The following is a 45703-nucleotide window of genomic DNA, read 5'->3' as shown; positions in this document are numbered from 1 at the left end:
GATTGCATTTCAGTTGTCGGCCACCTCTTTTAATAGTTTAATAAGTTAAACATAAATCTAATATATCACAGTAAATGTCTATTTATGTTTAACTTTGTCCAATTATTTTAATACTGTTGATAGCCCTGTAGGAACGTTGCATGAAACGTCCCTACATTGTCATCTACTTAGGAGAAAAAGAGGCAGATTGACTTCTGACTTCTGACTTCAGCTAGTAAGGCCATTTCCAATTAACAATATCAGGTCGGTCAGCACCATACTCGTACGCATAGTTTTGACAAGAAATTTGCTCATTGCGGAAATGTTCTTTCGCATGAGCACCTGCAACTTTGAGTTTCTCTACTCGGTCAATGACATCCATCGCAATACTGAAGCGGTCAATATTGTTCCGAATAGCTAATTCTAAAGGTGTATTAATATTACCCTTTTCCTTATAACCTCGGACATGGAGATTATTGTGATTAGTACGACGGTAAGTATAACGGTGAATCAACCAAGGATAACCGTGGAAGTTAAAGATAATTGGTTTATCCAGAGTAAACAAAGTATCAAAGTCGCGATCGTTCAATCCATGAGGATGCTCTGTATTTGGTTGTAACTTAAACAGATCGACTACATTGATAAAGCGAATCTTCAAGTCAGGGAAAGCTTCCCGTAAAAGAACACTAGCAGCCAAAGCTTCCTTAGTCGGAATATCTCCAGCAGTTGCCAACACAACATCAGGCTCCATTCCCTGGTCGTTACTTGCCCAATCCCAAATGCCTATACCCTTGGTACAATGCTTAATAGCAGCATCCATATCCATGTACTGCAAGTGCATCTGTTTGTCAGACACAATCACATTTACATAGTTTTTGCTCCGCAAACAGTGGTCAGCAACTGATAACAAACAGTTAACATCAGGTGGTAGATAAATCCGAGTTACCTCTGGAGTCTTGTTAGAAACTACATCTAGGAAACCTGGATCTTGGTGAGTAAAACCGTTGTGGTCTTGTCGCCAAACTGTAGAAGTAATCAACAAATTTAGAGAAGGAATTTTTTCACGCCAACTAAGTTCATTGCACTTTTCAATCCACTTTGTGTGTTGACCCACCATTGAATCAATTACATGAGCAAATGCCTCATAAGTCGAGAAAAAGCCGTGTCTTCCCGTCAATATGTATGCTTCCATCCAACCTTCGAGAGTGTGTTCGCTCAACATTTCCATCACACGACCATCTCGTGCAAGCTCCCCACCATCCAAGTCTTCCGGTAGAAACTCTGCCATCCAAGTTTTCTTACTAACTTCATAAATGGCATTCAGCTTATTAGAAGTATTTTCATCAGGTCCGAATACCCGGAAATTATTCATGTTCTTAGCCATGACATCCCGGAGAAATACACCCAAAGGACGAGTATTTTCTGCTTCTATTGTTCCAGGTTTATCTATTTCTATACCGTATTCCTGGAAATTAGGCATATTCAATTGTTTGCAGAGAAGACCACCATTGGCATGAGGGTTAGCGCTCATCCGACGGCCACCATAAGGAGCTATTTCTCTTAATTCCGGTTTGAACTTGCCATTTTCATCAAAAAGTTCTTCTGGTTTGTAGCTGCGCAGCCACTCTTCTAAAATTTTTAGATGTTCTGGATTTTTAGCAACATCAGTCATCGGCACTTGGTGCGCCCGCCAGAAGCCTTCAACTTTGTGTCCATCAATTTCTGGGGGAGCTGACCATCCTTTAGGTGTCCGGAATATAATCATCGGCCACCGTGGCAGCTCGGCATTGCCAGAACTCCTAGCTTTTTGCTGAATAGCTTTGATTTCTTGAACACAATGGTCTAAGGTAGCTGCCATTGCTTGGTGCATACTATCTGGGTCAGACCCTTCAACAAAATAGGGCTGATAGCCATACCCCAAAAATAGACTTTTTAAATCCTCATGGCTGATTCTAGCTAAAATTGTAGGATTGTTAATCTTATAACCATTTAGATGCAGAATTGGTAAGATAGCACCATCTGTAATGGGATTAATAAATTTATTGGAATGCCAAGATGTAGCTAGAGGTCCTGTTTCTGACTCACCATCTCCCACAACTGGCACAGAAATTAAATTTGGATTATCCAGAATTGCACCTGTGGCATGAGAAAGTACATAACCAAGTTCACCTCCCTCATGGATAGAACCTGGAGTTTCTGGCGTACAATGACTACCAATACCACCGGGGAAAGAGAATTCTTTGAAGAATTTTTCTAGACCTTGTATATTTTGACCCTTGTCAGGATAGACTTCTGAGTAAGTGTCCTCTAAATAAGTTGGAGCTAATACTCCTGGTGCGCCATGTCCTGGACCGGACATATAAATCATATCAAGGTCAAATTTTTTGATAATCCGGTTGAGATGTATCCATATAAATGCTTGACCAGAACTTGACCCCCAGTGTCCCAAAATTCGACTTTTAATGTGTTCAGGGCTTAGAGGTTCCTGTAGGAGAGGATTCTTTTTAAGATAAATCATCCCTACCATTAAATAGCAAGAAGCGCGCCAAAAAGCTTGCATTTTGTAGAGTTCATCAGAACTCAGGGGCGTTCCTTCAACGGTTGAACGCGCCTGGCCAAAAGCACTGATCGAAGCTATTTTTTCTGGTGTTGATACCATTATTTTCAGATCCCTTATACAAAATTCTACATCTTTTGTCTTTTAGTAAGCAGAATAAATGTCCATTGCTAGGATTAAGTTGAGTTGAACAATTTCAAACATTCATTCTTGTTTCTGCTAATAGTGGAGATGACATGACTATATTACTATGCCAATCTAGCTACGAATAACTATAATTAACTTCTACAATAAAACTGTCATAAAAGATAGTTAAGATTTAGTTAAGTTTAGTATTTATAATTATTATCTTTATTCGAGGGAAAGAATAATAGATATATACCAATATACATATATACCAATTATGTTATAGGTTATAGAATGCCCTATTCAATCAAGGTTGTTCATTATATTTTTTTTATTATGTTTAATGAATTCAGCTTATTTGATAAATTTTAACTACTATTATTTTGATTTTCTCATACTTAGTTTAAGCCTATAATTTATCTTGATTTTTAGCTACTTTGATAGCTTGAAATAATCTAATGTTTTTTGTGCAATTGTGTCATAGAAAGTTCTATATTATCAGTAAGTATCTTAGCAGCTTGCTTTGTAGAATAACTAAGATAATCTTTGACTTCTAAAGGAGAACCTATATTAATCTTAACGCCACACCGCCAGGGTGGAGGAGCTGGATGATCGTATAAAATACTAACAGGAATAATTTTTAGATTAAGTTCCTTTTTGCTAGATATTGCCTGTAGTGCTATACGAGAAACACCCGATTGAATAGGATAAATTTTGTTATTTTCGGGATATATTCTTCCTTCAGGAAATAGTACCAACATTTCCTGATTTTTTAGGAGTTGAACACTATGGCGAATACTAGAAATTCCAGGATGATCGCGATCAACAGGAAACCCACCCAAGCGACGAATAAACCAACCTTGAAAACCTCGTGTTTGTTCTTCGGAGACCATATATCGAAGTTTACGGTTAGTCACAAACAAACCTGCTGCATAAGCAATAATTAGAGGATCCCAGCGAGAACGGTGAGTAGGTGCAAGAATAATTGCATCTGTTTTTGGTATATTTTTTTGACCCCTGATTTCTATTTTGAAATAAAATGGCACTAATATACAGCATGACAAAAAGTAAGTTAGTGGAGTTAACCAAGCTGAGAACTCAGAGGTAACTTCCGCAGATGCTTGATCATTCTTAGGTTTATTGTTTTTAGTCATTGGTAGTGTAAAGGTAAGAAGAAGTTTACCGAAAAATTGAGTTTAAAGCTTCGCCCATAAGCGGGCGACTTTTTATTTGCAAGTGAATTGAATATATGCTACACTATTATTAGTTGCCGGGGGGCACTCGGAAACTCTAAACGGACGTGGAGGCAAGCATAAGACTACTGTCAAAGTAGCAGCAGTCTAAGCAGCGTCAACCCGCCGAAGAGCTACGGCTCGGTAGGAATCTCCGTGCCTTTAGGCCGGAGAGGATGTCAAAGGAGGAATATTTATATAGTCGTACAATATTTTAACAGACTCGATCAATTTTTTAGAGCTGATTTATAAAGTCAATATTAAGAGAATGAATACTTTACAGTGCAAGGGTTTAGCCACATCTAAGCCCTATGAGCATAATTTCCAGCAAGTCTAGTCTAGAAAGAGGTTTCAGCTTAGTTTACAAATCAGCTCTAAGACTATTGTTATATCATGTCCGGATAATTAGTGATAGAACTCCGTCCCGCGCTCCGCGTTAACGTTTGCGGTAGCATGACCTTAGGAAAGTTGTGCGCCTGCAAACAAAAAACTTTCTCCTTTTCCTCCTATTTATTCTTTCTTTCTTCCCTCCTGATATCAAATCCGGTTAAGCAGTTATAGAATGGTTAAGTCAGGAGGAGTCAACCTACCCCTCGCCCCTCCCCCTCCCAGGAGGGGAACTCAGGAGGAGAGAGAATTACAAAGATGAGCATAGTTATGACGATTGGAGAATTTTTTTATGCCCAATAAAATGGATTTGATATGACTCCTGACTCCTTTATCGTTATTTATAAGTATTCAACCGGACATGATATTACTTGTGTTGCTTTTCATTCAAATTGTCAAACGCCAAAAGACGTAGTGCTATAATTAAAAATCCGAATCCTACTCAGAAATCTCAGATCTGAAAATTTAAAATTAAAATTATAGACTTGCTTAACTATCAGATTCATAAGAAATATGTTCTGATTGATAAGCAGGGGGTTCAACATGAATCATGATTCTGGCAGGATAAAACCTTTCTTGTAGACGTGCTTCTACCTTTTCAGTAATTTGATGAGCAGTTTCTATATCATCAGAATTAACAATGAGGTGCATTTCAATAAATACCTGACGACCGATAACTCCACGAGAAGCAATATCATGACAGTTGACTACTCCCGGAACTTCCATAGCGATCGCATGAATAGCTTCTGGTGCAACTGCCATATAGTCTACCAACCAAGGCAAATTTTCTTTCAAAACTTCCCAAGCACTCCGAAATACTAAAAGAGCGACGGGAAAAGCTAACACCACATCTAACCAACGGAAAATAGGTAAATTCCAAATATTTCCTTGCCAAATACCAATTAATCCAGCTATAACAATTACTGTCACCCAGATATCACTCATCGTATGGTGGGAGTCGGCAATTAAAATACTACTACCGATTTTTTTTCCTACCCGACGTTCATAAAATGCGACAAAAATATTAATTCCAAGCACAATTAATAATATCCATAGTGCAGGTGGGGAAATATTTACTTCTTGAGTACCCCCCACTATTTGTTGTATTGCTCCACTGAGAATTTCAAAACAAGCAATACCAAGGAAAGCAGCAATACCTAGGGCGCCAATAGCATCAAATTTTTGATGTCCGTATGGATATTGTCGGTCTGGTTTAGGGGAAGCAAGATGATTTGTGACTAACCCTAAAATGTTATTAGCACTGTCAGTAACACTGTGCAAAGCATCAGCAAATAGACTCAGAGAACCTGTCCAAAATGCTATTCCAGCTTTGATTAACATCACTAATAAATTTAGTAGTAAAGTTATGATTAAAACTTTGCGGACTTGTTTACGATTATCGGTCATTTCAGTTATCAGTTATCAGTTATCAGTTATCAGTACCTCTAATAGACATCTCCAACAATAAAAAATCAAATCAATTTTCGCACATAAATTATCAATTATTTACCCCTACTTTGTACGGACGCCCTTATGCAACGTCCCTACGACTACTCCCTCTTTTCTAGATATGTCTATTAATAACTATTTTACTCAAACGTTTAAGAATACGAAGAACATCAAAAAGTTCATTACCCGGATTACGAATAGCAAACATTTTTGACGTAGCATATTGAGGAACTTCTGTCTTGATTAACTTAACAAAAATGAAACTGCCACCCGTCACAATTAAACCATAATTAGGATGTTCAGGATAGGGACTAGCCATTAGATAAGTTAACAATTGAGCCAGACCAGCTTCTATAGAAAACTCCGCTCTTTTAGACTCAATAACCATCACCCATAACTGCTCCTTCATAACAAGAGCATCAATTCGACCTCTAATAATCACCTCTTTATCTGCCAGTTCTAAATTAATAGGCTTTTCAGAACGAATGTGATAAGGGTAGAGAAAAAATTTCCCAATAAATAAAATCGGATCGACTATTGCCATTCTGACAATATCTTCCAAAAAAGGTGGATTTTGTAATAAGTTAAAATATCCTTCTTTAACTTGATTAAGTAGTTCTTTTTCCCAGTCACTAATCTCTGGCAAATCATCTTGCCATTCTCGAAAAAATTGCTCGTCTCTGACTAACTGCAAACTGAAATTATCAATCAAATAACGAAGACTAATTTCTTGAGATTGAATAGTTTTAACCATAAATTTAATCAGTAACTTAACTTAAAGACAGTTATTAACAAATTTACAAATCTATCCTCACTATAATGGTTTTCCAACAACTCACGCTGCATATTAATTATAGTCATCCTCATGCTAATTAAGGTTTTGGACTATGCCACGCTCGAAACTAGGGACTTAAAAATCCTACCATAAAACGATTACAAAATTGGTGGGCACGCTTACAGTTGTTTCTCTAGTTTTAGCCGTATATATAAGATAATCGTTAAGTGGATTTTAGAAATATGCTCATATATGGACTATTAATGTTAGCAATTATAATATTTCTCATCCGTTCTTCCGGTTTAAATCTGATTCAAGAACCGAAAGCTTGGACTTCATCAGAGCGAACAAAGTCAATTTTCCTCTTTCTGTGGAAGTTTCTTAGCTATATGGGTCTGTCTGCAATTTTTATCTCTCTAGGACTTATGATGGGCGTTATCGGCTATCATTGGGCAGCGGGTTTGAGTTGGATAGATTCTCTAGTAGAAGCTTCGATGATTCTTAGTGGTATGGGACCAATTAGTCCCCTCTCAACTACTAGCGCGAAAGTATTTGCTTCTCTCTATGCACTCTTTAGTGGTTTGGTTTTTGTCATAGCGATGGGAATTCTTTTATCTCCTTTGGTCTATAGTTTGTTAAGTCAATTTCGTGTTCATCTCAACAATGAAAATTACCAACAAGATGAGCATTTAGCAAAATGATCGAGTTCTAGAATTGAAAAATAAATGTTTGCAAGTCGTTACAGTTAAAGATGAACTTATAAGAGCGATTTTGATCTCAGGAGTCATGGAGAAAGAAAGGATTTGAATAGCATTAATTTTTAATTTCCTATTCATACATTTCTTGGAAATTGCTATATAGAGTAAACTATTTTTTCAGTGAGAGAAACTAAATGAAATATTTCTATGGGTTGTTGTGTTTATTTGGCTTTGTATTGCCATATTCTCAATTTATTCCTTGGATATTAGAACACGGTATTAATATTAATCTTCTACTTTCATAAGCAATATCATCTCGTATTAGTGCTTTTGCTTGGTTAGATGTTTTAATTTCTGCTATTGTATTGTTGGGCTTTATTGTTTACCGAAAAATTGGGTCTAAAGCCTTGCCCATAAGCAGGCGACTTTTTAGTTGATTTTATTTCTATAAATATGTTATCATACTATTAGTTTAAATAGGAATTATGAAAGCTAGATTTAAGTATCGTATATATCCCACTCCGGGACAAAAATACCGATTAGCCAAGCTATTTGGTTGTGTTCGTGTGGTGTGGAATGATAGTCTAGCTTGTTGTCAAGAAAAGTACAAGATAGGAGAGAATAAACCCACTAACTCCGAGCTACAAAAACAGTTTATCACTCAATCGAAAAAGACTGAAGACAGAGAATGGCTATCAGAAGTTTCTGCTATACCATTGCAGCAATCTTTAAATGATTTAAACCAGGCTTATCAAAACTTTTTCAAATCGACTAAAGGTGAGAGAAAAGGTAAACCTGTTAAACCTCCTAAATTCAAAAGCAGGAAATCAAAACAAACTGCTAGATTTACACTCATGTGGGTTTAAAATTGGTCAACATAAAGTCTATTTAGCTAAAATTGGAAAGCTGAAAATTATATGGTCAAGAGAATTACCTACTGTTGCATCATCAGTAACAGTAATCAAAGATTCAGCTCATAGATATTTCTTAAGTTTTGTAGTAGAAATACAACCAGAAATCTTACCTCAAACTGATAATTCAGTAGGTATAGATTTAGGTATTAAAACTTTTGCTACATTTAGCGATGGTACAAAGGTTGATGCTCCTAAACCACTGAAGAAACGAATTAAGAAATTAAGAAAGTTAAGTAAGTCATTATCTCATAAAACTAAAGGCTCTAAAAGGTATGAAAAGGCTAGGATTAGAGTAGCTAAATTCCATGCCAAACTGAAATATACAAGGACAGATTTTCTGCATAAATTATCTACTGAAATAATTCGTGAAAACCAAACAGTTGTTTTAGAAGATTTGAATGTATCTGGAATGGTAAAAAACCGCAAATTATCCAGAGCTATATCTGATTTAGGTTGGAGAACACTCAGGACTTTTTTAGAAGGAAAAGCTGAGAAATATGGTCGTGATTTCAGAGTAATTAGTCGTTGGGAGCCAACATCCCAAGTTTGCTCAAATTGTGGCTTTAAAGGTGGGAAGCTAGACCTGAAGGTGCGAGAATGGGAGTGTCTCAACTGTGGCACAAAACACGATAGAGATGAGAATGCAGCAATAAATATATTAGTCGCGGGCGGGCAGTCCGAGACATTAAACGGACGTGGAGGCAAGCGTAAGACTACTGCAAAAGTAGCAGCAGCCTGTGAGACGTCAACCCACCGAAGAGCTAAGGCTCGGTAGGAATCCCCGTGCCTTCAGGCCGGGGAGGATGTCAATAATACTGTTTGATGGTCTATTCTAAATAAACTTAATATATTTTCTCCAAATGCTGCTCCGGCAAAAGCTTCTGCAACAACGGCAGAATTACAAATAAAGGTAGAATATGGTATAAGTTTTGCTAAGTTATTGCTAAAACGTTGTTCAGAAGTACGAATTACTAAACGAATATTTGGATTAACAGAATAACCCATTAATGCTACTTCTAGATTTAACATTTCATCATTTGTGACAGCAATAATTCCTGTGGCAGTGGCTAAATTTACTTTCTCTAGAGATTTAATTATATTACCTGTAACTAGAGGAATTTGAGGGGTTATATCTGATTCAGTTGCTGTAGAACTAATTGCTACTAATTTCTGTTTAAATTCTTGTAATAAACTAGCTACTCGTTGACCAACCCTTCCTAAACCAATTATCACAACATGGTCTGAAGTCGGAACAGGATTTCTTTTGGCGAATTTAAATCTTGTACTTAATAATCTTTCTGTAATTAAACCATTCAGTAAAGCTACAAAAACAATTCCTACTAATGTTGTGATTAAACTAAAAAATTGCAGCCACCAAGGAAATTTTTGTTCTAGTTTAATCCCACCAAAAATATCTCCAAATCCTCCTAGTAATAAAACTGCTGTGCCATAAAAAGCTTCTCTTAAAGTTACATCTGGATAGTAAAGTAAAAATAGTAATGTACCAGTACATAAAAGAATTACTAAAATTAAGGCACTAGAAAAAACTAAGTTACGAATTGGGTTTTCGTGAATCCAATTCCAGTAGTTAATGACTAAGTTTTTAACATCCGTTGGTTTAATTTTTAGAATTGAACGAAATATTTCCCATAATTTAAACTGGTTTTTCTGAGACTTTTTTTGATTGTTTGTTGTTGTCAAAAATTCTGGTTTTTCAATATAAATTATTCGGTCGTTTGCTTGAATTAATTCATCACTATCCCAATGATAAAAATCTGATAATAATTGAGTAGAGTTAGGAGCGTAACTAATGACTTTCCGATGACGATTATTGAGCTGATAAACAGGACGATTATACCAATTTCCTTCTGGCTTGATTTCACGTTTGACTATTTTTATTTGGTGTTTTTCTAGGTAAAAAAAACCGATAATTTCTGATTCTAAAGCAGCAACGGCAAAAGCTGGTGCAGGTAATTCCGTAGGTTCAAATGCTACATAATTTCCTAACTGTTTACCTAATAGTTGATTGAGGTTTTCTTTTGCAGAACGAACTACAAGACGAATTTGAGGATTAATTAATCTTGCTGCTAGAGCGATCGCTAAATTTATTCGTTCATTACTTGTAACAATAAGTATTGCTCGACACTGTTGAACTTGACCTTGTGTCAAAATACTAGGTTCTCTTGCATCTCCAATAATTAATTGGTTCAACTTTGAAAATAAGTCTGAAATTTCCCAGTGTTGAGGTTGTATAATATCGATGGCATTAACAACTACACCAAACTGTTTTAGAGCAGCTACACAATGTTGTCCTAAACTACCTAACCCACATACTAAAAACTTATCTATTGATGGTGGGAGTGGGGTATTAGTTGTTGAATTTGTATTGTGGGATTGATTATTAGGAGTCGGTGAGGACATTGGATATCTAATATCAAGGAGTGAGGTAGTAGGGGAGTGGGGGAGTAGGGGAGTGAGGGAGTAGTCATTTCAGTTATCAGTTATCAGTACCTCTGCAATAAGGAGGTTTGACATAAGGAATATTCTCTTTTTTTTGATCTCCTTAAAAAGGGGGGGGGACTTAGACCACAATTGCTTGGTAAAGATAAGAATAATATGCAGTTAATGGCTAATAATCGGTCTTAACTTTATTGAATCCTGCTAATTATTTAATCATTGAAGTACTGTATCAGTATAGGATTATTTGTGGTCAATGGTATAGTACTAAGGGTGGAAAAAGAATGTGATTAATAATAACAGGAATTAATTTTTTTTTGTCAGATATCTCTTGAGATAAAAAAGGGATTTTAAAGGTAATAAATGATTTTTAAGCTATTTATTCTGACTCCTTCTAGAAAATTTCTAGCTATTATAGCAAACATTTATTAAACTGGTACAAATTATTCATATAGCAGACAAAAAGCAACAGTGGGAAAAATATTTCTCCTTCTAAAATTCGTCATTACCAAAAAATTGGGTTTAAACCCTCCCCTTGATCGGGGATAATAAATAAAAAATTTGATGATTAGTCAATCCTCTTCTTTTCAAGGAGAGGTAATTCTAAATTCGCACATTCTAAATTCTAAATTCTTGAATCTATACCTTAACCGCTCTGGCAGTCGCTATATCATGTTTAATGATATTATCTACAGCACAGAAATTGATTAATAATTTGTAGATGTTAATTATTTTGGCGTTGGTGAAAAGAGGTATAATATCATGTGCGGATAAGAGCGCGATAGAACACCGTTCCGCGCTCCGCGTTAATGCAGTTTTGCGCCAGCAAACAAAAAACTTTCTCCTTCTACCCCTCTTTAACTTCTTCTTTCTTCCCTACTGACTCCTGAGGACTGAGGACTGAGGACTAAGTAATTAAGACTAATATCATACACGCTATTGAGCAACGCCATTATTTTTTCTTGGTTGACCAACGCCATCTTAAAAAAGCAATAACTTCTTCTGGTAATAATATTAGATGAGGTTCATCTGAGATTAATAGTAACCAGTCTTCTTTCTGCTGACGTAGTTTCCATACAGGTGTTCTGGGATGAGATACTATCTGCCAAAAACCGAGTAAATCATAATTACAAAAAAATCCAAATTTTTGAGCATGATTTATGATTACATCTGTCATTATGTATAGCTCCACTCAATTTTTCTTAGTTAGTGTATATTAAACTTGCTTAAATACTTAATAAATAATTTGTAGACATTAACAGTATAGAAATATTTTATACTATTTTTATTCTGTCTATAAGTAAAAAGCAAATTTAATCCTGAAACATTATAGCTTTAATTCAAACTTAGTCAAGTATTTAACTTTTTTTTATAATTAACTCCTTCTTTCGCTAGATTTAAGGACAGCAACTAATACTGTTTCACTAAAGTCAGAAGTCAGAAGTGATATTAATGGAACTTAAAACCTATACTCTACAGTAGTTTCAGCTTATTATTTGACTTCATCAGTTACCAACTATCTATTTGTGAATTTTTTTAAGTGAATTGGTATAAGTTAGTAACTACACCGATGGAATTTGTATATACAATTGCTATTGTAATATTGTAGCGAAAAGTTAGCGATCGCTTGTCAGAAAGTTCTACCTTTAGATATAATTGCTATTTATCTTTGTCTAGTAGAGAACAGGAATAATCCCAATAATTAAGATGGTAGGGGAGTAGGGGAGTGGGGGAGTAGGGGAGTAGGGAAAGTAGAAAGATTTACATCTGAAGCATTCATCATAAGTTTTTTCATCACTAATTATCTAGACATGATATAAAACCTCGTTTTTTAAGGCGAAATATTTTTGGATTGGAACTCAAATCTCCCTGACAAAAATAACTTATGACTTGTGAGTTATGACTTGTGACTTCGCTAAGTTCGCTATTTATTAGAAACCGCTTTTTATCCCCTTAAAAATAGTAGGGGAGTAGGGAAAGTAGAAAGATTTACATCTGAAGCATTCATCATAAGTTTTTTCATCACTAATTATCTAGACATGATATAAAACCTCGTTTTTTAAGGCGAAATATTTTTGGATTGGAACTCAAATCTCCCTGACAAAAATAACTTATGACTTGTGAGTTATGACTTGTGACTTCGCTAAGTTCGCTATTTATTAGAAACCGCTTTTTATCCCCTTAAAAATAGTAGGGGAGTAAGGGAGTAGGGGAAGTAGAAAGATTTACATCTGAAGCACTCATCATAAGTTTTTTCATCACTAATTATCTAGACATGATATAAAACCTCGTTTTTTAAGGCGAAATATTTTTGGATTGGGACTCAAATCTCCCTGACAAAAATAACTTATGACTTGTGAGTTATGACTTGTGACTTCGCTAAGTTCGCTATTTATTAGAAACCGCTTTTTATCCCCTTAAAAATAGCAGGGGAGTAGGGAAGTAGGGGAGTGGGGGAAGTAGAAAGATTTACATCTGAAGCACTCATCATAAGTTTTTTCATCACTAATTATCTAGACATGATATAAAACCTTGCTTTTTAAGGCGAAATATTTTTGGATTGGAACTCAAATCTCCCTGACAAAAATAACTGATGACTTCTGAGTTATGACTTGTGACTTCGCTAAGTTCGCTATTTATTAGAAACCGCTTTTTATCCCCTTAAAAATAGCAGGGGAGTAGGGGAGTAGGGGAGTAGGGGAAGTAGAAAGATTTACATCTGAAGCACTGATCATAAGTTTTTTCATCATTAATTATCTAGACATGATATAAAACCTCGCTTTTTAAGGCGAAATATTTTTGGATTGGGATTCAAATCCCCCTGACAAAAATAACTTCTGACTTCTGACTTCGTTAAGTTTGCTATTTATTAGAAACCGCTTTTTATCCCCTTAAAAATAGTAGGGGAGTAGGGGAGTAGGGGAGTAGGGGAAGTAGAAAGATTTACATCTGAAGCACTGATCATAAGTTTTTTCATCATTAATTATCTAGACATGATATAAAACCTCGTTTTTTAAGGCGAAATATTTTTGGATTGGAACTCAAATCTCCCTGACAAAAATAACTTATGACTTCTGAGTTATGACTTGTGACTTCGCTAAGTTCGCTATTTATTAGAAACCGCTTTTTATCCCCTTAAAAATAGCAGGGGAGTAGGGAAGTAGGGGAGTAGGGGAAGTAGAAAGATTTACATCTGAAGCACTGATCATAAGTTTTTTCATCATTAATTATCTAGACATGATATAAAACCTCGCTTTTTAAGGCGAAATATTTTTGGATTGGGATTCAAATCCCCCTGACAAAAATAACTTCTGACTTGTGACTTCGTTAAGTTTGCTATTTATTAGAAACCGCTTTTTATCCCCTTAAAAATAGTAGGGGAGTAGGGGAGTAGGGGAAGTAGAAAGATTTACATCTGAAGCACTGATCATAAGTTTTTTCATCACTAATTATCTAGACATGATATAAAACCTCGCTTTTTAAGGCGAAATATTTTTGGATTGGGATTCAAATCCCCCTGACAAAAATAACTTATGACTTCTGAGTTATGACTTGTGACTTCGCTAAGTTCGCTATTTATTAGAAACCGCTTTTTATTCCCTGTTATCTGTTCCCTCAAAACAACTAACTTTTACCGAAAAATTAAGGTAAAAAACCTCTCCATTCATTGATAAAAAAGAAAAAAAATCCTTTTAACCCAATTCTCTTCTTCTCAATGAGAGGTAATTCTAAATTCTTAATTCTAAATTCTTAATTCTAAATTATTGAACTCATCAGCATGGTAATTGCTATATTAGACATCTCCATTAACAAAATCAGAAGTCAGAAGTCAGAGCTTATTTTTGTAAGGGGGATTAGAGCAACGCTCCAAAAATATTGCGCCTTAAAAGGCGGGGTTTTAGACCCATGTTATTTTGATAAATTCCCAATTATTTCCCTCTACTCCCTACTCCCTACTCACTCTTTTCTAGAGACCTCTATTGGGGTAAATCTCGTACTTGCAAAAATACTTTTTTTGTAAGAATTCAGCTATCAGCTATCAGCTATCAGCTATCAACTTTATTACCTTTAAAGGAGAAAAAAGCAATTTTATCAAAGCTTCAGAATACGAATCTCTAGTTGAGAATGTAGTAGAAATTAAACGAATGCTTGCTTCATTCATTAAAAAGCTGTTTGCGCAGCATGACCTAAGAATATCTAACCTCTAATAGCTGTTTGCTCCGCATTCCGCAGGAAATGCTTACCTTTTTTTTCCTATATATTCCCTATTCCCTGTTGCCTATTGCCTGTTGGCTAAAAGCGATAAATTTTTGGCTTTATTCTTGCATTGAGATGCACCCATCTATTCAGACGATATTCTCCAATCCTTTGTTATCCAAAAACTTGAGAAAAGCTTAAGCATTCTATATTTTCATACGCAAATATTATGGAGTAAATTACAATATATTGAAGCAATAAACGGCCAAATAAAATTTAAAACAGTAATCAATTAATTGCTGATGAATCAATTCAATAATCTCAAGTCATTACAATCAGTTTCGCGACGAACAATACTCAAATTATTTACCATTGGTACTGCCACTGGTTTACTGGGTTATACTAGATTTTCCAAACCACAACCAACAATTTTTGTACAAGATAATCTGGAATTACCACGATATTTAAACAAATCTAAAAGTGTGGTAGTAGTTGGTGGTGGATTAGCAGGATTAGCTTGTGCTTATGAACTTAGTCAGCGAGGTTTTAGGGTTATTTTGTTAGAAAAGTCACCACAACTAGGAGGAAAAATTGCTAGTTGGTCTGTTAATTTTAGGGAAGAAAAATTTATGATGGAGCATGGTTTTCATGGTTTTTTCCCTCAATATTACAATCTCAAAAGTTTAGTTTCAGAGCTGAATATTACGGATAATTTTAAGTCTTTAGAGTTTTATTCAGTGGTTTTTAGAGAAGGGAAATATGACCCAGAAATATTTCGTCCTAGCAGTTCTGCCTTTCCTTGGAATATTGTTGATTTAGCAATTTCTTCTCCTAATAGATTTAGATGGGGAATTAATTTAGTAAAGCCTAAACATTGGGAAGTTTTTGGGGCGATAGGTGGTTTTCAAGTAGATAAAACTTATCAGCAACTTGACAATTTGTCTGTAGCTAAATGGGTAGATAAAGATTTTCCTCAAGGATTATATGATTTATATTTTTTACCTTTTGCAAAATCAAGTCTTAATGCTCCAGATAAATTGAGTGTTGCAGAGTTAATGCAGTTTTTTCACTTCTATTTTTTTGGTAATCCAGAAGGTTTAGCTTTTAATGGTACAAAGCAAGATATGGGTACAAGTTTAGTACAACCTATTGCTCAAGAAATTCAAAGTAATAGAGGCAAAATTTTTACGGATATTGGTATTAGTAAAATTAATTGGAAACAAGGTAAAGTTGATTCTATTAGCTATCAGTTAGGAGAGGCTAAAAGTGTAATTCCTTTTTGGGTAGAACGTAATTTAGAAATAAATAAACAGGATGTTGATTATTTTGGTTCGAGCGATCGCCTTTTTGCTATTAAACCTGGTTCAGATGAGGCTATTTCTCTGACTTGTACTCATCAAGGTTGTACTGTTAATTTAGCTGAAGATGACAAATTTTACTGTCCTTGTCACGGAGCAGTTTATGATAGTAAAGGAAAAGTCTTAACAGGTCCTGCAAAACGAAATTTATCGCGCTACAAAATTACTCAAAGTCGAGAAAATCAGGTGCAGTTAGTTGGTATAACAGAAAATAAATCAGAGATTATTTCTACAGAAATTCAGGCAGATTATTATGTATTTGCTACGGATGTTCCAGGAGTTAAACACTTATTTAATGTGATGGAGGGAGATGTCAATCAAAAAGTAAAAGACCGAGTACAAAAACTTAATATAGCCGATCCATTTGCTGTCTGTCGTTTTTGGTTTGACCAAGACTTTGAGTGGAAAAATAGTAATTTTACTTCTCTATCCGGCTATCAATTAACTGATAGTATTACTCTCTATCATTGCATTCAAGAACAATTCATTAAATGGCATGAAAAAACAGGGGGTAGTGTAGTAGAGTTACACGCTTATTGTTACAAAGAAAAAGAGTTTCCTACTCAGGAAAATTTACTGACAACTTTTGAACAGGAATTGTATGAAATTGTGCCTGAATTAAAAGATGCTAATATGCTGCATCGGGAATTGGTAAACCAGAAAAATTTTTCCGGTTATCCTCCAGGTAGTTATCAAGAACGTCCAGAAACTAACAGTGGTGTTGATAATTTGATATTTGCTGGAGATTGGGTAAAAATGCCATTTCCCTGTGGTTTAATGGAAAGAGCTATTAGTAGTGGGTTATTAGCAGCAAATGAAATTCTTGAGCGAGAGGGTTTACAAAAGCGAAAATTACTATCAGTAAACCCAGAGGGTATTCTCAAAATTTGAGATTTATAAGGAAGAATTCATTAATGGATAATGGATAATTGATAATTACCTCTAGTTAAAACCATCGGATTGAAGCAAATGTGGAAATCTTATTTATTTTTTATCCTTCACTGGAGTTGCTTTTAACCTCTAGGGATTAATTATCAATTATCAATTGGTAAATGACACTCAATTGAATGATTCAATTTTACCTTAATCAAGTTATCCTCTAATCAACCCAAAATACCAATGGCCACAAAGCAACTTCTAGACAACCGATACCAAATTATTAACAAGTTGCAAGAGACTCATGTGAGCATAACATTCCAGGGAAAAGACACCAGAAGATTTAATCGTCTATGTCTCATCAAGCAACTTAAGACCTCCTACAACAATTTGCCATTGCTTACTGTAACAGGGGTACTGCTTACAAGAAACAGAGAAAATATGAAAAGGCGCTCGCTGACTATAGTCAAGCAATTAAAATCAATCCAAAATTTGCTGATGCCTACCATAACCGGGGTGCTTTTTACGAGGAACAGGGAGAACATGAAAAGGCGCTCGCTGACTATAGTCAAGCAATTAAAATCAATCCAAAATTTGCTGATGCCTACCATAACCGGGGTCTGGTTTACAAGCGTAACAAGAATATTGGAAAAGCCACATCAGACTTTGAAAAAGCTGCCGACTTATTCAAACAACAAGGAGATCAAGAGTGGTATCAAAACTCTCTAGAGCAACTCAAAGAGCTACGAGGATATTAATGAGTATTTGTAGGTGGGCCCTTGGTGCTCACACGGATTATGCCACGGATATACGGATTAAGAGGTATAACGGAGCTTATCCGCAGGATAAACCCAACATATCAGGGAGTTGGGTTTATCTTTCAGATAAGCTCCGCTAACACTTCGTTCTACCCAACCTACTTTGAACAACTACTGCCTTCTTAAAAGAAAATTGTCAAATGTTTTTCTATCTGTCATAGCAGGTTGAGCGCCTGATTTCGTAACACATAAAGCACCAGCAACAGCACCCCATTTCACAGCATCTTTTAATGACAAACCTGTATCCAATGCGGCTGCTAAACCACCATTAAAAGCATCACCCGCCGCCACAGTATCGATCGCTTCTACTACAAAAGCAGGTTGAAAAAATGTTTCCTCTTCAGTTGCACAAACAACTCCCCGATCGCCTATTTTTACCACAGCATTTTTCACACCACGCTTAAATAATTCAATAGCTGCCTGAGTAGCAGTTTCTCGATCGTTTACTGAAAACCCAACCAGTTGACTTGCTTCAATTTCATTAGGAGTAATAATATCAATCAAACCATAAAAATCATGAGGAAATTTTCCTGGCATTGGTGCTGGATCGAGAATAACCTTCACTCCCATTTTTTGAGCTACTTTTGCTGCACTCATAGCAAATTCTAGGGGTATTTCTAATTGCAAAAGTAAAGCTGTGGCATCCGATAGCAAATTTCTCAGGCGTTCCACATCTATATTATTAATACTATGGTTAGCACCTGGAACTACAATAATACTATTTTCCCCACGAGCATCCACAGCAATAGTTGCCACCCCCGTATGAATATTCTCATCAACTACTATTCCTGTTGTGTCAACATTAGCACCTTGCAAACTTGCCAAAAGTTGTTGCCCAAAACTATCATTTCCCACTCGCCCCACTATTTTTGTGGGAATGTCAAGACGAGCAGCAGCAACAGCTTGATTTGCTCCTTTACCACCACCCGCCGTCAAAAAGTTGTTGCCATTAATAGTTTCTCCTGAAGTTGGTAAGCGAGGAGTAGTTGTAATTAAATCAATGTTAATGCTACCAAAAATAATTATGCTCATAGAGTAAATAGCGAAACTATCCTAATCTTATCTTCTGATTTGTGACTAAATCAATAGGGAGAGGCGATCACTAAATCCTGAGTTTATCTAAAATATGGCGTTGCTGAATTGAAGTATGAATGCGCAATTGTTTGGTTCTGGTCAAGCCTCCTAAATCCCTAATTTTAGGGGATTTTAGAGTTTTATTCCCCCCAATTTTGGGGGGTTAGGGGGGCAAAATCATACCCAGAATCAGCAACGCCTAAAATATAATAACTAAAACGCTACAATTGATTTAAAGAACAAAAAAATCAAGGAGATAAAGGATATCAAGGAGGGGCACGAGAAAGATTCAAATTAAATTATTTTAATTATGAAGAGGTAACATTAACAATATGTAGTTTAGTTATACTAATAATAGGATAATTAATCCTAGCATAATTCATAATTTATGTATAAAATAAAAGCAATAAAAAAAGTATAAGAATGGTCGATAATTAACAGTAGCTATCTCTAATACTGTAAATTAGGTAAAGAATGACTATCTTGAGGAGATGGCAATCGCTCCCCAAAAGATAGTTGTAGTGAGTGCTTGAGAATTTTTGGAGATGTCTAATGCTTGCTTCATTCATTAAAAAGCTGAGAACTGACTTCTAACCCCTAACTCCTGACTCCTGACTCCTGACTTCTAACTATAATTACCACTAACTGGTGTAATAGGAATTTCAATTATGAACTCTGTACCTTTTCCAACTTCAGAAACACAACTCAAATTACCCTGATGTTTTTCTACGACAATTGAATAGCTAATTGATAATCCTAAACCTGTACCAGTACCCACTGGTTTAGTAGTAAAAAATGGGTCAAAAATCTTGGATAATGTCTCAGAATTAATGCCACTCCCATTATCACAAATTTTGATTTTTACTGTGTTTGACTCTGTCACTTCAGTAGAAACTGTAATGGTGGGTTTATGGTCAAATTCCTGTTGTTTATCTCGCAAAAATGCTAAAGCATCTATGGCATTACTGAATAAATTCATAAACACCTGATTCATTTGAGAAACATAACAAATAACTTGTGGTAACTGACTATAGTTTCTGACTATTTCAACTTCACGTTTATCTGACTTTTCCTTAATACGAGTATGTAAAATTAGAAATGTACTATCGATACCTTCATGGATATTTACAGGTTTCATTTCCGCTTCATCTAGGCGCGAAAAGTTACGGAGAGAAATGACAATATCTCGAATACGTTCGGCACCTACTTTCATGGAATTCAAAAGTTTCTGTAAATCTTCTACGATAAATTCCAATTCGATATCCTCAATTTCATCTTGAATTTCTTCTACTGGTTCAGGATAGTGTTCTTGGTATAAATCAATCAAATTTAGTAAATCAGAAACATATTCAGTAGCGGGAGAAAGGTTTCCATAAATAAAGCCAATAGGATTATTAATTTCGTGGGCAACTCCTGCCACTAATTGTCCTAAGCTGGACATTTTTTCACTTTGAATGAGTTGAGATTGAGTACGTTGCAACTGTTGTAATGTTTGCTCTAGTCGTAGATTTTTTTCATTTAATTCCCGAGTTCTTTCTTGTACTTTTTGCTCTACAAAAGTATATAAGATTGCATTTTCTAAAGATACTGCTACTTGAGATGATAAAAGCCTTAATATTTCCAAACGTTCTGGAGTAAATGCACCTGTAATTAAGTTATTTTCCAAGTACAAAACTCCGATGAGCTTGCCAGTATTAATAATTGGAGTACATAAAACTGATTTAAGTTTAGTTTGACTAACATAAGAGTCTGTTGTGAACCGATCTTCAGCAAAAGCATTGCTTAAAACAACATCTTGATGTGTTCTTTCTACATAGTTAATTATTGTTAGTGGTAAATTTTCATATTCATTAATTTTAGTTTCCTGAACTACCACTTCTTCAGAATCTAATGTTGCTTCAGCTTTAGTCATTAGTTTATCTTCTGTGAGCAACAACAAAACGCCTTTTTCAGCTCCAGCATTTTCGATGAGAATTTTCATTAATTTAGATAGTAATCTATCTAATACAATCTCACTAGAAATTGCTTGGGATGCTTTAATAACTGTGGCTAAATCTAGGGATTGGCCATGGTTGGTCGTGTCATGAGAAATTGCTGTAGTTTGAGTATCAATTATGCGGTCTTTAACTGTTAATATATTTTGCAATTCTGGATATTGATTCTCTAAATCTTGTAGCTTTCTAGTTGCGCCCCAATTTTGATAACCATAGTAAGCTTCTTGTAAATGAATTTTGGCATACTTAAATTTATTTTTATTTAGCCAATATTTTGCTGCTAATTCATTTCCTAATGCTTCATATTGGATAAATTCATTTTTCTTTGCTGATTCTATAGCCTGATTATATAGGTCTATAGCTTCTGCATTTTTTCCATCAATACTTGCCTTTTCTGCTTCTATTAATAAATATTTATGTTCAAAGTTTTCTTGGCAGTTATCTGCCCAAATTTTCATCTGCTGTTGATTTTTTTCTAGTTGTTTCCAATATTCTGTTTGCTTAGTTTCTGAAACATGAGGATAGAGGACAACTAAAATTAGTGAATAATAAAAATTAAATTCTGTAGTAGGTACTGTACCTGTAATAAATGTCAAATATTTTTTAGCTTCTAAGATGCTATGCAGTGCAGCATCTAAATCTCTATATAAATAGAGAATATAAGACTTATTAATTAGATACATACATAGAGAGTAAAAATTTTGATGCTGTTGACAACTTTCCAAGTATTCTGTTTCGTTTATTTTGTCAATATCAAAGTCAATCTTTTCGTCTTGTAAAGAGTTTATATCCATGTTTTTTGTTTGCGACTGCAAGTTTTCTATAATATTTTTAATTCCGATTAAAGTATCTGTCGAAAGTTGATTTTTTGTTTTTTGAGTAAATTGTAAATAGCGAGAAACTTCTTTCCATATTTCTGAGATTTGTCTGCCTTGAAATAATGAATTAATGGCTGTGTTATGTAGAAGATAACCAGCATATTCTAAATCCCCTGATTCTAAAGCAGCTCCATACCCTTCATTATTAATTAAATTAGATTCTTTGATGTGCTTAAACCAAAAACTTAATCCATTCGCAAATCCAGCACAAGCTTTACATTTTAATCCTGAAATTTCCCACTTATCAGTTAATTTTAGTGCCAAGAGACCAAACTGATATGCGGAGTGATAATCTCCTAAAGAACTATTAAGAATTACTCCATAATTACAATAACAAAGACATGACTCAGCAACTGAACCATATTTTAAGGAAATATTGACACCTTTCAGCACAATTACTGTCCATAATTCTGGTGAAGTTAAATAGGTAGATGCCATCAAATTTGTAATTAAGGCTAAAGCTACTTTATATTTTGATTTCTCGCTTTTTGTTTCATAAATCAGACTAGCAATTTCTTGAGTGCCTAAATTCTCTTTTACTTTAGTAAATTCCTGATTAATTACTGTCTGTAAATCTGTTTCTGGCAGTTCTATTTCTAGTAATCCTAGAGCCTTTTTAGCTGCTGCAATTGCTTGTGTGTACTGAGCACGTAAAGTATATTGAACAACCAATAAATTATAAACTTCTGTTTTCTCAATAACTGAATTTGAATGCTCTAATGTTAATTGGATTAAAGCTTCACTTTCTGAAAAATTACTGTTTAAATATTCTACTATTGCCCCTTCTTTATATAAAGCAAAAGTTAAATCATAGTATTGAGTCCAACAATCCCGGTCTAATAGAGATATACCTGCTGTAATATATTCTTTAGCAGCTACATAAGCTGTGGCATCTTTAGCTTTTTTACCTGCTTCTAAATTTAGTTTTGCTAGTTCAATTTTTTCGGATTCATCTGTAATTAAAGTTCTGCCTATATTCAAATGATCTACTAAATCAAAAACTCTTTCGCTACGATATTCTGGAGGAGTATTTTCCAAGAATAAACGACCAATTCTTAGATGTAAAGCTTGTTTTTGAGATTCATCTATGAAAGTGTAAGCTGCTTGTTGCACTCTATCATGTAAAAACTTATAATTCAGAATTAAAAATGGATATAAATTCAATTCTACATTTTTAGCTTCTGTTTCTGAAGCAGGCAGAATTAATCCTTCCTGAATAGCAGGTAATAAATCTTGAAAAGTTGCATAAGATTCTTTTTCATAAATTAACGAAAGGGTATTCAAATCAAACTGGTTACCTACACAAGCAACCAAACTTAAAACTTTCTGAGTTAAGGTCGGTAATTTTTCCAGTTTTCCAATCATTAACTCCACTACATTATCAGTAATATCAAGTGCTGTAATTTGTTCCATATTCCACTCCCATCGAATCTGTTCAGAATCAAATTTCAGCAAATTTTCTTGATAGAGAGTCTTCATAAATTCATTAACAAAAAATGGGTTTCCTCCGGTCTTACTTTCTACAAGTTTTGCTAATGGTTGTACTGAAACTCGATCATTGTATAATGTCTCTGCAATTAATTGATTAATATTTTCAAATTTTAAAGGAGTTAAATTTATCTGATTTATTTGTGCATAATTCATACTCTCAGATTGAGTGCGAATAGCATTTAAAGTCATTACTAAAGGATGAGTCGGACTAATTTCATTATCTCGATAAGCTCCAATTAAAAACAGATACTTTGTGTCTACATCTGTCATCATTAATTTAATTAACTTCAGCGTAGCAGAATCTGCCCACTGTAAATCATCAAGAAATATAACTAAAGGATGTTCTGGTTGACAAAATAAACCGATAAAATTTTGAAAGACAATATTAAAACGATTTTGAGCCTCATTTGGTCCTAATTCTTGAATTTTTGGTTGGGTTCCAACAATCAATTCTAATTCCGGAATTACATCAATCAAAATTTGCCCATTTGTACCAAAAGCCGCTAAAAGTTTATTTCGCCATTCATGTAATTTAGCCTCACTTTGACTTAAAATAATTCTGACTAACTCAGAAAAAGCACTCACAATTGCTGAGTATGGAATACTTCGTTGAAATTGGTCAAATTTCCCACAAATAAAATACCCACCTTGACGGATAATAGGTTGAGAAATAGCCTGTACTAAAGCTGATTTACCTATGCCAGAATAACCAGCTACTAACATCATTTCTTTGCTACCTTTACAAACACGTTCAAATGCTGCTATTAATGTTTCAATTTCTAATTGTCTGCCATATAGTTTTGATGGAATTTTAAATTTATCAGAAATATCTTGACTACCAAGAGGAAATTCTACAATTGTTTCTATCATTTGTAGCTGATTTAAACATTCATCTAAATCAGCAATTAAACCCCACGCACTTTGATATCTTTCATCAGCAGTTTTTGCCAGTAATTTGAGGACAATATTTGATATTATATGTGGTACTTCTGGATTTATTTCATGTGGTGGTTTTGGCTGTTTAGCAATGTGGGCATGAACTAATTCCATCACATCAGTATTAGTGAAAGGAAGCTGCTGAGTTAATAATTCATAAAAAGTAACACCAAGAGAATAAAAATCTGTACGATAATCTAAAGAGCAATTCATCCTACCTGTTTGCTCTGGAGATATATAAGGAAGAGTACCTTCTAAAATACTTGGATTTTTGAGTTTATAACTGTCACGAGTTAATACAGAAGATATATTAAAATCTATAATTGTTAATTCCCCTGTCGTGAAATTAACAATTATATTAGATGGATTAATATCTTTGTGAATAATCTTAGCACTATGAATTTCACCTAAACTTTCAGCAATTTTAATCGCTAAATTCAAAAAGCCCAATATAGTAATTTTTTGTGATGTAATTAATGTTTTGAGAGATTCACCGCCAAAATCCTCTAAAATCATCACTAGAGTATTATTATACTTTTCTAATCCATAAACTTTAATCACTCCATAAAAATTCAAATAACTAAGAATTTCATACTCTTTTCGATAACGATTATTCTCAGCTTCACAAGGAAAATCTCCTTTGCTAAATTTAAGTACAACAGGTTGATTATTCTCCTCATACCTACCTCGATAAACTACTGAATTATTACCTTCATAAATTTTGGCAAGAATTTGTTAACCTGAAATATTAATCATTGTGAAATTTTCCTACAAAACTACTCCGATTTATTTATTAATTCTTAAATATTATCTCTAAACCCTATGTCTTCTTCTCAAATAACTTTTTTCCATGATATCCGTAACTTAGGAATTAATCACAATCACTGGTATGCTGTTGCCCGCAGTGTAGAGGTAAAATGTCAGCCTTTCAGCATTACCCTTTGGCATCAATCAATTGTCCTTTATCGGGACTCAGAGGGAAAAGTCCATGCTCTGGAAGACCTTTGTCCTCATCGTTTTGTCAAACTTAGTTCTGGTCGCGCGATCGCCGATGAATTAGAATGTGCTTATCATGGATGGCGCTTTAAGTCAAGTGGCAAATGTTCTTATGTACCTTATTTAGCAAGTAATCAAAAATTGCCTAGCTGTCAAATTAGAACTTTTCCAGTACAAGAGTTAAATGGTTTTATTTGGCTATTTCCTGGAGATAAATCAAAGATAAATTTAGTTTCTCCTTTAGAAATACCTGAGTGGGAACACCTCAACTATATAGCCACCATCTCAGTTATAAAATGTCGAGCCCACTATTCTTATTTAGTGGAAAATTTGATGGATATGTACCACGGACATTTACATCAAAACTGGCAAGCATGGGCAGCAGCAAAATTAGTAGATTTATCTGAAAATGACAGTCGAGTAGATGCTTATTATCAGGCTCAAAGTTATTACAAAATCGATAAAATTTGGTCTATCTCTCAATTATTATTTCCTAGTTTGCGACAACTCCATCCCGAACCATTAAATGTTAGTTATATCTATCCAAATTGGGTTTCTAACCTGGGCAAAGATTTTAAAATTTATTGTCTTTTATTACCTATTAATGAAAAACAAACCCAAGCTTATCTGATTCACTTTACATCACTTCATGCCTTTTGGCGTTTACATAAACTACCAGAATGGTTTAGAAGATTTGTGAAAAATAGTTTATTTGGTTCAGCTCAAAAACTACTTGATGGATTAGTGCAGCAAGATGTAGAGATGATTGAAGAAGAACAGCAAGCTTATCTGAAAAATCCCCAGCAACGTAGCTATGAGTTAAATAAAGCTTTGGTAAGTACACAAAGATTAATTAAAAAACAAGGCCTCCAATGAATCATAAATATATGCTGAAAATAATAGAATATCTGTTGAACAGCCGATAAGATACTTATCAAGGAATAAAACTTATCATACATAAGTTATAACCGTATTTAGTGTGAGGTCAAAAGTCCCTGAGTTAAATCAGGTCAAGAAAGAAAAATTGCTCCTTAATGAATCTGGAGGATTCCAAAATGGAGTATAACTTTTGAGGAATTATCAAGAGTTATTCTCCAGGGAGCAGCTATATAGCTAATGGAAATTAGCCTGATCAAAAAGCGATTTTGACAGCAAGCGTATTTCGATCAGGGTGATGAAAAAGAGCAAAGTATTTTTGCCGAGGCAAATTGATACCTGATGAGACTTTAAGGGGTGCAATGATTAATTTAGTAACCTTTTTTCCTCAATATAGTATTAGTTGGCCAGATAATGGAAAAAATATGGAGCAGTAACTTTAGGTACTCAGAATGGTCAAACACAAAAAAATCTGTAATGAAGTACAGGATGGAACAAGTCAGCGCAATAAATTTGGTATCTATACCAATATGTTTGAGCATAAGGGGGGTAATTTGACTGCTCCTACTGGGAAGATAAGTCCAGTGACAGCAAATAGAGGTCAAGCAGAATAATAATCCTATTCCTTTGCAAAACCAGTAATTAGGATCCCGTGCACTGAAGTTGCCGGAGAAGTCAAAACAGCCAATATAGCAGAAGCAACAAGGAACAAGGAAGAAAGAAAAATCTGGCGTTGTCTGAGTTTTAAGCTTGGGAAGATAAGTCCAGTGACAGCAAATAGAGGTCAAGCAGAATAATAATCCTATTCCTTTGCAAAACCAGTAATTAGAATCCCGTGTACTGAAGTTGCGGGAGAAGTCAAAACAGCCAATATAGCAGAACCAAGAAGGAACAAGGAAGAAAGAAAAATCTGGCGTTGTCTGAGTTTTAAGCTTTTGATATGTCCTAACCTTTCCTTCGACTGCTATATCTCTCACATTATGGATGGAGCTAGTTCAACATGGGTAATACCATTGGCATAATGTTTGGGTTTTTAGGTGGAACAATTTTCGCCAGTGAGGGGGGATACAAAGTCTTACAACACCCTAACCCAAACCGAGAATATCAAAGACTTTCAGAAGCTAAATGGTTTTTGGCCTTGAGGTGGTGCGAACAATTTCCAGCCCCTGCTGGTATCCTTAACTTCCAAGGTCAATTTTCTTTTTATAATCAAGCAGCATTAAGAATTGGAGAACACAATTTTTTACCTCTAGAGTATAGGCAAGAAATTTTTAATCAATGTTTATCCTTGCCAGCAGGTACAACAAAAACTTACTCAATTTTTGCCCCTGATGGTAGTTATTTTAGCTCTTTTGAGGTGATGGGAATTGATATCGATCCTAGATATGGTAGGATTGCTATTGTCAATTCACTCTAATTTTTTCAATCAAAAAAATTAGTAGTCCTAAAATAGTAAGGATAAAGGACATTAGAAGTATTCCGTGACTAGGCGTGTTTCCTATTATAGCACTACAAAAAAGTGTTAGGACATTGATAAAATTAAAATTCTTTACCTACAAAGTTTTGACTTGAGCTGATAACACAGTTCCTCCGTCAGGAGGATAGCTGAATGCTTAAAGCTGAATGCTTAAAGCTATACTTATCATTAACTTCTTTACCACTACCAAAAAATTAAGCATTAGGTAGGTGAGCAGGAAGAACGCTTATGGCAGCAATAGCAATGTAGATAAGGGCGAAACGGGTTTCAAATATTGCGACAAAATAAAATTTTGTTGTGCGATACCAATCTAATCTAAAGGCGATCGCTACTAACTTGACTAAGGCCACAGTATAGGATAAAGCTGTGGCTATATTTAAGCAGTTGAAGCAGTAAAGACTCAGTATAATTAGGACTGCAGTTCCATGATATATCATTCCAGGTACAGGAGAACTGGTTTTCTTTTTTCGCAACTTGAGTGTAAATATAGCACTGCTGAAAAATAAGGTATTCAAGATCCACATTGCCATAGCAGCTAAAGAAATATGGCCTGTCGTAGCTATATATGCTAAAGGTGCTGATAGACAGATAGCTGTAAATCCAATTAATTCATTTAGTATAGATTTTTGTTTTTGCTTTAGCACTGCAATACTATCCGCAACTAAAGCTGCTATTGCTAGGCAATAGATCCATAGCAAACATGGAGATTGAAAATATAGCCATGCAGCGATCGCCAGCGCAATACTTCCATATAACCCACCCCAAATTAGAAAGCGGGGTTTCCAGCTACTTCGCTGTTTTATTTGCACGACTAAGGGATGTTCTGCTTGCAAGGCGAAAAAAGCACAGATCAAAGCTAAAGTTGTTGAGTTTGTCCATTCCTGAGCTAAAGCTGCCCCTGTGATAAAGGAGCCACCCAATACTAGCAAAATTCCTTGCTCTGGAGAAAATGTCGGTCTATACCAAGCTTGTAGGTTGGAACGATTTTTATTAGAGGTAGTTGTTGATAACTCAACCATGATTAAACTCCTTAAAGAAGGCGATCGGTTTTGGACGTTAGGTATGATATCAAGTTCGGATTAGCGGTCTTACTGTAGGTTGGGCGAAATGTATCTCACAACCAAAAAAAAATAGACATCTGTTGGATTTTCTTCTTCATCCTGCCCATAAGCTGCAAAGGGTGAAGAAACTCCGCATTGGTGTTGGCCTTCTCCCCGGACGAATGATTGTTCAACCCTACCTACAAAGTTTACATTGAAACTAATCTTTATCAAGAATTTCTTGATAATTATTATTAATAATTTCACAAATCATAGCTAAATTTTAAGTATTGATTTATACAAAATTTTTAAATAGTTAGTAAATCGGGGATTTGTAAATAAAAGCTTAAACTCTTAGGGTCAGGAAATACTTAAATAAGAGTGCACGAGATAGGTAATTTTACTTCATAGAGCTGGTTATGGACTTTTGCATTGAACTAACTAATAAATTATTTAATTGATAATTAGATGCAATTATTTTGGCATAACCTAAAAAGCGATCGCCTCTTCTATGTTGAGGAGCGATCGCTTTAAAAGTTAACTAGATTTTGAAAAAGAGTGCTAATCTCAAGTTAGATAACGACAAAATCAGTAGTATCAATAGCAGCAGGAAGAACATTACTCAAAGTTGCTAAATTTTCTCCAGTCGCAGTCACTCGGAGAATAGTATCTGTACCACTTGTACTAATAGCAGTATTCAAGTCATTGAAAGTCAGACCATCTAATAAGAAGTTATCTGTTCCATCAATATAGTCTGTAATTAAGTCATTGCCATCGCCAGAACGTAAGAGGAAACTATTAGCACCAGCTCCACCAGTCAGTTCATCAACACCTAGACCACCATCAAGGAGATCGTCTCCGTCACCACCGTCCATGGTGTCTATACCAGCACCACCTAAGAGAGTATCTGCACCAGCACCACCGATAAGGTTATCTCGACCATTTCCACCATTGAGAGAGTCTCGGCCGTTACCTCCATCGAGGATGTCTCGATCGCCTCCACCTAAGAGAGTATCTCGACCACCATCACCGATAAGGTTATCTTGGCCAGCACCACCATCAAGGAGGTCTCGACCGCCACCACCGATAAGGTTATCGTCACCGCTACCACCGAGAAGGTTATCATCACCGCCTTCACCGTCAAGGAGATCGTCACCGTTACCACCGTCGAGGACATCGTCACCGCTACCACCGAGAAGGTTATCATTACCTGCACTACCAAACAGTTGATCGTTACCTCCCATACCGTCTATTAAATCATTTCCTCCTAAACCCTCGATAATCTCATTGTCACCATCACCGGTTATTACATCGTCACCGCCAGTACCAGTAATATCTGGGGTTGGTGTAGTAGGGTCTGGGTCTGGGGTAGGAGTAGGGGTGGGTTCAGGTGTGGGGGTAGGAGTAGGAGTCGGACTCGGAGTGGAGTTGCCAAACTCAAAAGCACCAATATCAGCTACACCATTAACAACGCGCTGGAAACCTGTACCCCGTTGGTCAGTAGTCAGACCAAGAGGGTTGCTGCCAGCATTAATAGCAGCACTGTCAGCTTGTAAAGCATGGGTTTGAGTAGGACCACCATTGTCAGCAAGGGGGTCTAGACCAGCATTAGTATTAGTGAGGTCGCCTGTAGCGTTGAAACTACCAGTTGCGTTTCCTGTACCAATTAAGTTGTTACCTCCACTGGTGAAAGTATTGTCACCGCTGCCACCTACAATATCAACATCACTGTTAACGTTACCAGAGACAATGGAAGAAGTAACTGTTGTTGAGGTACTCTGACTACTTCCAAAACTAGCAATACCGCTGCCCTGACCAGCAGGAGCTTCATTCAAAGTAATAGTGCTGTTGTTAATTTCAGCAGCACCAAAGTTGAAAATACCACCACCATCGGAGGTTGCTGTGTTGCCACTGATGGTACTGTTGGTAATAGTAGCAGTGGGGCGGTTACCAAAAACATCATCTTTGACGTAGAGACCACCACCGTCATCTCCAGCACTATTACCATTAATAGTGCTATTTTCAATAGTTACATTTCCGTGGGCAGAAATACCACCACCATCGGCAATAGCTGAGGTAGCAAGGTTATTACTGATAGTAGTGTCAGTAATTGTAGTATCACCATAGACAAAAACACCACCAGCATCGTTATTAGCAGTGTTACCAGTAATGGTACTGTTGTCAATAGTAGTATCGCCTGTACCAATTGTATAAACAGCACCACCAGTATCGAAGGCAAAGTTGTTAGAAAGGATGCTATTGGAGATAGTTGCTTGACCACCGTTGAAAATACCACCACCAGCAGCATATCCAATAGTTGTTCGGTTATTACTAATAGTGGTGTCGGTAATATTAGCTGTAGCACCTAGACTATTGAAAATACCACCGCCATCTTCATTAGCTACGTTGCCTGTGACAGTACTGTTGCTGAGTGTAAGATTTTCGGCGTTGAAGATACCACCACCATCTGCGCCAGTACCGGAAGCGTTTCCACCTGTAATGGTTACTCCATCAATGCTAACTGTAACTTGGGAAGCAGTGCCATCATCTATGTTAAATACACGGGAGGTATTTCCCGCATCTATTGTGACTGGGTTGGTTTCATCGCCATCAATGGTGAGGTTTTTATCAATGAGAAGTTCGCTCGCTAGGGCGATAGTTTGACCACCTAGACTGGGGTCGAAGTTAATTGTCTCACCTGCGGTAGCGTCGAGAATTGCTTGTCTTAGGGAACCAGCTCCACTATCATTAAGATTAGTTACTGTAGCCATAGTTTGTTCTACTTTTTAGTATTTAGTATTTTGTTCACTATTTGTTTAAGCATTGTTAATTGCTTCTCATCCGGAAAATAAGATTAATTTAGATTAGTTAATTTTGCCTAAAATTCAAATTAATTATGGCAATAATATCGAGAAATACCTTAATTATCCCAGTTGAATATTTCCTCAGTAAATCATCAGTTAATCTACTGAAAAATATGGCAAATTTTCTACAATTTTGCAGCAAATTATAGGTAATTTGTAACAATTTTTTTTTCATGTTATATGATGTCCGGATAATTAGTGATAAGAAAACTCTCTCCTTCAACTCCAGTTCTTCTTCTTCTTTCTTCTTTCTTCCCTCCTGACTCCTGAGGACTGACTCCTGAGGACTCCGTAATTATTTATTTATCACTGTTCAACCGGACATGATATTATTACAAATTACTAAATGCTTATTCAATTGATATTACATCCATTTGTAAAAATGACTTTTAACTATCATTTCACTTCTTCATATCTCAGCCTGAAAAACAGGAAAAAAATATGATTATTTATTCTGTAATTTTGCTGAGTTCGATTAATGATAATTACCGATGAATTGACAATAGACAATAAATATTTCAGCAACTTCAACTAGAAAACTCTGGTAGTTTTCACTTAGATGCTGTTAAATGATATAGCTGAAGGAAGAAGGAAGAGGGAAGAAGGAAAAATGTTGCTTTGTCTAAGTTTTAAGCTTTTGAACTGCCCTAACCTTTTCTTCGACTGCTATATTCAAATAATAAGTAAATTCAAGGAGATTTTTTCCCTTTTAATTCAAGATTCTAATTTTTTTTCCTGCCACCGTATCACAAGTAGGTAGGAATTCAATCCAAACAAGGGTGCAACTAACCTGATTTTCTTTATGCACTTAATCTCGATCATTGATGCTTTTCCATCCTACTCATTCTTTCATCAAAGTGTCAAGGGTAAAGGATTATTTTTTTTAAGAAAAGCTATAGCGCTACGCGCAAGTCAAAAGTCAAAAGTCAAAAGTAATATCATGTCCGGATAATTAGTTATAAAAAAACTTTCTCCTTCAACTCCAGTTCTTCTTCTTTCTTCCCTCTTTCCTCCTGAATCCTGAGGACTGACTCCTGAGGACTCCGTAGTTATTTATTTATCACTGTTTAACCGGACATGATATAATATCTGAATGAGTTTGAGCATTTATAAATGTTCTAATATCATGTTCCTCCTCCGGGGGAGCTACGAATTGCGGATAATCAGTTATAAATAAAATTTAATGACTGACAGTACCGACAGTACCAAAGAAATACTGAAATTATCTTTACTTTTCTCCAATATTTGCTCTTTTTCTCCTTTTTTCCCTCCTGACTCCTGAGGACTGACTCCTCACAACAGTTATTTATAAGTATTCAACCGAATATGATATAACCTATTTGTGTAGTCCTATATAAAAAATAGGTTGCTGAGTTCTCAACAACCTATCTAGTAAGGGATACAAAATTATTAGTGACTGATACTTACAGCGCTTTTCAGTTGAGTAAACCACAAAACTGCTGTAGGAGTCAGGAGTCAGAAGTCAGGAGTCAGGAGTTAGGAATCAGGAGTCAAGGTTCTAGATCCTCAAGTTGCCAGTGAATACAAATCTTCAATCATGTCCCCCAGTAATTACGACTGTGGTCTATCCATTTGAAAACTGCTATAATAGCAACTGGATATTAGATAATAGTAAAGTCGTCATTTATATCCAGGGCAACAACCCCACTAACATCTTCTAATTCTGCCAAAATTTGTGAATCATCACCAACCGTATTATCGCCATTAGCATCATAAATGAGGTAAGTTTTACCTTCAACTTCGTAGGCAAATAAACCAGGGTTTCCAGCTATTAACACATTTCCAGAAATATTGGTAGTTTGTACATCGGTAGCAATATTATCAACAGCAGGAATAACTGTGCTAGAAAATGCAATAGTATCCCCACCGACGACACCTAAGTCCTCAAAACCAGTAATGCGGTCGTACAAACCAGCACTAATGGCAGTACCAATAGAAGCAGCATCCGCAGCATTAAACTTCGCACCACCGTCATCAGCACTGGTATAAACAAAAGTATTATTGCCATTATCATCAGAGAGGGTATCCGCTCCCAGACCACCAATAAAGATATCATCATCGTCACCCCCATCTATGGAGTCGTTACCGTCACCACCGACTAAACTGTCGTTTTCATCATCTCCTGCTAAAGTGTCGTTACCTGCTAAACCTTCCAGAGTATCGTCGCCTCCGCTACCATCAAAATTATCATTAAACTCACCACCCACCAAGAAGTCAGGATCATTACTAACATCCAGAATATTTACCGTAGCAGTAGCAGTAGCTTCGTCGAGACCATCCGTAATGGTGTATTGAAAGAGGTCGGTACCAGTGCCAAACACTGCTGTGTATTGAACTTGAGTACCCAAGTTATTTAAGATACCCAAAGGCTCATCATTGCTAAGAGTTGTAATTGACAAAGGATCTGGGCCATCAATATCGCTGTCATTTCCCAACACATCAATTGTTATCACATTCCCCAAATTGGTAAATACTGGCCCGTCATCAATGGCAATGGGCAGGTCATTTACTGGGGTGACATCAATATTAATAACTTGGGTAGAGGAACTATTTTCGTCATTGCCATCATCAACGGTGTAACTGAAAGTGCTAGCAGCTCCATTAGCGTTAGCAACTGGAACAAATGTTAATGATGTTAGTTGGTCTGTGGTTAACTGTTGACCAATAGTTACCGCAGTTACCGGAGTATCATTTGACAATAGTACTTGCCCAATTTCTGGGTTAGGAATACTGTCAACAGTAATAGTTAACGCATCACCATCGGGGTCAGTGGGTGCTGGAATGTCTAAGGTCGCATTATTATCTTCCTCCAAGATGACAGTTTTATCAGCTTCTACTTCGGGAGGTCGGTTAGCTTCGACGATATTAATATTTAACAACCCACTGGTAGTACCGCCGTCTTGGTCTGTAACCAGGAAATTAAAACTGTCAGTGCCAATACTAGCAGTAGTAGTTGCATAACTAATTTCTCCATTATCGAGATTTTCCTGAGTGAATTTACTTCCTACTGCTAAAGTTTCTCCTCCCTGTTGTAATTCCCCTAAAGTCGGCACTTCAGTCAGGGTATATTGTAGAGAAGCAGCAGTGGCAGTTTCTACATCAGGGTCAATAAATTGGAGATTTTCTGTAGGAATGACCTTACTTTGACCAATAAATGCACTTAGGTCAGTCGTAGTACCGACAGGTGGATCGTTGACCCGAATATTAAAGGTATCTGTCACTTTACCGCCATCAACATCGATGACTTGGAAACTAAAGGAGTCATCATTTGTATCAGTAGCTGTGTGTTGGTAGATAACTACGCCACTATTGATATTTTCTTGAGTGAAAGTATTGGTGGGGTTATCCTCCAGTTGTAATATTCCTGCTGCTGCTTCAGTGGTAACTGTATAAGTAAAAGCATTTGTACCATTATCCCCATCCGTTGTCTGCAATAAATTCTGACTGATGCTTCCTGTCCCCCCAAGGTTGACAACCAGTTCGCTGTTTTTAGTAATTTCGGGGATGTCGTTGACCAAGATATTAGCAGTACCAACACCTTCACTAAAGGCATTTGTGCCACCTATGGTTGAGATATCGGTTAGTTCGCTAGTATTACTGCTGCCGTCGGTGGTATCCCAACCACGGAATTGAATAGTGGCATCGCCGAAAAAGTCGGTATTGGGAACAAAACGTAGGCGTTCACTTGTTGTAGCTGTCAGTAATGTCGTATTGCTATTACTCACGTCTACCCAGTTTGTACCATCATCTACGGAATATTGCCACAGACCATTACTATTATCTATTTGAGTAATAGCTATTCCGCTACTCGCTCCTCCATCAGCATCTGTAACTGCACCAGCGATCATACTTGCGACGGGAGTGCCAGTATTATTTACTTCATTTTCATTGATAGTTGTCAGAGCTAAATTTCCTAGGTCTGTTAGTACTGGTGCATCGTTTAATGCTTCTACTTGTACGGATATAGTACCTGTTTGAGTCGCAGTAGCATCGTTAGCTGTTTCTGTTGCTGTAGCTGTAACTGTTAAGTCAAAACTAAAGGTTGTTCCGGTCTCTCGGTCTCCAGGAGGGGAGATAGTTAAATTGGTTAATTCCTCTGGGGTCAAAACCCAACTACCATCACCTTGGTCTGTTCCTGCGGAAAGAGTTGCTCCTGCTGGCACTCCACTAATAGTAATAGACAGATTTTCTGAACCGCTAGTATCTACTAAACTAGCAGCTATACCCAGAGGTAGCTCTTCTATATCTGTTCCTGATACATTTGGTGTAGATATTTCCAGGTTAGGAGTATCGGCAACGGGAGTAACATTAATGTTGACTGTTGCTGTATCTGTGAACCCTTGAGTATCCGTAATAGTATATGTGAAACTCTCCTCCCCACTAAAATTCTCATTAGGCGTATAGATGAAACTCTCTGTTGTTTCTGCTAAAGTGCCATTTTTAATATTATCGGCAGCAAACTCAGTAATTGTAATTTGCTCACCATCAGCTTCGGAATCATTTGCCAATAATTCTGACTTATTAATAGTTATTGCCGTATCTTCGTTAGTCTCAAATACATCATCACCAGCTATGGGAGAGGTATCACCGGGATTAATATTAATATTTAGTAACCCACTGGTCGTACCCCCGTCTTGGTCAGTCACAACATAACTAAATGTATCTGTTCCAGGTTCATCTCCTGTATGTTGGTAAGAGAGACTGCCTTGGTCAATATCCTCTTGAGTGAAAGTATCCGTTACTTCCAGAATCGCCTTTCCTAGTTGTAGTTTTCCACTGGTTGGTAATTCTGTAACTTCATAAATTAGAGTTTCTGCAACAGCATCAGTATCAGGATCTTCTGCCAGTAGATTTTTATTAGTAATTTCTTCCTGGGTATCTTCATCGAGACTTAAATTTTTGCTCGTAATATTTGGCGGGACATTAACTCTGATTTCAAATGTGTCTGTGGTTTCACCTCCTACCTGGTCTGAAACACTGAAACTAAAAGAATCATTTTTAGTATCATTATTATCGTGTTCATAAGTAAGTAACCCTTGGTCAATATCCTCCTGAGTAAAACTGGTAAAGCTTCCTCCATCAACTAGCAAATTACCACGAGTAGGGAATTCTGTAACCGTATAAATTAGAGAAGTCTTACTATCATCGGTTGTTTCTAGGAGAGTATTATCTATTATTCCAGTCTCTTGTGTATTGACCACTAATTCGGTATTCGTTCCCACCAATGGTAAATCATTAATACTGAGATTAATTAAAGCAGTATCAGTTTGAGGTTCGCCTAAACCTGTGTTGCCTTGGTCATTTACCGAGATGCTGATAGAATCACTACCTGAGTTATTACCTGTATATGTCAGGGTGTTGAGAGATTGGTTAATATTTTCTAAACTTCCGGTAAATACTATTTCCGCATCTGCTTGACCATCACCAGTTGTAAAGGTGAGACCAGAGGTAGAATTAAGGGTGAGATTACCGTCATTAGTAGTTTCTAGGGTAACTTCTAATTCTCCGTCTCCAGCATCGGGGTCTGTTACCTCAATACCAACAATATCTAATTGTTCCCCTTCATTAACCAGTTGTTGGTCGTCAGGAATTGTAATTTCTGGTGGGTCGTTGACATTGAGCAGGGCGATCGTAAATGACTTAGTTAAGTTTTCTCCAGCATTGTCAAATGTTCTGACTTGGATGTCATAGGTCTCTTGTTGCTCAAAATCAAGATTTGCTCCCTCTGCTACAACTAGCTGGTCTTCGTTGAGAGCAAAGCGTCCATCAGCATCATCAACTAATCTATATTCATGGACATCACTTTCATCTGGGTCTTCTGTGGTAAATGTACCAATAACTGTACCTGCTTCACTATTTTCTTCCACACTATCGTTATCTAACAGAATGTCAGTGGGAGGATCGTTGAGAGAAGGTGGCGTTACTTCACCTGGATCTGGAGGGGTTGGTGATGGTGTTGAGTCTGGCGAGTCTGTTGGGGTTGGTGATGGTGTTGAGTCTGGAGAATCTGTTGGGGTTGGGGTTGGTGATGGGTCTGGCGAGTCTGTTGGTGTTGGTGATGGGTCTGGCGAGTCCGTTGGGGTTGGTGATGGGTCTGGCGAGTCCGTTGGGGTTGGTGATGGGTCTGGCGAGTCTGTTGGTGTTGGTGTTGGTGTTGGGTCTGGCGAGTCTGTTGGTGTTGGTGTTGGTGTTGGTGTAGCTGTAGGAAAAGGAGTTTCTGGAGTAGGGAAGAAATTACCAGAATTAAGAGTGCCACTATCAACACCAATTAAGATAGCCAAAGTATTACCGTCAGCATTCCGAATAACAGTATTACCACCCTCGTCAGATATTTCTAAATCTTCAAACCTCAGACCTCCCTCCAAACTAAGAATATCCTCTGTAGTACTAAAGTCAGTAACAGTATATAAATTATCAGGTTCCTCAAAATCTACAATAACGAAACTATCTTCACCCTCGCCTCCAGTTAAAGTATCATCACCTCGACCACCTATCAATAGATCGTCACCCTGACCTCCATCAATAGAATCATTTCCTTTACCACCTGAGAGGACATCATTTGCCTCCCCACCATCTAGAGTATCGTTTCCTCGTTCACCATTGAGAGTGTCAGCACCTGCATCTCCTAATAATAAGTCATTATCTTTACCTCCAGATAATACGTCATCTCCCGTACCACCATCTAGAGTATCGTTGCCTTGGTTTCCTGATAAAGAATCATTATCTTCATTTCCTGAAATACTATCAGTACCTTCACCACCCCTAATAACATCTAACCCCGCACCACCAGAGATAATATCGTTACCATCCTGACCGAGAAGCGTATCATTACCTCCATCTCCTGCTACCGTATCATCGCCAATATCTCCTGAAACAAAGTCGTTTTCTTCTCCTCCTGCTACATCATCGTTTTCCTTACCACCGTAAATAACGTCTCTACCTTCTCCACCTCTGACTGTATCTGAGCCGCGATCGCCGAATACTGTATCATTCCCAGCATCACCGAGAACAGAGTCAGCATCTCTTCCACCTCGTAGACTATCATCTCCCAAACCACCGCTAACTGTATCATTGCCTCGGTTGCCGTTGATTTGGTCGTTGCCTTCTTGGCCAAGTAAAGAATCACCTTCTTCTTGGCCAAATACTATATCATTGCCACCTAGTGCAGAATATGTATCGCTGAAGACACTACCAAATGCTAGATCGTCTCCCTCGGTGCCCACTGCTTCACCACCTGGAAGTAAAGTTCCTCCTCCTGGTGCTGTAGGTACGGGAGCTGGCGTTGTTGCAGGCGTTGGTGCTGGTGTAGGAGATGGGGTTGGTGCTGGTGTTATTACTGGTGGGGTTGGTGTTATTACTGGTGGAGTTGGTGTTATTACTGGTGGTTCTGTTGGTTCTACTGGTTCTATCACTACAAAGTCGCCATTTGCATCGAAGAAACCTATTATTCCATCTATTACAACTATCTCCCTACCTTCGGGAGTTGTTGGTATGGGTGTTGGCGCTGGGGTTGTTGCTGGGGTTGGTGCTGGTGTTGGCGCTGGTGTTGGTGCTGGGGTTGGTGCTGGTATTGGTGCTGGTGTTGGTGCTGGTGTTGGTGCTGGTGTTGGTGCTGGTGTTGGTGCTGGTGTTGGTGCTGGGGTTGGTGCTGGGGTTGTTGCTGGGGTTGGTGCTGGTGTTGGAGATGGGGTTGGCACTGGTTGTAATGGTACAAAGTCACCATTATCATCAAGGAAACCTCGTATGGGAAAGCCATTTATTATCCTTGTAATTATTTCAACATTTATAGGTGTGCCTGCTGAAGCCATTTTTCTACCTCTTAAATAATATATAATTTACGTTAGCTAGTATGAGACAAGGTCAAGATTTTTTTTGTTTATCTACTTCTTGATGATGTAGTAATATTGTTAACTTTTACAAGGGATAATATTGTTTTTATTACAGGTTATATCATGTCCGCTTAATTAGTAAAAATAAAGTTCTTAGGTAATAGGTGGTAGGTGTAAATTCAAGAGGGAATACTGAATAGGATCATAAATTTGGGAGACACCTTCCAGAGCAAGAGGTGAACATTTTTATTATACTTAATTATTCGGAAATGGTATTATTAATAACTTGAATTTATCAAGTTACTTAAATCGAACGAATCCATCTATATTCATTCAACATTTCTCGTATTGGGAAAGTCAAACTGTAACTAATTGAATTAGTTTCAACCATAAAATTTGATGTTTTTTTGCTCTACAACTTTGTTAAGGTTAACATTTTTTTTCCTTTTTAACAATTGGTATAATCTTATAAAGTTATCTAGATATTGCAAGTATTATTTGCTGATCGTTATCTGGGATAAATTATATCATTTGCCCCCTTCGGGGGAGCTACGCTTATGGTAAAACAGTTATAATAGGGCTTCGTAATTTTGCTCTAGTCCTAATATCAAGTCTCATTAATTAGCCATAATAAAAATGTTCTTTTCTTGAGAGAGAATATTTTTTCCTAGGCCATGCTGCGCAAACAAACTTTCCCTTGTTCCCTATTCTCTACTCCCTGCTCCCTACTCCCTAAATTTTTTATTGTGCTTCTTCAAAGATACATGATATAAGACAAGTATTTAATTAAAGGGCTAAAGCCCAACTACAAACAAAAACTTTATTATAACGCGCTTATTTGTTAGCATAGCTCCCCTGGAAGGGGCTAGGGTAGCTCCCCCGGAGGGGGCACATTATATTAACTAGACTTTGAAGATTTATTCTCCTAAAAAATAAAATCGTGGATAATAGCTCGGTCGAACTATTTTTATCCACTTTTGTGGCTGATTTGAACGATTTTTTACATTTTCATATTACCTCCTAGGGTTAAATAAACTTAAAATCTGAAGAGTCAATAACAGTACTAATAGCATCAGGAACAAGAGGTATATTATTAAGGACTGCTAAATCAAAAGCAGGATTACCATCATCCTCAAGATTCGGGTCATATCCTAAGATAACTTTACTATTCAAACTATTATTTACATAGATAAAGAAAGCAGGACTTGTTCCCGAACCATTTTGATTATTCAGAATAGAATTAACTTGCTGCACATTTTCAAATCTATTCTCAAAAATAATTAGTTCTTGACCACTTATATCTTGACCTTGGGAACCCAAATTATCAAGAGAAATTATCACACTAGAAAATTCTGTAGCAGTGCCAGGAGGATTAGTTAAATTGCCAAAATTACTGGATCTAAACAAGAATACATCTACATTACTACCATTAAAATCAGTAATTACATCGACTCCTTCATTGGGGACTTCAAAAAAGAAAGCATCATCTCCCTCATTACCAGTTAACCTGTCTGCACCAAAACCACCACTCAAAGAGTCATCACCTATATTGCCATTGATACTGTCGTTACCTTCGTCACCACTGATAAAATCATTTCCTTCATTACCATCAAGAGTGTCAACCCCTGCACCACCACTCAAAGAGTCATCACCGACCCCACCAACAACACTATCGTTGCCCAACCCACCGAATAAACTATCGCTACCAGTTTGGCCAAGCAGCAGGTCATCATCAGCACCACCGTCTAGAGTATCATTACCAGAATTACCTCCTAAAGTATCATTTCCAGTATTACCAAATAGAGAGTCATTATCATCTTCACCGGATAGAGAGTCATTGCCCGTACCTCCGTCTAGGGTATCGTTACCCTGTCCACCTCTGAGAGTATCTTGTTGTTCTGCTCCTAATAATAGATCGCTCCCATCTTCTCCTAACAAAGAGTCACTATCAGCACCACCATCTAGAGTATCGTTGCCTACTCCTCCGAATAATGTATCAGCTTGTTCTGCACCAAACAAAGAGTCATTTCCAGCTTCACCTAATATAGAATCTTCGTCCGCTCCTCCATCTAAAATATCCTCTCCAGCACGACCACTAATAGTATCCTCTCCAGCATTTCCGAGAATGTAGTCACTTGCGGGAGTACCGTTAATGGTATTATCACCACCTCCACCTTCAGATATATTATCAACAACAGTAATACTAAAGGATGTAGTTGGAATTGTTCCATTATCGCCATCAGAAACAGAAAAAGTAAACGGAAACCTACCTGCTGTGTTACCTGGAGTATATAGAATTAAGTTGTTATTAATATCAGCTTGAGAAAAAGTATCGTCATTATTGATACTATCATCAACTAATGTCAGATTACCTTGTATGGGTGCCCTGATAATATTGTAGGTAATTTCTTCTGCTGTGTTGTCGGTATCTGTAACTAAAAGATTAGTATTGAATATCGTTTGTCTTGCTCCACCTCTCTCAGCAATGATACCTCGGTTATTAACTAACTGCGGTGAGTCATTGACTTTAATATTAACTTGAGCAGTATCGGAACCACCATTGCCGTCACTAATACTATAACTAAAACTGTCCTCTCCCAGGAACCCAGTATTGGGAGTATATGTGTAGGTTGTACTGTTTTCTTGTACTAATGAACCATTTTGTGGTGTACCTATGGCAGAAATACTGAGAGGGTCTCCATCTGGGTCAGAGTCGTTTTCGAGTAGTTCTTGAGTAGTAAAAGTTAATGGTTCATTTTGATTTGTCGTTAAGTTATCGTCCTCTGCTTCAGGGGGGTTGTTGGAAGGTTCTGGAGTTTCTGTGGGTGTGGGTGTGGGAGTTTCTGTGGGTGTGGGTGTGGGAGTTTCTGTAGGTGTGGGTGTGGGAGTTTCTGTAGGTGTGGGTGTGGGAGTTTCTGTAGGTGTGGGTGTGGGAGTTTCTGTGGGTGTGGGTGTGGGAGTTGGACCTGGTGAAGTTGTTGGTCCAGGAGGTGTGGGTGTAGGGAGTGATAATGTTACAAAGTCACTGGAGTCTATTGTGCTACTTTCAACTCCTTCTAGTACTGCCAAAAAATCGCCGTTCGTACCACCTACACTAATAATAGTGTTATCAGGGTTGTCTTCTGATGCAAAAATACTTAGTTCTTCAAAACTCAAACCATTGCTAAGACCGATTAAATCTTCGTTACTGAAGTCATTAATAAAATCTGCACTGCTAACTCCTGGACCTCCTGAGTCACGAGTAATATTAAAGGTATCTTGCCCTATTCCTCCTGAAATTGTATCTGCACCAAGGTCTCCAGAGAGGAAATCTGCACCAACACCTCCTGCTAGTGAGTCTGCATCTTTTCCTCCAAAAAGTACATCATCTCCTGTATTACCTTCTAGAATATCTCTACCTGTTTCACCAAATAATGTATCTCCACCATCATTCCCTAATAAGCGATCGTCACCTGCTCCACCAACTACTGTATCATTACCGATGTCCCCAGCAACAAAATCATCCCCCCGGTCGCCGAATAATAGATCGTCCTCTCCACCACCGACAATACTATCATTCTCTTTACCTCCATAGATAGTATCGTTGCCTTCTTCTCCCCAGATAGTATCACTGTCGCGATCGCCATATAAGACGTCACTACCACTATCTCCAAACAGAGAATCTAAATCTTTGCCACCTCGTAAACAATCATCTCCCGGACCACCGTCGAGGAAATCATTTCCGGCATTTCCGTTCATTTGGTCTTGACCTTCATCTCCCAGGAGAGCGTCATTTTCATCTAGAGCAAAAACTGTATCATCTCCAGACAATGCTAAAATTGTATCTGCTACTGTACTCCCAATGATGGAGTCGCTGAAAATACTTCCTTCTGCTAAACCTCGAATAAAAATTGTTGATGGTAGTTCGACTTGTTGTTTGACTCTTTCTGTTTGTGCCATTTTAATTTTTCCTGATAATTGCTATGAGATAAAAGGGAGTAGGGAGTAGGGGAAATAATTGATAATTTCTGTGGGATAATTAATTTGATTTTTTATTATCTTTATCCCTTATGGGTTTAATACCCCACCGTCAGCGGGGGTGCAAATGCGGTTGGTGGGGTGAGAATCCCCATCGACTCCATTCTCCTGACTCCTGACTCCTTCTTCAATGGAGATGTCTATTTTTTTATAGACAACGGAACAGAAGTAAGGATATTCAGTTAGACAATAGGGGAAAAAGGTTGAATTTTACTCCCATACTCCCCACACTCCCCTATTCCCTTAACCTTGTTCCCTTAAACTTGTTCCCTTAACCTTGTTCCCTGTTGCCTGTTGCCTTATATAAACTCAAAATCACCAGCATCAATAATGGTTGAAATTTGGTCTTCTTCAGGTTCAATAGACTGAAGTATACCCAACTCAAAAGCAGGAACACTGTCATCAGCTAAACTTGTGTCATAACCAAAGACATATTTTCCACGTTGACCATTGAGGTAAACAAAGAAAGCAGGGCGATCGCTGGAGCCATTTTGTACATTTAAGGCAGCATTGACTGCTTGTGCATTATCAAACTTACCTTCAAAAATAATCAGTTCTGCATCACCGATACTCTGACCTTCCGATCCTATATTCTCATCCTGGAGAATTACACTAGAAAAACCGCTATTAGTTAAACCGCCAAAGTTAGCAGATGTAAATAGTAATGTATCATCATCACCTGGTCGGTCGAAATCTCTGACTGTATCTATACCTTGGTCTGCAACTTCATAGAAGAAGAAATCATTCCCGGCACCACCTGTCAGTCGATCGGAACCAGAACCTCCAGCTATAGTATCATTACCAATGCTACCATCAATTCCATCATTGTCATCACCACCTTGGATAGAATCATCTCCTATGTCACCAAGAATTATATCCTGACCAGAACCAGCGTCAATAGTGTCATTACCATCATCACCAACTAGAGAGTCATCACCTTCTTCTCCAAATATTGAATCGTTCTCTGAACCACCTAAAACTGTATCTGCTCCTGCTCCACTACTAATAGTATCGTTGTCTGAACCACCGTCTATTAGATCGCTACCTTCTCCACCAGTTACGGAGTCGTTGTCAGCTCCACTGCGAATGGTATCGTTACCCGCATTACCAGCTATGGTATCGTCACCATCTGCTCCTAGAATAGAGTCGTTTCCTTCTCCTCCAGTCATACTGTCGCTGCCTTCTCCTCCTAAGAGGTTGTCGTTACCAGCATCTCCAGAAAGGCGATCGTTGCCTGTATCTCCAGAAAGGCGATCGTTGCCATCACCACCAAATAAGCTATCGGAACCATCACCACCTCTGAGGGTATCTTGTTGACTGCCACCAAATAGACAGTCATCACCAGAGTCGCCTAACAGAGAGTCGCTTCCTTCACCACCATCTATATAGTCGCTGCTACTGAGACCATCAATACTATCGTCTCCTGCTAATCCCAAAATATTATTACTTAGGGCAGTACCAGTGAAGTTATCCGCTTCATTGGTTAATGTTTTAGTATCATCTACAATACCAATACTAAATGAGTTGGGAGGAACCTGACCCCCGGCAACATCAGAGACTGTGTAGGTAAAAAAGTCACTACCTGCCGTATCATCTGGAGTAAATTGTAGTAAGTTATTGTTAATATCTTCTTGAGTGAAGGTATCTCCCTCCCGTAAACGAGAACTATCTCCTATTCTCAGGTCGCCTAAGTCTGGAGCATCAGTAATTGTGTATATTAACTCATCAGGAGAATTATCAGCATCAGATGCTTGCAAATTATTGGAATTTATAAACCGTATACCTGAAGCAGCTTCTACTACTATGCCAGTATTGTTAACTAACTCTGGCGATCGGTTAATTGTAATTGTCACATTAGCAGTATCGCTACCCCCATTACCATCGCTGATAGTGTAGCTGAAACTTTCTGTACCTACAAAACCATCATCTGGAGTATATTCAAATAACCCATTGCTTTTCTGCACTAACTCTCCATTGGAGACTGATGTAAAATCAGTGACTGTCAGAGGATCGCCGTCAGGATCGGAATCGTTTTCTAATACATTAAATTCTACTAATTTACTTTGACTAGTTGCTACTTCGTCATCTGCTGCATTTGGTCTGCGGTTAGGAATGGGTGGAGGTGTTGGTTCTGGTGTTGGTTCTGGTGTTTCTGTCGGTTCTGGTGTTTCTGTCGGTTCTGGTGTGCCTGTAGGGTCTGGTGTTTCTGTAGGGTCTGGTGTGCCTGTAGGGTCTGGTGTGCCTGTAGGGTCTGGTGTGCCTGTAGGGTCTGGCGTACCTGTGGGAGAAGGAGTAGGAAAAGGAAATCCACCAGAACCAATGAAATTACCAGCATTAATAGTATTACTGTCAACTCCTACTAATATTGCCAAAAATGGACCATCAGA

At 37.2% G+C, this 45703-nt stretch carries 24 protein-coding genes (1 of these 24 running past the window's edge); 11 read left to right on the top strand and 13 right to left on the bottom strand.

Annotation, left to right across the window (positions count from 1 at the left end; translation table 11 throughout):
• Positions 1-211 precede the first annotated feature (211 nt).
• The 4 genes from F6K18_RS19505 to F6K18_RS19490 form a co-directional block, all read right to left on the bottom strand.
• Positions 212-2638 carry a phosphoketolase family protein gene (locus tag F6K18_RS19505; protein ID WP_287523066.1) on the bottom strand — a complete coding sequence of 809 codons (2427 nt, stop codon included), beginning with the start codon at positions 2636-2638 and terminating at the stop codon, positions 212-214.
• Positions 2639-3117: 479 nt separating this feature from the next.
• On the bottom strand, positions 3118-3816 hold the full coding sequence (locus tag F6K18_RS19500) for a 1-acyl-sn-glycerol-3-phosphate acyltransferase (protein WP_287523063.1): 699 nt from the start codon (positions 3814-3816) through the stop codon (positions 3118-3120).
• Between the two features lie 954 nt (positions 3817-4770).
• Complete coding sequence (locus F6K18_RS19495) at positions 4771-5688, bottom strand: cation diffusion facilitator family transporter (RefSeq protein WP_287523062.1); 918 nt, start codon at positions 5686-5688, stop codon at positions 4771-4773.
• Between the two features lie 157 nt (positions 5689-5845).
• Complete coding sequence (locus F6K18_RS19490) at positions 5846-6484, bottom strand: restriction endonuclease subunit R (protein ID WP_287523059.1); 639 nt, start codon at positions 6482-6484, stop codon at positions 5846-5848.
• 263 nt (positions 6485-6747) lie between these two features.
• On the opposite strand from F6K18_RS19490, the gene F6K18_RS19485 reads away from it, so the two are divergent.
• From F6K18_RS19485 to F6K18_RS19480, 4 genes are all read left to right on the top strand, one after another.
• Positions 6748-7206: a hypothetical protein gene (locus F6K18_RS19485; RefSeq protein ID WP_287523056.1), complete on the top strand. Its 459-nt coding sequence runs from the start codon at positions 6748-6750 to the stop codon at positions 7204-7206.
• 191 nt (positions 7207-7397) lie between these two features.
• Complete coding sequence (locus tag F6K18_RS36725; protein ID WP_353735119.1) at positions 7398-7508, top strand: DUF2834 domain-containing protein; 111 nt, start codon at positions 7398-7400, stop codon at positions 7506-7508.
• Between the two features lie 180 nt (positions 7509-7688).
• A complete protein-coding gene (locus F6K18_RS36720) occupies positions 7689-8069 on the top strand; it encodes a helix-turn-helix domain-containing protein (RefSeq protein WP_353735118.1) in 381 nt (126 codons plus the stop codon).
• Positions 7981-8892 (top strand): RNA-guided endonuclease TnpB family protein, encoded by a 912-nt coding sequence (locus tag F6K18_RS19480; RefSeq protein WP_353735117.1) that lies wholly within the window; start codon positions 7981-7983, stop codon positions 8890-8892. Before F6K18_RS36720 ends, F6K18_RS19480 begins: the two co-directional genes overlap by 89 nt.
• A 14-nt stretch (positions 8893-8906) precedes the next feature.
• Here F6K18_RS19480 and F6K18_RS19475 read toward each other — a convergent pair whose 3' ends face one another.
• A complete protein-coding gene (locus F6K18_RS19475; protein ID WP_287523053.1) occupies positions 8907-10538 on the bottom strand; it encodes an NAD-binding protein in 1632 nt (543 codons plus the stop codon).
• Positions 10539-11526: 988 nt separating this feature from the next.
• A complete protein-coding gene (locus F6K18_RS19470) occupies positions 11527-11751 on the bottom strand; it encodes a hypothetical protein (protein WP_287523051.1) in 225 nt (74 codons plus the stop codon).
• Between the two features lie 3322 nt (positions 11752-15073).
• Here F6K18_RS19470 and F6K18_RS19465 point away from each other — a divergent pair.
• Both F6K18_RS19465 and F6K18_RS36715 read left to right on the top strand, forming a co-directional pair.
• Entirely contained in the window at positions 15074-17020 is a 1947-nt protein-coding gene (locus tag F6K18_RS19465; protein WP_287523049.1) for an FAD-dependent oxidoreductase, read from the top strand.
• Positions 17021-17400: 380 nt separating this feature from the next.
• A complete protein-coding gene (locus F6K18_RS36715; RefSeq protein ID WP_353735120.1) occupies positions 17401-17763 on the top strand; it encodes a tetratricopeptide repeat protein in 363 nt (120 codons plus the stop codon).
• Positions 17764-17934: 171 nt separating this feature from the next.
• Here F6K18_RS36715 and rbsK read toward each other — a convergent pair whose 3' ends face one another.
• Positions 17935-18855, bottom strand: a complete 921-nt coding sequence (rbsK, locus tag F6K18_RS19460; RefSeq protein WP_287523047.1) for a ribokinase — start codon at positions 18853-18855, stop codon at positions 17935-17937.
• Between the two features lie 667 nt (positions 18856-19522).
• Positions 19523-24916 (bottom strand): ATP-binding sensor histidine kinase, encoded by a 5394-nt coding sequence (locus F6K18_RS19455; RefSeq protein WP_287523069.1) that lies wholly within the window; start codon positions 24914-24916, stop codon positions 19523-19525.
• 102 nt (positions 24917-25018) lie between these two features.
• Between F6K18_RS19455 and F6K18_RS19450 the strand changes: the two genes are divergently transcribed.
• From F6K18_RS19450 to F6K18_RS19440, 3 genes are all read left to right on the top strand, one after another.
• Entirely contained in the window at positions 25019-26068 is a 1050-nt protein-coding gene (locus F6K18_RS19450; protein WP_287523046.1) for an aromatic ring-hydroxylating dioxygenase subunit alpha, read from the top strand.
• Between the two features lie 452 nt (positions 26069-26520).
• On the top strand, positions 26521-26682 hold the full coding sequence (locus F6K18_RS19445; RefSeq protein ID WP_287523044.1) for a hypothetical protein: 162 nt from the start codon (positions 26521-26523) through the stop codon (positions 26680-26682).
• Positions 26683-27068: 386 nt separating this feature from the next.
• Entirely contained in the window at positions 27069-27485 is a 417-nt protein-coding gene (locus tag F6K18_RS19440) for a hypothetical protein (protein ID WP_124147236.1), read from the top strand.
• A 254-nt stretch (positions 27486-27739) separates the two neighbouring features.
• On the opposite strand, the gene F6K18_RS19435 is transcribed toward F6K18_RS19440, so the two are convergent.
• Together F6K18_RS19435 and F6K18_RS19430 are read right to left on the bottom strand one after the other, a co-directional pair.
• On the bottom strand, positions 27740-28564 hold the full coding sequence (locus F6K18_RS19435; protein WP_287523041.1) for a YwiC-like family protein: 825 nt from the start codon (positions 28562-28564) through the stop codon (positions 27740-27742).
• A gap of 593 nt (positions 28565-29157) precedes the next feature.
• The gene (locus F6K18_RS19430) at positions 29158-31356 is read right to left on the bottom strand and encodes a calcium-binding protein (protein WP_287523038.1); all 2199 of its coding nucleotides are present in this window, start codon (positions 31354-31356) and stop codon (positions 29158-29160) included.
• Between the two features lie 1506 nt (positions 31357-32862).
• Between F6K18_RS19430 and F6K18_RS19425 the strand changes: the two genes are divergently transcribed.
• Positions 32863-32991 carry a hypothetical protein gene (locus tag F6K18_RS19425; protein ID WP_287523035.1) on the top strand — a complete coding sequence of 43 codons (129 nt, stop codon included), beginning with the start codon at positions 32863-32865 and terminating at the stop codon, positions 32989-32991.
• An 80-nt stretch (positions 32992-33071) separates the two neighbouring features.
• Here F6K18_RS19425 and F6K18_RS19420 read toward each other — a convergent pair whose 3' ends face one another.
• A complete protein-coding gene (locus F6K18_RS19420; RefSeq protein ID WP_287523034.1) occupies positions 33072-38693 on the bottom strand; it encodes a cadherin-like domain-containing protein in 5622 nt (1873 codons plus the stop codon).
• On the opposite strand from F6K18_RS19420, the gene F6K18_RS19415 reads away from it, so the two are divergent.
• The gene (locus F6K18_RS19415; RefSeq protein ID WP_287523032.1) at positions 38686-39297 is read left to right on the top strand and encodes a hypothetical protein; all 612 of its coding nucleotides are present in this window, start codon (positions 38686-38688) and stop codon (positions 39295-39297) included. The two genes, F6K18_RS19420 and F6K18_RS19415, sit on opposite strands and share 8 nt — an antisense overlap.
• Before the next feature lie 1028 nt (positions 39298-40325).
• On the opposite strand, the gene F6K18_RS19410 is transcribed toward F6K18_RS19415, so the two are convergent.
• On the bottom strand, positions 40326-43238 hold the full coding sequence (locus F6K18_RS19410; protein WP_287523030.1) for a cadherin-like domain-containing protein: 2913 nt from the start codon (positions 43236-43238) through the stop codon (positions 40326-40328).
• Positions 43239-43615: 377 nt separating this feature from the next.
• Positions 43616-45703, bottom strand: partial view of an Ig-like domain-containing protein gene (locus F6K18_RS19405; RefSeq protein ID WP_287523027.1) — the 3' portion only. 1656 nt of this gene lie beyond the right edge of the window; only the last 2088 of its 3744 coding nucleotides appear in the window; its start codon lies beyond the right edge, outside the window; its stop codon occupies positions 43616-43618.

Source organism: Okeania sp. SIO2C2, from assembly GCF_010692625.1.
Classification (GTDB): Bacteria; Cyanobacteriota; Cyanobacteriia; order Cyanobacteriales; family Microcoleaceae; genus Okeania; species Okeania hirsuta.
Note: the sequence above shows the minus strand (reverse complement) of the source record. Positions and strands in the feature narration are given on the sequence as shown.

What these genes read in the sequence shown, in the direction of transcription:
- rbsK (WP_287523047.1), bottom strand. Translation starts at nt 18,855, where the DNA reads ATGAGCATAATTATTTTTGGTAGCATTAACATTGATTTAATTACAACT.
- F6K18_RS19430 (WP_287523038.1), bottom strand. Translation starts at nt 31,356, where the DNA reads ATGGCTACAGTAACTAATCTTAATGATAGTGGAGCTGGTTCCCTAAGA.
- F6K18_RS19505 (WP_287523066.1), bottom strand. Translation starts at nt 2,638, where the DNA reads ATGGTATCAACACCAGAAAAAATAGCTTCGATCAGTGCTTTTGGCCAG.
- F6K18_RS19490 (WP_287523059.1), bottom strand. Translation starts at nt 6,484, where the DNA reads ATGGTTAAAACTATTCAATCTCAAGAAATTAGTCTTCGTTATTTGATT.
- F6K18_RS19475 (WP_287523053.1), bottom strand. Translation starts at nt 10,538, where the DNA reads ATGTCCTCACCGACTCCTAATAATCAATCCCACAATACAAATTCAACA.
- F6K18_RS19450 (WP_287523046.1), top strand. Translation starts at nt 25,019, where the DNA reads ATGTCTTCTTCTCAAATAACTTTTTTCCATGATATCCGTAACTTAGGA.
- F6K18_RS19470 (WP_287523051.1), bottom strand. Translation starts at nt 11,751, where the DNA reads ATGACAGATGTAATCATAAATCATGCTCAAAAATTTGGATTTTTTTGT.
- F6K18_RS19500 (WP_287523063.1), bottom strand. Translation starts at nt 3,816, where the DNA reads ATGACTAAAAACAATAAACCTAAGAATGATCAAGCATCTGCGGAAGTT.
- F6K18_RS36725 (WP_353735119.1), top strand. Translation starts at nt 7,398, where the DNA reads ATGAAATATTTCTATGGGTTGTTGTGTTTATTTGGCTTTGTATTGCCA.
- F6K18_RS19410 (WP_287523030.1), bottom strand. Translation starts at nt 43,238, where the DNA reads ATGGCACAAACAGAAAGAGTCAAACAACAAGTCGAACTACCATCAACA.
- F6K18_RS19495 (WP_287523062.1), bottom strand. Translation starts at nt 5,688, where the DNA reads ATGACCGATAATCGTAAACAAGTCCGCAAAGTTTTAATCATAACTTTA.
- F6K18_RS19465 (WP_287523049.1), top strand. Translation starts at nt 15,074, where the DNA reads ATGAATCAATTCAATAATCTCAAGTCATTACAATCAGTTTCGCGACGA.
- F6K18_RS19445 (WP_287523044.1), top strand. Translation starts at nt 26,521, where the DNA reads ATGGTCAAACACAAAAAAATCTGTAATGAAGTACAGGATGGAACAAGT.
- F6K18_RS19485 (WP_287523056.1), top strand. Translation starts at nt 6,748, where the DNA reads ATGCTCATATATGGACTATTAATGTTAGCAATTATAATATTTCTCATC.
- F6K18_RS19435 (WP_287523041.1), bottom strand. Translation starts at nt 28,564, where the DNA reads ATGGTTGAGTTATCAACAACTACCTCTAATAAAAATCGTTCCAACCTA.
- F6K18_RS19440 (WP_124147236.1), top strand. Translation starts at nt 27,069, where the DNA reads ATGGGTAATACCATTGGCATAATGTTTGGGTTTTTAGGTGGAACAATT.
- F6K18_RS36720 (WP_353735118.1), top strand. Translation starts at nt 7,689, where the DNA reads ATGAAAGCTAGATTTAAGTATCGTATATATCCCACTCCGGGACAAAAA.